Origin of the sequence: Pseudoalteromonas sp. CNAT2-18.1 (assembly GCF_022347865.1) — a bacterium.
Classification (GTDB): Bacteria; Pseudomonadota; Gammaproteobacteria; order Enterobacterales; family Alteromonadaceae; genus Pseudoalteromonas; species Pseudoalteromonas ruthenica.
The window spans coordinates 57,672-115,342 of sequence record NZ_JAKRFR010000005.1 but is presented as its reverse complement, the minus strand read 5'-3'; the positions used below and the strand labels follow the sequence as shown (position 1 = coordinate 115,342).

General features: G+C 47.5%; 54 protein-coding genes and 1 riboswitch (2 of these 55 cut by a window edge). Of the genes, 33 read left to right on the top strand and 21 right to left on the bottom strand.

Annotation, left to right across the window (positions count from 1 at the left end):
• The 6 genes from argB to MHM94_RS11995 form a co-directional block, all read left to right on the top strand.
• On the top strand, positions 1-593 hold the 3' portion of the coding sequence (argB, locus tag MHM94_RS12020; RefSeq protein ID WP_022943396.1) for an acetylglutamate kinase. It extends 181 nt beyond the left edge of the window; only the last 593 of its 774 coding nucleotides appear in the window; its start codon lies beyond the left edge, outside the window; the stop codon is at positions 591-593.
• Positions 594-602: 9 nt separating this feature from the next.
• On the top strand, positions 603-1,523 hold the full coding sequence (locus tag MHM94_RS12015; RefSeq protein ID WP_235419573.1) for an ornithine carbamoyltransferase: 921 nt from the start codon (positions 603-605) through the stop codon (positions 1,521-1,523).
• Positions 1,524-1,532: 9 nt separating this feature from the next.
• The gene (locus MHM94_RS12010) at positions 1,533-2,732 is read left to right on the top strand and encodes an argininosuccinate synthase (protein ID WP_022943398.1); all 1,200 of its coding nucleotides are present in this window, start codon (positions 1,533-1,535) and stop codon (positions 2,730-2,732) included.
• A gap of 14 nt (positions 2,733-2,746) precedes the next feature.
• Positions 2,747-4,615 carry an argininosuccinate lyase gene (gene argH / locus MHM94_RS12005; RefSeq protein WP_138508701.1) on the top strand — a complete coding sequence of 623 codons (1,869 nt, stop codon included), beginning with the start codon at positions 2,747-2,749 and terminating at the stop codon, positions 4,613-4,615.
• Positions 4,616-4,776: 161 nt separating this feature from the next.
• Positions 4,777-4,986 carry a hypothetical protein gene (locus MHM94_RS12000; protein ID WP_045979286.1) on the top strand — a complete coding sequence of 70 codons (210 nt, stop codon included), beginning with the start codon at positions 4,777-4,779 and terminating at the stop codon, positions 4,984-4,986.
• A 21-nt stretch (positions 4,987-5,007) separates the two neighbouring features.
• Positions 5,008-5,559, top strand: a complete 552-nt coding sequence (locus MHM94_RS11995) for a hypothetical protein (RefSeq protein WP_022943401.1) — start codon at positions 5,008-5,010, stop codon at positions 5,557-5,559.
• A gap of 514 nt (positions 5,560-6,073) precedes the next feature.
• On the opposite strand, the gene coaD is transcribed toward MHM94_RS11995, so the two are convergent.
• A complete protein-coding gene (gene coaD, locus MHM94_RS11990) occupies positions 6,074-6,553 on the bottom strand; it encodes a pantetheine-phosphate adenylyltransferase (RefSeq protein WP_152441498.1) in 480 nt (159 codons plus the stop codon).
• A 153-nt stretch (positions 6,554-6,706) separates the two neighbouring features.
• On the opposite strand from coaD, the gene MHM94_RS11985 reads away from it, so the two are divergent.
• Both MHM94_RS11985 and thiI read left to right on the top strand, forming a co-directional pair.
• On the top strand, positions 6,707-7,372 hold the full coding sequence (locus MHM94_RS11985; protein WP_026110898.1) for a TetR/AcrR family transcriptional regulator: 666 nt from the start codon (positions 6,707-6,709) through the stop codon (positions 7,370-7,372).
• A gap of 111 nt (positions 7,373-7,483) precedes the next feature.
• On the top strand, positions 7,484-8,941 hold the full coding sequence (gene thiI / locus MHM94_RS11980) for a tRNA uracil 4-sulfurtransferase ThiI (protein ID WP_045979288.1): 1,458 nt from the start codon (positions 7,484-7,486) through the stop codon (positions 8,939-8,941).
• Here thiI and MHM94_RS11975 read toward each other — a convergent pair.
• Positions 8,913-9,830 (bottom strand): 2-dehydropantoate 2-reductase, encoded by a 918-nt coding sequence (locus tag MHM94_RS11975; protein ID WP_235419574.1) that lies wholly within the window; start codon positions 9,828-9,830, stop codon positions 8,913-8,915. The genes thiI and MHM94_RS11975 overlap by 29 nt on opposite strands.
• Positions 9,803-10,150, bottom strand: a complete 348-nt coding sequence (locus MHM94_RS11970; RefSeq protein WP_151173384.1) for a VanZ family protein — start codon at positions 10,148-10,150, stop codon at positions 9,803-9,805. The genes MHM94_RS11975 and MHM94_RS11970 overlap by 28 nt, the downstream gene beginning before the upstream one ends.
• 136 nt (positions 10,151-10,286) lie before the next feature.
• Here MHM94_RS11970 and MHM94_RS11965 point away from each other — a divergent pair, with 136 nt between their 5' ends.
• Positions 10,287-10,769: a YajQ family cyclic di-GMP-binding protein gene (locus MHM94_RS11965; protein WP_022943408.1), complete on the top strand. Its 483-nt coding sequence runs from the start codon at positions 10,287-10,289 to the stop codon at positions 10,767-10,769.
• Between the two features lie 117 nt (positions 10,770-10,886).
• A riboswitch (cobalamin riboswitch) is annotated at positions 10,887-11,040 on the top strand.
• Between the two features lie 38 nt (positions 11,041-11,078).
• Positions 11,079-12,929 carry a TonB-dependent receptor gene (locus MHM94_RS11960; protein ID WP_235419575.1) on the top strand — a complete coding sequence of 617 codons (1,851 nt, stop codon included), beginning with the start codon at positions 11,079-11,081 and terminating at the stop codon, positions 12,927-12,929.
• A gap of 49 nt (positions 12,930-12,978) precedes the next feature.
• Here MHM94_RS11960 and msrA read toward each other — a convergent pair whose 3' ends face one another.
• The 3 genes from msrA to MHM94_RS11945 all read right to left on the bottom strand — a co-directional run bounded on the left by msrA (position 12,979) and on the right by MHM94_RS11945 (position 17,775).
• Entirely contained in the window at positions 12,979-13,512 is a 534-nt protein-coding gene (msrA, locus tag MHM94_RS11955) for a peptide-methionine (S)-S-oxide reductase MsrA (RefSeq protein WP_045979291.1), read from the bottom strand.
• A gap of 103 nt (positions 13,513-13,615) precedes the next feature.
• Entirely contained in the window at positions 13,616-16,714 is a 3,099-nt protein-coding gene (locus tag MHM94_RS11950) for an efflux RND transporter permease subunit (protein ID WP_045979292.1), read from the bottom strand.
• On the bottom strand, positions 16,711-17,775 hold the full coding sequence (locus MHM94_RS11945; protein ID WP_138587701.1) for an efflux RND transporter periplasmic adaptor subunit: 1,065 nt from the start codon (positions 17,773-17,775) through the stop codon (positions 16,711-16,713). Before MHM94_RS11945 ends, MHM94_RS11950 begins: the two co-directional genes overlap by 4 nt.
• 237 nt (positions 17,776-18,012) lie before the next feature.
• Here MHM94_RS11945 and MHM94_RS11940 point away from each other — a divergent pair, with 237 nt between their 5' ends.
• The 8 genes from MHM94_RS11940 (at position 18,013) to MHM94_RS11905 (ending at position 26,289) form a co-directional block, all read left to right on the top strand.
• Positions 18,013-18,783, top strand: coding sequence for a DUF2982 domain-containing protein (locus MHM94_RS11940; protein ID WP_235419576.1), 771 nt, complete (start codon positions 18,013-18,015; stop codon positions 18,781-18,783).
• A gap of 14 nt (positions 18,784-18,797) precedes the next feature.
• A complete protein-coding gene (locus tag MHM94_RS11935; RefSeq protein ID WP_022943414.1) occupies positions 18,798-19,130 on the top strand; it encodes a hypothetical protein in 333 nt (110 codons plus the stop codon).
• 79 nt (positions 19,131-19,209) lie between these two features.
• Positions 19,210-20,871, top strand: coding sequence for a DUF1566 domain-containing protein (locus tag MHM94_RS11930; RefSeq protein WP_235419577.1), 1,662 nt, complete (start codon positions 19,210-19,212; stop codon positions 20,869-20,871).
• An 8-nt stretch (positions 20,872-20,879) separates the two neighbouring features.
• Complete coding sequence (locus MHM94_RS11925) at positions 20,880-21,389, top strand: DUF1566 domain-containing protein (RefSeq protein ID WP_235419578.1); 510 nt, start codon at positions 20,880-20,882, stop codon at positions 21,387-21,389.
• 76 nt (positions 21,390-21,465) lie between these two features.
• Positions 21,466-21,642: a hypothetical protein gene (locus MHM94_RS11920; RefSeq protein WP_156148001.1), complete on the top strand. Its 177-nt coding sequence runs from the start codon at positions 21,466-21,468 to the stop codon at positions 21,640-21,642.
• A 109-nt stretch (positions 21,643-21,751) separates the two neighbouring features.
• Positions 21,752-22,804, top strand: coding sequence for a DNA polymerase IV (dinB, locus tag MHM94_RS11915; RefSeq protein ID WP_235419579.1), 1,053 nt, complete (start codon positions 21,752-21,754; stop codon positions 22,802-22,804).
• 143 nt (positions 22,805-22,947) lie between these two features.
• The gene (locus tag MHM94_RS11910) at positions 22,948-24,633 is read left to right on the top strand and encodes a carbon starvation protein A (protein WP_235419580.1); all 1,686 of its coding nucleotides are present in this window, start codon (positions 22,948-22,950) and stop codon (positions 24,631-24,633) included.
• A 114-nt stretch (positions 24,634-24,747) separates the two neighbouring features.
• Positions 24,748-26,289 (top strand): leucyl aminopeptidase family protein, encoded by a 1,542-nt coding sequence (locus MHM94_RS11905; RefSeq protein ID WP_235419581.1) that lies wholly within the window; start codon positions 24,748-24,750, stop codon positions 26,287-26,289.
• A gap of 79 nt (positions 26,290-26,368) precedes the next feature.
• On the opposite strand, the gene MHM94_RS11900 is transcribed toward MHM94_RS11905, so the two are convergent.
• Together MHM94_RS11900 and MHM94_RS11895 are read right to left on the bottom strand one after the other, a co-directional pair.
• Entirely contained in the window at positions 26,369-28,003 is a 1,635-nt protein-coding gene (locus tag MHM94_RS11900; RefSeq protein WP_235419582.1) for a methyl-accepting chemotaxis protein, read from the bottom strand.
• Positions 28,004-28,139: 136 nt separating this feature from the next.
• Positions 28,140-30,338 (bottom strand): S9 family peptidase, encoded by a 2,199-nt coding sequence (locus MHM94_RS11895; RefSeq protein WP_235419630.1) that lies wholly within the window; start codon positions 30,336-30,338, stop codon positions 28,140-28,142.
• 130 nt (positions 30,339-30,468) lie between these two features.
• On the opposite strand from MHM94_RS11895, the gene MHM94_RS11890 reads away from it, so the two are divergent.
• Positions 30,469-30,861, top strand: a complete 393-nt coding sequence (locus MHM94_RS11890) for an HIT family protein (protein ID WP_235419583.1) — start codon at positions 30,469-30,471, stop codon at positions 30,859-30,861.
• 49 nt (positions 30,862-30,910) lie between these two features.
• On the opposite strand, the gene MHM94_RS11885 is transcribed toward MHM94_RS11890, so the two are convergent.
• Positions 30,911-32,602 (bottom strand): Zn-dependent hydrolase, encoded by a 1,692-nt coding sequence (locus MHM94_RS11885; RefSeq protein ID WP_235419584.1) that lies wholly within the window; start codon positions 32,600-32,602, stop codon positions 30,911-30,913.
• A 280-nt stretch (positions 32,603-32,882) separates the two neighbouring features.
• Between MHM94_RS11885 and MHM94_RS11880 the strand changes: the two genes are divergently transcribed.
• On the top strand, positions 32,883-33,722 hold the full coding sequence (locus MHM94_RS11880) for an HDOD domain-containing protein (RefSeq protein ID WP_045979301.1): 840 nt from the start codon (positions 32,883-32,885) through the stop codon (positions 33,720-33,722).
• A 41-nt stretch (positions 33,723-33,763) separates the two neighbouring features.
• Here the strand turns inward: MHM94_RS11880 and rdgC are convergent, their stop codons facing one another.
• Both rdgC and MHM94_RS11870 read right to left on the bottom strand, forming a co-directional pair.
• The gene (rdgC, locus tag MHM94_RS11875; protein WP_022943426.1) at positions 33,764-34,672 is read right to left on the bottom strand and encodes a recombination-associated protein RdgC; all 909 of its coding nucleotides are present in this window, start codon (positions 34,670-34,672) and stop codon (positions 33,764-33,766) included.
• Positions 34,673-34,738: 66 nt separating this feature from the next.
• On the bottom strand, positions 34,739-36,499 hold the full coding sequence (locus MHM94_RS11870) for a HAMP domain-containing sensor histidine kinase (protein ID WP_235419585.1): 1,761 nt from the start codon (positions 36,497-36,499) through the stop codon (positions 34,739-34,741).
• 236 nt (positions 36,500-36,735) lie between these two features.
• On the opposite strand from MHM94_RS11870, the gene MHM94_RS11865 reads away from it, so the two are divergent.
• The 5 genes from MHM94_RS11865 to ung all read left to right on the top strand — a co-directional run bounded on the left by MHM94_RS11865 (position 36,736) and on the right by ung (position 42,743).
• Positions 36,736-37,101 (top strand): response regulator, encoded by a 366-nt coding sequence (locus tag MHM94_RS11865; RefSeq protein ID WP_022943428.1) that lies wholly within the window; start codon positions 36,736-36,738, stop codon positions 37,099-37,101.
• A 251-nt stretch (positions 37,102-37,352) separates the two neighbouring features.
• A complete protein-coding gene (gene thrA / locus MHM94_RS11860) occupies positions 37,353-39,770 on the top strand; it encodes a bifunctional aspartate kinase/homoserine dehydrogenase I (RefSeq protein ID WP_235419586.1) in 2,418 nt (805 codons plus the stop codon).
• A 9-nt stretch (positions 39,771-39,779) separates the two neighbouring features.
• Positions 39,780-40,721, top strand: coding sequence for a homoserine kinase (thrB, locus tag MHM94_RS11855; protein WP_235419587.1), 942 nt, complete (start codon positions 39,780-39,782; stop codon positions 40,719-40,721).
• The gene (gene thrC / locus MHM94_RS11850) at positions 40,721-42,004 is read left to right on the top strand and encodes a threonine synthase (protein ID WP_235419588.1); all 1,284 of its coding nucleotides are present in this window, start codon (positions 40,721-40,723) and stop codon (positions 42,002-42,004) included. Before thrB ends, thrC begins: the two co-directional genes overlap by 1 nt.
• Before the next feature lie 67 nt (positions 42,005-42,071).
• Positions 42,072-42,743 (top strand): uracil-DNA glycosylase, encoded by a 672-nt coding sequence (gene ung, locus MHM94_RS11845; protein WP_053909731.1) that lies wholly within the window; start codon positions 42,072-42,074, stop codon positions 42,741-42,743.
• Positions 42,744-42,788: 45 nt separating this feature from the next.
• On the opposite strand, the gene MHM94_RS11840 is transcribed toward ung, so the two are convergent.
• Together MHM94_RS11840 and tal are read right to left on the bottom strand one after the other, a co-directional pair.
• Complete coding sequence (locus MHM94_RS11840; RefSeq protein WP_022943433.1) at positions 42,789-42,974, bottom strand: DUF3545 family protein; 186 nt, start codon at positions 42,972-42,974, stop codon at positions 42,789-42,791.
• Positions 42,975-43,126: 152 nt separating this feature from the next.
• Entirely contained in the window at positions 43,127-44,077 is a 951-nt protein-coding gene (tal, locus tag MHM94_RS11835) for a transaldolase (RefSeq protein WP_235419589.1), read from the bottom strand.
• Positions 44,078-44,359: 282 nt separating this feature from the next.
• Here tal and yaaA point away from each other — a divergent pair, with 282 nt between their 5' ends.
• Both yaaA and MHM94_RS11825 read left to right on the top strand, forming a co-directional pair.
• Positions 44,360-45,139: a peroxide stress protein YaaA gene (gene yaaA / locus MHM94_RS11830; protein ID WP_235419590.1), complete on the top strand. Its 780-nt coding sequence runs from the start codon at positions 44,360-44,362 to the stop codon at positions 45,137-45,139.
• Between the two features lie 141 nt (positions 45,140-45,280).
• Entirely contained in the window at positions 45,281-46,243 is a 963-nt protein-coding gene (locus MHM94_RS11825; RefSeq protein WP_235419591.1) for a mechanosensitive ion channel, read from the top strand.
• A gap of 129 nt (positions 46,244-46,372) precedes the next feature.
• Here MHM94_RS11825 and MHM94_RS11820 read toward each other — a convergent pair whose 3' ends face one another.
• The 5 genes from MHM94_RS11820 to MHM94_RS11800 form a co-directional block, all read right to left on the bottom strand.
• Complete coding sequence (locus tag MHM94_RS11820) at positions 46,373-47,017, bottom strand: response regulator transcription factor (protein ID WP_235419592.1); 645 nt, start codon at positions 47,015-47,017, stop codon at positions 46,373-46,375.
• The gene (locus tag MHM94_RS11815; RefSeq protein ID WP_235419593.1) at positions 47,010-48,161 is read right to left on the bottom strand and encodes a sensor histidine kinase; all 1,152 of its coding nucleotides are present in this window, start codon (positions 48,159-48,161) and stop codon (positions 47,010-47,012) included. The genes MHM94_RS11820 and MHM94_RS11815 overlap by 8 nt, the downstream gene beginning before the upstream one ends.
• An 18-nt stretch (positions 48,162-48,179) precedes the next feature.
• Positions 48,180-48,848, bottom strand: a complete 669-nt coding sequence (locus MHM94_RS11810) for a hypothetical protein (RefSeq protein WP_235419594.1) — start codon at positions 48,846-48,848, stop codon at positions 48,180-48,182.
• A 109-nt stretch (positions 48,849-48,957) separates the two neighbouring features.
• Complete coding sequence (locus MHM94_RS11805) at positions 48,958-49,191, bottom strand: EF-hand domain-containing protein (protein ID WP_022943440.1); 234 nt, start codon at positions 49,189-49,191, stop codon at positions 48,958-48,960.
• 105 nt (positions 49,192-49,296) lie between these two features.
• Positions 49,297-49,533, bottom strand: a complete 237-nt coding sequence (locus MHM94_RS11800) for a calcium sensor EFh (RefSeq protein ID WP_022943441.1) — start codon at positions 49,531-49,533, stop codon at positions 49,297-49,299.
• 252 nt (positions 49,534-49,785) lie between these two features.
• Here MHM94_RS11800 and MHM94_RS11795 point away from each other — a divergent pair, with 252 nt between their 5' ends.
• The 4 genes from MHM94_RS11795 to MHM94_RS11780 all read left to right on the top strand — a co-directional run bounded on the left by MHM94_RS11795 (position 49,786) and on the right by MHM94_RS11780 (position 53,703).
• Positions 49,786-51,201 carry a HAMP domain-containing sensor histidine kinase gene (locus MHM94_RS11795; protein ID WP_138587685.1) on the top strand — a complete coding sequence of 472 codons (1,416 nt, stop codon included), beginning with the start codon at positions 49,786-49,788 and terminating at the stop codon, positions 51,199-51,201.
• A gap of 11 nt (positions 51,202-51,212) precedes the next feature.
• The gene (locus MHM94_RS11790; protein WP_022943443.1) at positions 51,213-51,785 is read left to right on the top strand and encodes a hypothetical protein; all 573 of its coding nucleotides are present in this window, start codon (positions 51,213-51,215) and stop codon (positions 51,783-51,785) included.
• Positions 51,775-53,127, top strand: a complete 1,353-nt coding sequence (locus MHM94_RS11785) for a sigma 54-interacting transcriptional regulator (RefSeq protein ID WP_022943444.1) — start codon at positions 51,775-51,777, stop codon at positions 53,125-53,127. Before MHM94_RS11790 ends, MHM94_RS11785 begins: the two co-directional genes overlap by 11 nt.
• A gap of 75 nt (positions 53,128-53,202) precedes the next feature.
• A complete protein-coding gene (locus MHM94_RS11780) occupies positions 53,203-53,703 on the top strand; it encodes a DUF1543 domain-containing protein (RefSeq protein WP_022943445.1) in 501 nt (166 codons plus the stop codon).
• An 8-nt stretch (positions 53,704-53,711) separates the two neighbouring features.
• On the opposite strand, the gene MHM94_RS11775 is transcribed toward MHM94_RS11780, so the two are convergent.
• The 3 genes from MHM94_RS11775 to pdsR form a co-directional block, all read right to left on the bottom strand.
• Entirely contained in the window at positions 53,712-53,933 is a 222-nt protein-coding gene (locus tag MHM94_RS11775; protein WP_235419595.1) for a hypothetical protein, read from the bottom strand.
• A 228-nt stretch (positions 53,934-54,161) separates the two neighbouring features.
• Entirely contained in the window at positions 54,162-56,300 is a 2,139-nt protein-coding gene (gene pdsS, locus MHM94_RS11770; protein ID WP_235419596.1) for a proteobacterial dedicated sortase system histidine kinase, read from the bottom strand.
• Complete coding sequence (gene pdsR, locus MHM94_RS11765) at positions 56,301-56,990, bottom strand: proteobacterial dedicated sortase system response regulator (protein ID WP_022943449.1); 690 nt, start codon at positions 56,988-56,990, stop codon at positions 56,301-56,303. It lies immediately after the preceding gene.
• Positions 56,991-57,206: 216 nt separating this feature from the next.
• Between pdsR and MHM94_RS11760 the strand changes: the two genes are divergently transcribed.
• Positions 57,207-57,464 (top strand): hypothetical protein, encoded by a 258-nt coding sequence (locus MHM94_RS11760; RefSeq protein WP_045979317.1) that lies wholly within the window; start codon positions 57,207-57,209, stop codon positions 57,462-57,464.
• 11 nt (positions 57,465-57,475) lie between these two features.
• On the top strand, positions 57,476-57,671 hold the beginning of the coding sequence (gene pnuC / locus MHM94_RS11755) for a nicotinamide riboside transporter PnuC (RefSeq protein WP_235419597.1). Its footprint extends 428 nt past the window's final position; 196 of the gene's 624 nt are visible here — the first part of the coding sequence; its start codon is at positions 57,476-57,478; its stop codon lies beyond the right edge, outside the window.

The window sequence follows — 57,671 nt, the reverse complement described above, 5'->3', positions numbered from 1 at the left end:
AGCACCAAGGTCTCCGCATTAGTCCTGCCGAGCAAATGCCCTATATCGTTGGTGCCCTAGCTGGGTGTGCCAACAAACAATTGATGGGAGCAGCCATAGCCAATGGCCTCGAGCCCGCAGGGCTGAGTTTGTACGAGGCCGGGGTCAATGCGCAGCAAAAACTCAAGGCACTGGGTCGGGTGGGTGAGTGTAGTCAAGGTGCTCGCTCGGCTATTCCAGCCTTGCTAGAGGTAGGAAAGCTGCCTGTTGTGAGCTCAGTTGGTTTTGATGAGCAAGGACAATGGTTCAACGTTAACGCTGATGAGGCCGCAGCGGCAATTGCCAAACAACTCGATGGTGAATTGATTTTTATGACCGACGTTGAGGCCGTACTGGATAAATCCGCTCAGCCGTTACACCAATTAAGTGCTGAGCAAATAGATGAATTGATAGCCCAAGGAGTTATCTCGGGTGGGATGGAGGTCAAAGTAAAGACCAGCCTTCTTGCTGCCCAGCATTTACGACGGGGTGTTTACATTTCGAGCTGGCAAAAGCCAGAGAACTTAGTTGCATTGCTCAATGGTGAGCATGTTGGCACGCAAATTACAATGTAAGCATAAACCATGAAACATGATTTTATTACCGGCCTCGAGCTGGACGACAAAGCCCTACTCGCGCTACTCGCCCTAGCGCAGAAAATGAAAGCGCAACCCAATGATTATGCCCAAGCCTTAGCGGGCAAATCGGTGGTTACCTTATTTGAAAAGCAAAGCCTCAGAACTCGCCTAAGCTTCGATATAGGCATCAATAAACTCGGTGGCCATGCGGTCTACTTAGATCAGCAAAATGGCGCCATGGGCAACCGCGAGTCGGTAAAGGACTTTGCTTTGAATATCAGCACCTGGGCCGATGCCATCGTGGCGCGGGTTAATCACCATAACACAGTGCAAGAGCTAGCACAGTTCTCATCTAAACCGGTGGTGAATTCTTTGTGTGACCTATACCACCCCTGCCAAGCACTGGCGGACTTTTTAACCTTGCAAGAGGTGCACGGTGAGGTTAGCGAGCTCAAGCTGGCTTATCTCGGCGAGGGCAATAACGTCACCCATTCATTGATGTTGTTGGCCGCCACCCTAGGGACTGACTTCGTGGCTGTATGCCCTAAAGGCAGCGGTCCAGATGCACAAATTGTTAAGCAAGCAGAGCAAATTGCCGCGAGCAAAGGCGCGTCAGTATTAGTGAGTGATAGAGTCGAGGCCGCTGTGGGGGCAAATGCGCTTTATGCCGATACCTGGGTGTCGATGGGGGATGACACCCCGCTCCAGCAGGTTAAAGATAAATATCTGCCTTATCAGCTCAATAAACAGCTGGTGGATATGACCGGCGCGCAAACTATTTTGCACTGCCAGCCAGCGCATCGTGAGTTTGAAATCACCTCTGAAGTGATGGACTCGCCGCAGGCCAAAATTATTCAGCAGGCACAAAATCGTATGTATGCGCAAAATGCCTTGCTATTAACCCTTTTGAACCCAAATTTTTGCTAAGGATCCGAAATGAGCGCAATTAAAAAAGTCGTACTGGCCTATTCCGGCGGACTAGATACATCAGCCATCGTGCCATGGCTAAAAGAAAACTATGACTGTGAAGTGGTTGCCTTTGTCGCCGATGTGGGCCAAGGCGCCGAAGAGCTCGAAGGGGTTGAGGAAAAAGCCATCGCCTCAGGGGCATCCGAATGTTACGTGGTGGATTTAAAAGAGCAGATGGTGGCTGAATATATTTATCCGACGCTCAAAACCGGCTGTGTGTATGAAGGCACCTACCTGCTAGGGACGTCAATGGCACGTCCTATTATTGCCAAAGCACAGGTTGAAATAGCTCGCAAAGTGGGTGCCGATGCCCTTTCTCATGGTTGTACTGGCAAAGGTAATGACCAAGTACGCTTCGAGTCCTGTTTTGCGGCGTTGGCACCGGATTTAAAAGTGATTGCGCCGTGGCGAGAGTGGCATCTATCAAGCCGGGAGTCGTTACTGGATTACCTAGCGCAGCGAGATATTCCCTGCGCTGCATCGGCAACGAAAATTTATAGTCGTGATGCCAATGCATGGCACATTTCCCATGAGGGTGGGGAGCTTGAAGATCCTTGGTGTCAGCCCAGCGAGCAAGTATGGACCATGACGCAATCACCTGAGCAAGCGCCAAATGAAGCCGAGTTAGTGACGCTAACCATTCAACGCGGTGAGGTGGTTGCCGTAAATGGAGAAGCGCTGAGCCCTTATCAATGCTTAGTGAAGCTCAATGACATTGCTGCTGTGCACGGGGTTGGCCGTGTCGATATTGTTGAGAACCGCTTGGTGGGTATGAAATCTCGCGGCTGTTATGAAACACCTGGCGGCACGGTGATGATGGCTGCTTTGCAGGCTATTGACGAACTTGTGCTGGATAAAGCGAGCCGTAAATGGAAAGACACGTTTGCCCTAGAGTTTGCGCACTTGGTCTATGACGGCCGTTGGTTTACGCCTTTAAAAGATTCGATTCTGGGCGCGGCCAATGCGTTTGCCGAGCATGCCAATGGTGAAGTGGTGGTGAAACTATACAAAGGTCAGGCAATCGCCGTGCAAAAGCAGTCAGAAAACAGTTTATACAGCGAAGACTTCGCCACTTTTGGCGAGGACGATGTGTATGACCAGTCTCATGCCGAGGGCTTTATACGGCTATTTTCACTTTCAAGCAGAATTGCAGCACTGAAGAAGTAACGAGGAGAGCAACAATGGCATTATGGGGCGGGCGCTTTTCATCTGGACCGGATGAAGCATTTAAACAGTTTAATGATTCATTACCATTTGACTATGTCATGGCGGAGCAAGACATTATTGGTTCAGTGGCGTGGGCCGGCGCGCTAAATCGTGTGGCGGTACTCAACGATGATGAACACCGACGTTTAGTTGCGGCGCTGTATGAGTTGTTGGAGCAAGTGCAAGCGCAGCCCGAAAGTGTGGCTATCAGCGGTGAAGAGGATATTCACTCTTTTGTTGAGGCCGCGCTGATTGACAAAGTGGGTGACCTCGCGAAGAAGCTACACACTGGCCGCAGCCGTAATGACCAAGTCGCTACCGACTTTCGTTTGTGGTGCAAAAAAACGGCGGCGACAGTCAGTGAAGCCATCAGTGAGACCAAGAATGCACTGATTGCCTTAGCCGAGCGAGAGCTAGGCACGGTACTACCTGGCTACACTCATTTGCAGCGCGCTCAGCCGGTACTTTTTAGCCACTGGTGCATGGCCTATGTGGAAATGCTAGAGCGCGATAGTAGTCGCCTTAATGATGCGGTTCAGCGTATGGACCAATGTCCACTTGGAAGTGGTGCGCTGGCGGGCACTGCATATGCCATTGACCGCGAGCATTTGGCGCAAGATCTTGGTTTTGCAGCGCCGACTCGTAATAGCTTGGATGCGGTTTCTGATAGAGACTTTGTGGTCGAGCTGCTGAGCGCGGCATCCATTTCAATGTTGCACTTGTCACGTTTTGCTGAAGATTTAATTTTCTACAATTCTGGCGAAGCCGGTTTTATTGAGTTGGCCGATAACGTTACCTCCGGCTCATCGTTGATGCCGCAGAAGAAAAACCCCGATGCTTTAGAGTTGATTCGCGGCAAAACAGGGCGTGTTTTTGGTGCTATGAGTGCGATGATGATGACGTTAAAGTCACTGCCTTTAGCCTACAACAAAGACATGCAAGAAGATAAAGAAGGACTTTTCGATGCGCTACCGACTTGGCTGGCATGTCTACATATGGCGCAATCATGCGTAAACGGCATTAAGGTCAATAGTGATAAGACCAAAGCCGCCGCCCAAGGTGGGCATGCGAATGCCACCGAGCTTGCTGATTATTTGGTGGCAAAAGGGATCCCATTTCGTGAAGGGCATCATATTGTTGGGCAACTGGTGCAGCTGGCAATTTCAGAAGGAAAAAGCCTTGAGCAGTTGAGTTTGTCCGAATTTCAATCGGTGTGCGATGTTATTGCTGAAGATGTTTATCCTATGTTGGCACTCGATGCCTGTTTGGCGGCACGTAAGGCTCTAGGTGGAACATCGCCAAAGCAAGTGGAATTCGCCATTAAGCAAGCTAAACAGCAAAGTACAATTAAAGTACGTGATGCCAATCTGCATGATGTTGAAGCTATCAGTGAGCTGGTGCAATATTGGGCCAAGGTAGGAGAGAACTTACCCCGTGCTAAAAGCGATATGGTGCATTCCATTAATGAGTTTGCCGTAACCGAAGTGAATGGCCAGGTAACAGGCTGTGCGTCGTTGTATATTTATGATACCGGCCTAGCGGAGATTCGCTCATTAGGGGTTAACCCCGATACCGGAGTAAAAGGGCAGGGGCGTTTATTGGTTCATCACCTGTTAGTGAAAGCCAAAAAGTTGGCGCTTAAAAGAGTGATTGTACTTACGCGTGTACCGGATTTCTTTGCTAAACTTGGGTTTGCAGACAGCAGCAAAGAAAGCCTTCCTGAAAAGGTGATGAAAGACTGTGAGCTTTGTCTGCGTAAAGATAACTGTGACGAAGTTGCTATGGATTTCTACCTACACCAGCAACACTCTGTGGGTGATATACCATGTAAAAACGTTGCTTAGTTGGGGCTTCTGAGCGTGTCAAAAAATATTGGCACGCGTGGTGCATAAGCTTAAAGTGAGTTGCTAAGAAATTGCCTTTGAAGTGTGACGTGTGTACCCAAAGCATGTTAAGTTAGGTTTGCTTAGCAAATAATTAACAAAATTTTAAAGGAGTTAACATCATGCAAGTTAATGCTAATGCTCAACTACAAACACAGGCTTACACTAAGTTACAACAACAAACACAACAGCCTACCGCACAAACTACTAGCACCCAGACGTTACAATCTGATACAGTAAGTTTATCAAGTGATGCTGTCGCTGCTAGCCAAGCTGAAATCCAGCGCGGCGGTGGTGATGTTCTTCTTCCAACTAAGAAGAAAGAAAACTAGCCGTGAAAATCGAGAGGGTGGATGTATCTTGAAAAAAGCCTAGCAATTTTTATGGGGGCCTTCGTAGTCTGGGGCTTCCTAATGGCTCTCTTTTTCAATTTGATGCTTGTAGGTTTTAAAGCAAAGAATGATCTAAAGTTATTGTGGGTCAGCTTTGTCATGGCCGTCTCATACTTTATCAGTGATCATTTCCACAACTTCTTTACGAGCGCTGATACCTATATGACTTGGGTTATGTACGACCTAGTCACCCTCGCATTGATTTCAGTTATTTTTGCATTTAAGTCGCCTAAAGCGTCGCCCGGTGTAGTGTATGTTGTTATTGGGCTATCTTTTAACACCTCTTTGTTTTTGGCCATGCATTATGACATCGTTATTCAGGGAAATGTTACGCCGTGGTGGCTATGGAGTTTATACTCAATTGGTATGAATTTGTCTGATCTGACAATGATTGTCGTGCTGATTGTTGATAGGGATATTTTAGGGATTATCAATGTCTCAAGGAGTTTAAAGAGGTTATTCAAATCAAAAGTTAGGGGTATAAGCCGCTTTTGTTTCTCTCCGAGCTATTAGGGCCCTACGTTGGCGCCTTCGTACTTTGGGGGCTGCTCATGGCATTGTTATTCAATATCGTGTCGTTCTCGAGCCATGAGAATAGAGTTAACTCGCCTCTTTTTCTGTCCCTAATAATATTTCTGTCCTACTTAGCTACCTCTCACACCCACAACAGCTCAGAGATGTACATCTATTACTTCTACGCAGATATACTTACCATAGCGTTGATTTCTATATATATTTACTATACTGCTGATAGGTATCCTGCCCAACTTTACTGTATTCTAGCTTTAGTATTTAATGCCTGCCTTTTTCTGTATATGCATATAGACTTACACGTGAACGGAAATGTAGAGCCATGGTGGTTCTGGACTTTTTACTCTTTTGGTATCAATGTGGCGGACACTATCATAATAGTATCTTTAATTATCAATAAAGACTTCTTAGGTCTATGTCGAATAGGGCGGTTTTTAAAGGCCTCTCTGGCACCAAAGAAAGTAGGTGATAACGGGTAGCGTTACCACCGGTATATTTAGCCGAGCTTTTCTTTCAGAGCGGCGGCGACTTGCGGCACAACAAACTCAGAAACATCACCACCATGTAAGGCAACCTCTTTTACTAAGGTCGATGAGATAAACGAGTTCTCTTCTGCGGGAGTTAAAAATACGCTCTCTAAGTCGGGGTTCAAGCGGCGATTCATGTTAGCCAATTGGAATTCATACTCAAAGTCGGAGACCGCGCGAATACCTCGCACTAATACATTCGCTTTATGATTTTTAGCCAAGTCAGCAAGTAGGCCGCTGAAGCCAATGACTGTGACATTGCCAAGGTCGGCGACAATTTGCTTTGCTAACTCCACTCTTTCTTCAAGGCTAAAGCAAGGCTTTTTATTCGGGTTATGAGCCACCGCAACTATGACTTGATCGAACATTTTAGCGGCGCGCTCAATAAGGTCTAAGTGACCATTCGTAAGGGGGTCAAAGGTCCCTGGGTAGATAGCCGTTACCTGCATATGATTCTCTGTTTTTATGTAATGCAATGGCCGCATTTTAGCAGTCTTTATGTGAGTTGCCAGTGCAAACTCAACTCTCAGCCATGTGATAAATTGTTAACTGTGACTAAGATGTTTATACTGCTCACCTGCAATCAGGGTGGGGAAGTAATAATGAGTACCAAGGACCGCATAATTCAAGCCAGCATTGAGCTTTTCAATAGCCACGGTGAGCGCGCTATCACAACAAATCATATCGCAGCCCATTTGCAAATCAGCCCTGGAAATTTGTATTACCACTTTAAAAATAAAGAAGACATCATTCGCCATATCTTTAAGTTGTATCGCCAGCACTTAGATACTCAGTTTAAGCCGATTAATCACGATGAGCCGGTAATGGCGCAGCTTAGCCATTATTTCGATGCCTTGTTTGAGCTCATGTGGAAATTTCACTTTTTCTACGACAATATGACCGACATTTTGTCTCGCGATGCTGAGCTTAAAGCTGATTATATCGCGTTCCAACAACGCTTGTTTGACCAGGTAACCGACATTGTCTTGGCGTTGGGTGACAACGGTATTCTCAACGTCGATGAAGAGCAAGCGGCAGAGCTAACTCATATGTTAAAGCTGACAGTCAGCTTCTGGACTCCTTACATCAAAGCGCGTCGCCAAAGCGGCGAGCTGAATCGCGGCGATATCTATCAAGGCTTGTTGAAAATAATCACCTTGTTTATGGCTTTTACTACCGCAGCTGGGCGTGAGCCTTTGGGATTGTTAAAGCAACACTATCAGCAGCGCCAAGCGCAACTACAAACGTCACCCTCCACGCATAGTTAAGCTATTATTTCCGAAGGCGAGCGGTTTTTGCTATAATCGCGCGCTTCGGTGAATCCTCCGCCACTTTCTCATTCAGAAGTGTGGCTTTATCTGTGTGCTGTGAGTTAAGTCATGATCAAGTTTATTGTTAAATTGCATCCCGAAATTGCGATAAAAAGTAAGTCCGTTCGTAAACGCTTTACCAAGGTGTTAGAGAACAACATTAAGATTATGATGCGACGCATTGATGAGCAGGTAAAGGTGCGCAACAACTGGGATAACCTTACGGTTGAATCGGCATTAACCGATGACTCAGTGCGCCGCGCAATGGCTGACAGCCTCGGGCGTATTCCTGGTATCGTGCAATTTAATGAAGTAAAAGAAATTGAATTCACCACCATTGATGAAATTTACCAGCAGGCACAGCAACTCCTTGGCGATGAAATTGCCGGTAAAACCTTTTGTGTGCGCTGTAAGCGTCAAGGTAAGCATGACTTTTCCTCGAGCGATGTCGAACGCTATGTTGGCGGCGGACTAAACCAGCATGTACCCGGTGCTCGGGTTAAGCTTACGCGGCCTGAGGTAACAGTAAAGATCGAAATTAAAGACCAGCGCGCGTACATTGTCACCCAAGCGCACCGAGGCATGGGTGGATTTCCATTGCCAACTCAAGAAGATGTGTTATCGCTGATGTCTGGTGGCTTTGATTCCGGGGTGGCCAGCTACCAAATGATCCGCAAAGGGGCGCGTACGCACTTCTTGTTTTTCAATCTTGGCGGCGCGGCCCATGAAATTGGCGTGAAGCAAGCAAGCCATTATCTTTGGTCACAATATAGCTCGACTCACAAGGTTAAGTTTATCACCGTCGACTTTGAGCCGGTGGTTGCTGAGATTCTAGAAAATGTCGAAGACTCGCAAATGGGTGTAGTGCTCAAGCGCATGATGATGCGTGCTGGTAGCATTATCGCTGAAAAACTGGGGATTCCAGCACTGGTCACTGGTGAAAGTATTGGCCAAGTATCAAGCCAAACTCTGGCAAACTTAAGTGTCATTGACCGAGTGACCGATACGCTGATCATTCGCCCACTTATCCAACATGATAAGCAAGATATTATTGATATTGCTCGCGCCATTGGCACCTCCGAGATGGCCGAAGCCATGCCCGAGTACTGTGGCGTGATTTCGCGCAAACCAACGGTGAAAGCCAAGTTAGAGGTAATTGAGCAGCAAGAGCAGCAGTTTGATTTCGAGGTTCTCGAAACCGTGGTTGATAATGCTCGAGTGATGGATATTCGCGATATTGATACTCAAGCTAAAGAAGAGGTCAAGGAAGCGGAATCGGTATCACAATTGCCAACGGATGCGGTGGTGCTGGATATTCGCTCACCCGAAGAGGAAGATGCTCAGCCGTTAGAGATTGACGGGGTAAAGGTCAAACACTTGCCGTTTTACCGTTTAGCGACTCAGTTTGGCGACTTAGATCAGAGCAAAGAGTACTACCTGTATTGTGCTAAAGGGGTGATGAGCCAACTACAGGCATTGATCCTGCACGAAAACGGCTTTAACAATGTGAAGGTGTATCGCCCGTAATTCGCCGATAATACAGCTCATTGATAGGCGCGCTGAGGCTAAGCAGGCGCGCCGAGCTGGCAATAAAGCCACACATGGCTGCTATTTCTGTCTCCCTTCCCAATAACTTATCCTGCAACATTGAGCAGCGGTTGCCCGCTGTTAGGCGCATTACTTGATAGGCGCTGTCGAGGCTTTGCGGCAGTGATAATTCAACTCCCTGCGCTTTAGCTACGGTAATCGCCTCCTGCAGTAGTGCAAAGACATCACTGGCATAACAGGGGGCGGCCACCTCACCATTGCGCAGCTGATGCCAGGTTGCTATGGGGTTTATTGCCAAATTCACCAGTAATTTTTGCCATCGCGCATGGGTTATATCATCACTCCCAGTCAGAGCGGGGATTAATCTCTGCCACTGCTTTAACTGCGCCTTAAAGTTTTGCTGCGCGCAAGCATTGACGGCTCCTATCACAGAGTCGCCCTGACTGACATGGACGACATGCTTATCGTCGGTTTTGTAAGCTGCCTGCTGGGTGAGCATAAAGAATAATCCCTGCTGAGGAGTCAGTTGCTGTTTAAGTGGTGCTAGGTCGCTCATGCCATTATGGCTAATAATAATATCTGCATCGAGGGCCAAATAAGGGCGACACTGCGCCAGCGCCGCTTGCAGCTGATGCGCTTTAACGAATAGCCACAATTCTGTAATTGGCTCGCACGGTTTCAAACAAGCCGTGGCTGCCACGGGGCTTTTCTGCTGCCCATGGCAATAATAAAAAGTGCTGGGATGAGAAGGTTTCACCAACAGCTTTAGCGGTCGGTGTTGCCCCATTAAGTGGGCAAATGTGAGGCCGAGTGCCCCCGGCCCGATAAGGTAAGTAGGCGCTAAGCCTTGGCCCGTTTTTTCTGCCATAGGTAGTGAATCACAAAGTAGCTGGCCGCGCCTGCCGCGTCGGCGAGAAAGTCATAAAAAGATGCCTGCCTGTAGGGCAGCATATCCTGCATCCACTCAATTGCTCCGCCGTATAATAACAACAATACCACCTGGACAAAAAAGGGGATCCTAAAGGCTTTATCCATAATAAAGGCAAGCACGAAGAAAATACCAAAGTGAGCGACCTTATCGACGTGAGGGAAAAGCTGCGTAACAGAGCCTTTTACTTCTTGAACAAATAGCAGGGTGCAGACCACCAATGTGATTAGAAACAACCCCTGATAAACTCTGCGCGTCACTTTACTTTACCTTTATAACTGGTGAAATCGCAGGCAGTATAACAAACTGTAAACTGAATTCACTGTGTATCAGTGCACAAAAATACCGATCTCGGGGTATAATCCCCGAAACGACAAGCCAGTTACGGAGAATTTCATGCCTTCATTTGATATCGTTTCTGAAATCGAAATGAGCGAAGCAAAAAATGCGGTTGAAAACGCTAAACGCGAACTCGAAACCCGCTACGATTTTCGCGGCGTAGATGCCAAGATAGAACTAAAAGATGAACTGATCGAACTTACCGCAGAAGCTGAACAGCAGGTGATGCAGTTATTTGATATGTTTGCCAGTAAGGCGTCAAAACGCGGCTTAGATGTAAACAGTTTTGAGATTCAAAAAGCTGATTTGCACGGTAAATACGTCACCCGCCAAGTTACAATGAAACAAGGCATTGCTAAAGATATCGCGAAAAAGTTGGTTAAGCTGATTAAAGACAGCAAAATCAAAGTTCAGGCCGCCATCCAAGGTGAAGAAGTGCGAGTCACCGGGAAAAAGCGCGACGATTTACAACAAGTAATGCAATTAGTACGCGAAGCCGAGTTAGGTCAGCCCTTTCAATTTAAGAACTTCCGCGACTAGATACCTCTCAAGCCAAGTCATTCGCACTTGGCTTTTTTATTGGTGAAGTTAATGCCATAGTCCATCTTTTTATAGATGTTTAGACGTCCATTGACTTTATTGTCATCAGTCCGCAAAATAGCGCCACCTTGTTATGGTGCCCGCAAGCGCAGAACGCAGTTAAGCCACTGGGATAATCGGGAAACAGGTGAAAAGCCTGCACTGCCCCCGCAACGGTGATATGAGTCTTGCTCATTCAGTCCGGAGACCGGCCATAACATCCATTTCATTACATTTTCCTGTGCGGTGGGCGCAGGTATAGGGACTAACATGTATAACAAAACCAAAGTCGCTGTAGGCATAGCGGCACTTTTCTCCGGCGCGGTATGTGCGCAGCAGCAACAGTCTATCGAGCGATTGACTGTCACCGCTAATAAGTTCGAACAACCTATCGAAAATGTGCTCGCCAGTATCGATGTGATCACTCGTGCAGACATCGAGCGCCTTGGCGTACGTGATTTGCCGGCGTTATTATCTCATTATGCCGGGGTCGATATTGTTCGCAGTGGCGGCCAAGGTCAAAGTACCAGCCTCTTTATTCGTGGGGCGGCTAGCAGCCACTCTTTGGTTATTGTTGATGGCGTTCGTGTTGGTTCAGCCACTACAGGGTATAAGGCGCTCTCTAGTGTGCCACTAAATAGTATTGAACGAGTCGAAGTGATCCGTGGTGCTCGCGCCGCATGGTATGGCTCAGACGCCTTAGCCGGGGTCATCAATATTGTCACCCGAGACGGCGATAGCCAAAGTGTGAGTGTACAAAGTGGCAGTGACAACTACGTGAATGCGCAAGGTGCTTTTGCTTTTCGCCAAGGAGCGTTCAATGCGGCATTCAACCTTGGCTATGAGCACACCGACGGCTTTGACGTCACCACTGGGCAAGACCCAGATGAAGATGGCTATGAAAACCAAAACCTCGGTGCGCGTTTCGGCTATGATCTCGGCGATTATGGCGTGCTGGAGTTGTTAGGGCAGTACAGTGAAGGCTATGTCGAATACGACACTAGCTTTGGTGATGATTACACCGACTTTGAAAAATACCATGTGCAACTGGGTTGGCGTAAAAACCATGGTGCCTTTGCTCACAAGCTACAAACCAGTCTTGCTCAAGATGATGAGATTAATACTCAGCAACATGGCGCGCCAGGTTATCGTGGCAATGAGTACAGCACTGCACGAGATGAGCTAAGCTATCAGCTTAATTATGTCTTTAGTCCAGCTATCACTGTCAGTGGTGGCGCCGATTACTACTATGAAGACATTAGCGATTCCTACAGCAGCTCGGCGACACCAGAGCAGCCTGCGTCCGGTTTTACCGTGCAGACGCGTAATAATAAAGGTGTGTATGTGGGAGGCTATTATGATGGCCAGGCATTTAATACCAATGCCGTTGTGCGTCATGATGATCATTCACAATTTGGCGGCCACTTCACCTACAACCTAGCGGCGGGTGTGCCGCTAAGTGACATTGCGACGTTTCGCGCCAGCTACGGCACGGCGTTTAAGGCACCCTCGTTTAATGACGCCAGTTCCATTTGGGGCAGCAACGATGCTTTGCAACCTGAAGAGTCAAACAATGCCGAGCTCGGTCTGCGCCTTGATTTGCAATCTGGGCAATACGATATCGCCTTGTATCAAAACCAATTCGATAACCTCATCGCATGGGGCAACAACGGCCCGGAAAATATTGCCAAAGCGAGTTTTGAAGGAGTTGAGTTGAGTGCACAAGTGCAAGATATGTTTGGTATCGATCACCAGCTTAACTTTAGTTATGTTGATGCTGAAGACGACAATACCGGGCAAGCATTGGTGCTTAGAGCTGAAAAAACCTTCAACTGGTCCGTGGGTAAGCAGTTCGACAAATGGTATGTCGGTGCACAACTGCAGTACCGCTCCGATAGGTTAAGTTACTATCGTACTGACTTGCCAAGCTATACTTTGGTGAACCTCAATGCTCGCTATCAATTGTTACGCGACCTCACGTTCACCTTCGGTGTTGATAATCTCACTGACAAAGAATATATCACCAACGTGGCGGCCACGGATTGGAGCACGGGTGAGGTCACCTCTGCGTATCGCGGCGCTGAGCGCAAGGTATACGCTGGATTGCAATTCGATTTATAGCTGTGCAAAAAAGCCTCCTAAGTGGAGGCTTTTCATTGTTTTACAGCAGTCATGATATGAGCAAGTCACTAAAAGTGTGCTCGAACTTCTCTATTTTTGGGGCAATTAAGATACTGCAATAACCTTGGTTCGGATTTTCGCTGTAATAGTCTTGATGATAATCCTCAGCGGGATAGAACCTTGATGCGGGACTGACTTCGGTTACAATTTTTGCGGCGCTATGAGTTTGTAGCTGCGCTATCACCACCTCGGTCTGCTGCTTTTGGGCGCTATCGTGGTAATACACCACACTGCGATATTGACTACCAATATCATTTCCTTGGCGGTTAAGCTGCGTAGGGTCGTGAAGCGTGAAAAACATCGCCAACAGGGTGGTGTAATCTATCACAGCGGGGTCAAAGTGCACTTGCACAACTTCTGCGTGACCGCTTTCGCCGCTGCATACCTCACGGTATGTTGGTGAATTGCTGTGTCCACCGGTATAACCCGATTCAACCTTATGCACGCCACGAACGCGGCGAAAGGCCGCATCGATGCACCAAAAACAACCGCCGCCAAAGGTGGCTGTGTGTAAACTTGTCATACTAACACCTCGATGTATTTACCCTTTTAACAGTAGAACGGCCGTCTGATGTTTATCGCTCACCTGCGAGGGAATACCCTCGCAGGTGAGCATTTCTCGTGCACTATTGCTGTTTGAGCGGGTTATCTTGTTGCTGTTTTGCCAAGCGTTGCTGTAAATACTCTGGTGACTGAGTATGACGAGCAAGGGCATAGTAAGCACTGGGTACTACGAACAAGGTGAGTATGGTCGCGATGCTTACCCCGGTAAAGATCACCACACCAATAACCATACGGCTTTCAGCTCCAGGGCCGCTTGCTAGCACTAGAGGCACCGAACTCATCACTGTGGTTAGCGACGTCATAATAATAGGGCGCAAACGTTGTGTGGCAGCTTGGATTAGCGCTGTTTGAAATTCCAGACCCTTATCACGCAACTGGTTGGCAAATTCAACAATAAGAATACCGTTTTTGGCGCTTAAGCCAATAAGCATAACGATACCAATTTGGCTGTAAATATTGAGGGTCAAACCGGTTATATGCAAACCAAATAACGACCCAGCAATCCCCAGTGGTACGGTAAGCATGATCACCAAGGGGTGAACGAAGCTCTCAAACTGTGCTGCCAACACCAAGAAGGTCACCGTTAATGCCAGAATAAAGACATACACCATGGCGGAGGCGCCTTCATAGAACAACTGTGACTCCCCTTTATAGTCAATGGCGCCATCAATATCATTTTCCTCTGCAGCCACTTGGTTTAAGAAACTTAAGGCTTCCTCTAAAGTGTAGCCGCTAGCGAGGTTGGCACTTAAGGTAATAGCGCGCATACGGTTGTAACGATTCAACCTAGACGCTGTGGCTTCTTCAGAGATACTGATTAAGCTATCAAGGGGCACCAGTTGCCCGGAGCGTGAGTTTACATAGATATTAGAGACATCTTGTGGGCTGGCAAAGTCTTGTTTCTCGCCCTTTAAAATCACATCATATTCTTCACCACGGTCAATAAAGGTGGTGACACGGCGTTGCCCGAGCATCGTCTCCAAAGTGCGGCCTATATCAGAGACAGAGACCCCTAAGTCGGCGGCTTTGTTCTTATCGATACTGACCAAAAATTGTGGGAAGGTCTCTTTATAATCATGGTCGATACGCACTAACCCGGGGTTTTTCTCTGCCCGAGCAATAATGCGGTCACGCCAATCGGCAAGCTCGTCATAATCATTGCCTTGCAAAACAAACTCAACGGGGCGCGAAGAACCGCCGCCGCCAATGCCACTGCGCATGATGGCAAAGGCGCGAATATCCGTTACTTCACGCATCTTGCCACTGATCTCATTCATTACCGTCCAGGTATCGCGTTTGCGCTCGCCCCAATCAGCCATGCCGATAATCGCAACGCCACCTTGACCACCCCAACCCGGCACTCGAACCAGAACTCGATTGAGTTCACCCGAGTCAACATACGGCAACAAGCGTTGCTCAATTTTATCCATATTGGCGGCGTTATTTTCATAGCTTGCGCCCTCTGGGCCGTTCATCATCACAAAGAAGGTGCCTCGGTCTTCCTTAGGTGTCAGTTCAGATGGAATCTGCTGAAACAGCAGATAACTGGCAAGACCCGCTAGCATCAGCACTACGGCCAACATTTTTGAGCGTCGAACATTGCCCTCAAGAGTGCGAGCATAGGCGCCTTCAAGTTTTGCAAATTGACGGTCCATCCACTGACTAAACCGGCCCTCGCTTTCACTTTGCTTCAGCACTTTTGAACACAGAGCTGGGGAAAGTGTGAGTGCGGTGATACTGGAGAAGAACACAGCCGCGCTCACCGCCATGGCAAACTCAGTGAATAAAGCGCCGATACGGCCATCCATAAAGACTAAGGGCACAAACACGGAGATCAGTACCAACGTGGTTGCAACAATGGCAAAACCCACTTCGCGGGCGCCGCGATACGCGGCGAGTAAACGAGGCTCACCGAGCTCAATACGCCGGTGAATATTCTCCAACATCACAATGGCGTCATCGACCACCAAACCGATAGCAAGCACCAGTGCCAACAGGGTTAGCAAGTTGATAGAGTAGCCCATGGCAAGTAAAAACATAAAGCTGCCAACTAAGGCTACAGGGACGGTGATTGCTGGAATTAACGTGGCGCGCACGTTGCCTAAGAACAGGTAGATAACCAAAACCACTAAGGCCATTGATATGGCCAGCGTACGATACACCTCATCAATAGACTCTTTAATGAAAATCGAGGAGTCATAGCTGTCTTCTATTGTGGTACCTGGAGGCAAGTTGCGTTTGATGTTTTCTAATTCTTTGCGAGCGTTCTCCACCACGGTGAGGGTGTTAGCCTTTGCTTGTTTAACCACACCTAGGCCAATCATATTGCGGCCATTACCACGGAATAAACTTTCTTCGTCGGCGGCTTCAAGCTGTACATCAGCGACTTCGTTTAAACGCACGAGATAGCCATCATCACCACGAGCAATAACCAAGTTTTGAAAGTCAGTAGGACTTATATAGCTACGCGCGGTACGGACCGAAAAATCACGATCAACAGACTCGATTTCCCCTGCTGGCAGCTCTACGTTTTCAGCTCGCAAAACTTGCTCAATATCGCTGGCTGTAACGCCCCGTGCCGCCATGGCCTCGCGGTCTAGCCAAATCTTCATTGCATACTGGCGTTCACCACCCACTCGAACATTGGATACGCCGTCAACAACCGCAAGGCGATCAACAATGTAGCGCTGAGCATAATCGGATAGCTGCAAGGTATTCATGGTTGAGCTATTGAGTACAAACCAAGCTATAGGACTTTCATCGGAATTGGATTTGGATACTTCCGGAGGTCTAACTTGGTCGGGGAGGTTGTCCAGTGCGCGCGACACACGCTCTCGCACATCATTTGCCGCCGCATCGATATCTCGGTCAATATTAAACTCGATGGTGATATTAGAGCGGCCATTGCGCGACGAGGACGTGATACTTTTTATGCCTTCAATCCCGGAGATGCGGTTTTCAATTACTTGAGTAATTTTAGTTTCGATAATTTCCGCAGAAGCACCAGTGTAGTCAGTACTGACGCTGACAATGGGACTATCGATATCTGGATACTCTCGAAGGGGCAGCATTGAGAATGCCACCAAACCGAAGGTCAGTAATAAAAGGTTGATTACAATCGCAAAAACCGGACGCTTAACAGCCGTGTCGGTGATTCTCACAGCGCAGCCTCCTCAACAGTCACGGCTGAGCCTGAGCGCAGTTTAATAATGCCTTCTGTGACCACTTGATCGCCACTGCTTAGACCCTCACTGATGCCTACCCAACCGTTATAGCGCTTATCGATTTTCACCTCGACCTCTTTGGCTACACCTTCCACAATTTGAAAAACGAAGTGTTTGTTTTGACGTGGAATAATGGCCTTTTCTGGTACCAATAAGGCCTCATAGGTTTGCAATTCCAGTTGCGTACCGAGTAACATCCCTGGGCGCAAGATATTGTCTTCATTGGCGAAGCTGGCGCTAATTGGCACGCTACGGGTGTTGGTGTCGATACGAGAGCTGACATGAGACACTTTGCCGGTAAACAGCTTATTTGGGTAAGCGTCACTGCGTGCAGTTACTGTCATTCCCACACCCAGCTGCGCAAGGTACTTCTCTGGCACATTAAAGTCGACTTTAATTACGCTGATGTCGTCTAACGTGGTAATTTCAGTGTTGGTGCTCACGAATGCCCCTTTAGACACCATGCGTTTACCTAGCACTCCCGAAAAGGGCGCGGTAACACGCATCTCCGCGAGTTTGGTTTTAGCAGCTTCAAGCTGAGCCTGGGTGGCTTCAAACTTTGCTAATTGCTCTTCTAACAGTGACTTTGCCGTGGCTTGTGAACGGGCCAGCTCGGTCAAACGATTCAACTGCCGTTCTACTTCAGAGAGATTGGCTTGCAGCTCCTTGACTCGCAACTGTTCCTCAGTATCTCGTAATTGCACCAGTCGTTGTCCTGCTTGCACTTTGTCGCCATCATCAAAATGGATACTGTCGATATAGTCACTTTGGGCGCTTTTAATGTATACGGCTTGGTTTGCTCGCGCGCTGCCGATACCATCAACGGTGATAGCTCGGCTGTCTTTGGTCACGGTATGAGCTTGCACGCGAGTTGATTGAGCGCCCATGTTGGGTTGCTGTGATTGCCCTTTGGGCAGATATAAGTAAATACACAGCCCTAAGAAAATGATAATAATGACAGGGAAAAGTGCCTTGCCCGAATGCCTACTGTGGTTCATCGACGGTACCTATGGTTTCTCGGCTGAAAAAGGTGAGAGCTTAGTTTACAAACTTGCGCTCTAACACATAGACCGCCAATCCTGTATTTTTGTGTGTTAACCGAAAATTCAGCAAAATGATGCACTGTGTTCCCAATTTGCCGCATTTTTGTAACCTTTGCCTACCCTTGCTGCGTATAAAACTCGCAAATTATACGTACAATAGGAGTATACGTAGTGGCACCAAAAAGAGAGCGTATGAGTAATAAAAAAACACCCCCTAATACGCAGCCCTCAGAACAGGGGAGCGCCAGCCGATACGCGAAAATTCGAGCCCACAGTGCGCGCCACGGCAGCGAAATACTCATTACCAGCGCGATTGTCTTGGTATTCTTGGTGTTGTTTATACAGTTTAAAAGCGCTGACATATTGATAGCGGAGATTTTCTTACTGAGCGCCGCTTTAGTTGGCATGCTAGTGGGATACTTAAAGCTGAGAGAGCCGTTTTACAGCATTTTTCTCGACAAACAGAAACTTAGCTATAATCATAAATACGGCTGGTGGCAGCTGGATGTCGATAACGTACAACAGGTCGGTGTGGTGAGTATCGACCAAGCAATGCAGACGCTCGAGTTAAATGTTGTGGGCCTAAGCTTGAAGCGAGAAGATGAGTTCTTAAATAAGCTTTCACCCCGGTTGGCGGGCCGTTTGCTAGTGGAACAACGGCATTATTTGCTGCAGGCGATCAAAGCGTATTGCCGCGATGGCAATGAATGCCCACCACAGTGGTTGATTGAGGATACCGAGTACGTCAGCCAGTCGGGGCAAAAATATACTGGATTATTAGCTATGTTTGCTAATAGAATGAAGAACTTAAAATTTTTGACTGGGTATGAAATATTAATACCCGCCGCTATGTTAGACCGTGATATTTGGGCGTTCAGCTATTTATTACATAGATGGCAACGCGACCCGGCTAACACTGTGGTGCAGTTGCAACAGCAACTCAATAGCCACAGTAGCAAGTAGACAGGATAAGACATATGTCTGACGATAGAGCATTTATAAAAAGTGGTCGTAATACCATCATTCATAAAATTAAGAAGCTGGATTTAGTCATCGTTAATGGCGAAGAGCAGCCAAAAATTAAAGTGACTCAGCACGGCCTAGAGCCCTTTAAAGAAGAGCTTCCCAAAAATCGTCGAGAGGCTAAAGAGCGCTATCTTGAGATGGTGTACATTGCCAGCCCGGATGTTTTTGCAGAAGAAAAACGCTTGCTATTTATTCAAGCTTTGGATGGGCGAGAATACAAAGTCGATTACTCCAAAGTTGGTACTAAACTATTTGTTCGTATTCACCAGGACAGTTATTTATAACACCTGATAAATACGGTTTGTTGATGATGTTGGCAAGCAACTTGCGTTGGTAGGGCTATGCAATAATTGGGAGCACATCATGGGTCGACTTATTCATAGCGCGCTCAGCATCATTTTGGCCACGGGATTGGTTGCCTGTGGTGGCAGTGGCGGCGACGAAGTCACTGAAAATGCGAGTATTAATGTTGGTGCTGATCGCGATGCGGTAGAAAAATCAGAATTAATCATCAACGCGCAAGTGTCGCCTCCCGGAGGCACTTTCAGGTGGCAACAACTTTCCGGTCCGGCTATCGAAGGGCTACCCAGTGAAGAGCAAGAGTTGGCGCTGATGCTCCCGGACGTTAAGGGTGACCGCGCGGCGCAAATTAAGGTCGATTATCGAGCCCCAGACAATACCTTAGTATCTGATACGCTTACCATTAATATCGCTTCAGCAAACCAGTTACCACAGATAGCCATAGCGCAAATTGCCCCCGAACAACTGCCCTCACAATATAATGATGTTGTCACCTTGAGTGCGGCTGGCTCTAGCGATCCTGATGAAAACGGCTTTATTGCAAGTTATTTATGGCAACAAACTGAGGGCCCGCAACTGCAGTTTAGCGCTGTTGATGAAGCTACTTTAAGTTTTCGCCACCCGCTACTAGATAGTGATACCACGCTTGCGTGGACTGTGTTTGTCAGTGATGACGAGGGCGGTCAAGTGAGCACCGAATATAGCCTGCTGCTAAATAAAACCGCGCAAGTGGTCATTGCCAATGCAGGGGAGGACCAGCAGGCCACTGAGTTTGATACCGTGACTCTCAATGCCGGTAATAGTGAAACGGTGAGTGGTCAGTTTAGCTGTTACTGGCAGCAGCAAAGCGGCAGTGCCGTCACCCTAGCCAGTGAGCGCCAGTGCGAAACGCAGTTTGTTGCTCCCGACATCGATGTAGCACAACAACTGAGCTTTAGCGTTAGGGTGAGCGATGAACTTAACCGCAGTGCGAGTGATGAGGTCACTGTGAGCGTGCAGCGTCGCGCGTTGGGGCTGATTAACGACACCGGTATGAGCGCGTGCTTTAATAACAGCCAAGCAATCAGCTGTGATAGCACAGACTTCCAAGGGCAAGATGCGCAGCAAGGCCGAGACAGTGTAGCGCAGCGCTTAGACAAAGTGGGCAAAGGAGATATGGCCTTTGACTTTACTAAACTGAATGAGTTTGCCGACGAATTGCCCGACTCTGCCACCGAGTTTGCTTGTGTACGCGATAATGTCACTGGCCTTATATGGGAAGTGAAACAAGCCAACCCCCACACTTTACCAAATACCGACTTGCGCGAAGGTCAGAATCATTACAGTTGGGCTCTTAACGGTGAGGGAGGCGTGCTTATCGGGAGTGAGCGCGCGCCAGCCAATAGCTCATGTCCTAGTGACGTCGATTGCTCGGTGCAACAATATATCGATGAGGTCAATGCCATCGACTTTTGCGGTGGGGCCAATTGGCGTCTACCTACCTATGTTGAGTTGCTGAGCTTGGTGGATTATCAACGCCATGGTCAGGCACTCATGATTAGCCCGGACTACTTTACTCACACCCCGTCGGTGAGTTTACTGGGGCATTTAAACTACTGGACATCACGCACCAGCGTTGACGGCCAATCTTTATCTCAAGCCTTTATTATTGATATGAGCTCAGGTAACGATTTGGCTTACCCCAAAGGTAATACCGCTTACGTACGTTTGGTGCGCAACCCATAGGAGTGATCATGAATTATACGTTTCTAATCGTGGTGGCTGTGGTGAGTACATCGCTTTGGGCTGAACAGCGTTGTTATAATCTGCAAGCTAGTACCCCGGCAGAGCGCTTTGTGATTCATGCTGATGGTACGATTACTGATAACGCCACAGGGCTGATGTGGCAACGTTGTAGCTATGGGCAACAGTTCGATGCTGAACTGCAAAGTTGCTCTGGGGCGGCGCAACAGCTTAACTGGCAGCAGGCACTGCAAAGCGCCACTAATGATGAGTTTGCCGGTTTTGATGACTGGCACTTGCCTAACAGTAAAGAACTCGCATCCATTGTTGAGCATCGATGTGTTGAGCCCAGCCTAAATTTAGACCTGTTTTTAGATGCCAGTAATGATAATTACTGGTCCAGCACATCTGCAGTAACACCGGCAGATCATGCTTGGGTGTATGAATTTTACAGTGGTAAAAATAGTCTTCATGCTAAAAGTAGTGATGTATTTGTGCGTTTAGTACGCTATCAGCAATAACTGCTTACATTTTGTTCGTATACAGCGTAGCGAGCACTGAGTAAGGTAGAGTTAAGTACATTTACGAGAAACATCAATGACGCTGAGAAAGTACCTGTGGCTATGGGCCTTACCTTTGGCGCTGTTGTGCTATGCCATCGGTAGTAGCCAAGGTGTGATTGCCTTGGTGCTGGTGGCGGTCGTGGGCGAGCTTATTTTTTGGCTTGGACTGTTTAAACGTAGCAAGCGCAGAGATAACGCACCAAAACCTTAGTTTGATTGTTTATACAGTGCTTTATACAGTTGTTTGTGGCTTTTCCTTACACTTTTTGTCACTATAGTTTCACCTAAAACTGTTGGGCTGCCCTGGCCCCACAAGCGCGATGAAGAAATTTATCCATATTGATATGGATTGCTTTTATGCCGCCGTAGAGATGCGCGACAATCCTGAACTTGCAAACCTGCCTTTGGCCATTGGCGGGCGTAGTCGTCGTGGAGTGCTATCAACGGCAAACTATATTGCTCGACAGTACGGCGTACGTTCGGCGATGTCTAACTACCATGCTAAACAATTGTGCCCAGATTTAGTCATTGTCCCGGGGCGGATGCAACTTTATAAGCAAATCTCACAGCAAATTCGCGCCATTTTTAGCCGTTATACGGACCTTATCGAGCCACTTTCTTTGGATGAAGCGTACTTGGATGTGACTCAAGCACAGGTATGCCGTGGCAGTGCCACACTTATTGCTGAGCAAATTCGCCAAGATATCTTCCAACAAACTGGACTGACAGCCTCAGCAGGAGTCGCACCTATTAAGTTTGTTGCCAAAATAGCCAGCGACGAGAATAAGCCGAATGGGCAATGCGTAATTCTTCCTGAGCAACTGCCAGACTTTCTTGCTCAGTTGGACTTAAAGAAAATCCCCGGCGTTGGCAAAGTGACGCTAGAGCGGTTGCATCAGAAAGGATTATACAAAGGCCAGGATGTGCTGGATAAGGGAGTAAACTGGATGCAGCAGCATATAGGGAATTTTGGTGTGTCCTTATACCAAAAGTGTGCAGGCGAAGTAATAGGGCGAGTTAAAACCGAGCGCATTCGCAAGTCACTCAGCGTTGAACACACTTACGAATATAACAAAACCTCATTGCTACAATGTCACCAGGCCTTACCCGCTTTACTCGAGGAGTTGCAACAACGCCTTGAGCGCAACCAACTTAGCAACGCCATTAACAAGTTGTCAGTCAAAGTAAAGTTTGCCGATTTTCAGGTGACTACTGCTGATCAAAGTGGATTCGCCTTGAATCTAGACACTTTCGCAGCGCTAACGACGAAAGCCTATCAACGCGGCAACACTCCAGAGGTGAGATTACTGGGCTTGGGCGTTGGAATTTCACAGCAACAGCAACAAGCTACCCAGTTAAGCATTTTAGACTAAAGCGTTAATGAATTTTTAAACTAAGCTGATAAGGTAAATTGCTACTTTAGGCACTTAGCCTCGTCGGCCTGTGCTCGTGCGACTAATACACTTTGCTAAAGCGAAGAGTATTGTAATGACAACAAAAATAAAGAGAGAAGACTATGCAATCAGTAGTTATTGTCTTGCTTGGTATTGTCGGCATGCTATTTGGCTGGTTCGTCTATTCCAAGTTTATCGCCGAAAAAATCTTCAAAATGGACGATAAGTTTGTAACTCCAGCTCATGAGCTCCAAGACGGCGTTGATTATGTGCCAACCAATAAAGTGGTATTGTGGGGACACCATTTTACCTCGGTAGCGGGTGCCGCGCCCATTGTAGGTCCCGCGATTGCGGTTTATTGGGGATGGGTGCCTGCGGTATTGTGGGTCGTATTTGGTACTATTTTCTTTGCTGGTGTTCACGACATGGGCGCCCTATGGGCCAGTGCTCGGCACAAGGGCAAATCCATGGGGGCGTTATCAGAATCAGTCATAGGCTCGCGCACGCGTTCTCTATTCATGATTGTGGTGTTTTTGGTGCTGTTGATGGTGAATGCGGTATTTGGCGTGGTGATTGCGAACTCGTTTGTCTCGCAACCTAATGCGGTATTCCCAGCTTGGTCGGCGATTGTGGTGGCCTTAGTGATAGGTCAGCTGCTGCGTCGAAATATGCCGCTTATTCCTTTGTGTGCCATTGGTGTTGGCGTACTCTACGCTACGATTTACATGGGCAGCTCAATGCCCCTGGCACTGCCTAGTGAAATGTTTGGGTTAGCGGATAAAGCCAACTGGATCATTATTCTCTTTGTCTATGCTGCAGTTGCTTCGTTATTACCTGTTTGGATGCTACTGCAACCGCGCGACTTCATTAACGGCATGCAGCTGTTGGTGGGGCTGGTTCTGCTTTATGGCGCTGTCTTTGTTTCTATGCCTGATATCACAGCTCCCGCGTTTAACATGCAAACCGCTGCTGACACGCCCAGTATTATCCCCTTGTTGTTTGTCACCATAGCCTGTGGTGCGGTGTCAGGCTTCCATGGCATCGTGTCCTCAGGAACGAGCTCAAAACAACTGAATAAAGAAACCGATGGTCGCTTTGTGGGGTACCTCGGTGCCGTAGGGGAAGGATGTTTAGCGCTTATCACGCTGGTGGCCGTTAGTGGCGTGGCCTTGGCTGTTTCCCCAGAGGAGTGGCATGAAATATACAGTCATTTAGGCGCTGGCAGTGTGAGTGCTTTTATTACCGGTGGCGCTAATTTAATTGAAAGTGGCTGGGGTATTTCCACCGAAGTTGCTTCAACCCTATTGGCGGTAATGGTGGTGTTATTTGCAGGCACAACGATGGACTCAGGTGTGCGTCTCCAGCGTTATATTATTCAAGAGTGGGGCGACATTTATAAAATATCGGCACTTAAAAATGGCGTCGTTGCTACGTTAGTTGCGGTGGGGTGTTGTTTGTTACTTGCCTTTGGCGCCGGTGGCGCATCTGGCAGTGGTGGCATGATCATTTGGCCGCTATTTGGTTCTACCAACCAAATCCTTGCCAGCTTAACCTTACTGGTGATCTCGGTGATGCTTATAAAAGCAGGTCGTCCGGCTAAATTCACGCTGATCCCTATGGTCTTTGTATTGATTATGGCGTTCTTTGCGGGGGTCATTAAACTTGCTGAGTACTACCAACAGGGGAACTGGTTGCTTGTTGTGCTCGATGCCATCGTCCTTATTGTTAGTGTGTTGGTCATGCTTGAGGCGTGGTCTGTGATCGCTAAACATAAGCGGGAAAAACAGCAAGGTTCAGAGCAAGCGTAAGCACAACTTGTCAACGCCACTTTACAATCCCTAAGGTGGCGCAGGGCTTCGCTAGTCAAGACCCCGTAAATCACCGATAATGTAGGTCCTTTGTTTTAGATTAGGACCTTTTTTATGTCTTATGCACGCGCTACGTCTTGCGCTAGCCTTGATGCACTTAGTGCAACCAGCGAAAACGATGCTCTTATTATTATCTGTGACTCCCTTGATGCGCTGCCCCAAGCCTATGCTGAACAAATCAATACTCACGCGGCGATAGATAGCCGTGTAGGTAAGCAACCGGCATTATTGATCAGCGAACAAGCGCCAGGTAAGCGCTTGATTGTGACTCCCACAGGCCCTTTAGGGCGGGATTATGATGATGTGCGCCGTGTCTTTGAAGCGGCTAAAAAAGGCATTGCCGTAGCGAAGGAAGCAGGCGCTATCAAGCCGGCTTTGTATGTGCATAATATTCAACAGCGTCCAGGTTATGAGTTCGCATTGGAAGTGGCCTTTTTAGGTGCTAACCAAGCGTTATGGCAGCCCTTAGAAGCACGTGAATATCATGGCGATGCTATCTCTGCACTGAATACTATTAGCTTGGTCGGCGCTACAGATGAACAACTAAAACAGGTCAACGCGATTGCCGCCGGCCAATATGCGGCACGTGATTTATGTGGCACTGAGCCAGAGCGTATGGCGCCGCCTCGCTTCGCTGATTATTGTGTCGAGGCTTTTGCTGGTACTGCGGTGAAGGTCGATGTGATCAGTGATATCGCGACGATTGATAAAGAGTATCCTTTGCTTAGTACCGTTGCTCGCGCATCCTATGCGGTAGAGCGTCATCACCCACGCGTGGTAAAAATGGCCTATGTGCCTGAAGGCAATGTTGAACGCACGTTGATCTTTGTCGGTAAGGGCCTTGTTTACGATACCGGTGGTGCGGACTTAAAAGTTGGTGGCTTCATGGCCGGCATGAGTCGCGATAAAGGCGGTGCCGCATCTGTCGCTGGGTTTATGAAAGCCGTCGCTGAAGCACAGCCTAAAGGAGTCAAAGTGATTGCCTATTTGGCCGTGGTTCGTAATTCCATTGGTTCGGATTGCTTTGTTCCTGATGAGATTATTACCAGCCGTGAAGGCATCCGCGTGCGCATTGGTAATACCGATGCTGAGGGCCGCTTGGCAATGGGTGATTTACTCAGTGAGGCTAAAGAAGTGGCCAAAGGCGAGGTGAATCCTGAGCTCTTTACCGTAGCTACTCTCACCGGGCATGCCGCCCGAGCTGTGGGGCCTTATAGTGCCTATGTTGAAAATGGTCCAGCGCGTAAAGCGCAGCTCTCACAGCAATTGGTGGAGCAGGGTGACTTATGGGCCGATTGCGCCGAGGTATCGCGTTCGCGTCGCGAAGACTATGATTTTGTGCAACCACGCACCTTAGCTGACGATGTGCTTTCCAGTAATAATGCCGCATCGGCAGTCACTGCTCGGGGCCATCAGTTCCCGATGGCCTTTTTGGCGATTGTGGGTGGGTTAGATAAGCATGGCTTAGATAGCGAGCAGCCGCTTCCTTATGTACATATGGATATTGCCGGCAGTGGTGTGGAAGGCGGCGATTGGCAGCACGGAAAACCAACTGCGGCTACGGTAGCAAGCTTATTTGCTAAATACTGTCGCTAACGCTGGCAGCAATAGCCGGTATTGTTAAGCTAAAAAGGCCGCCGTTGGGCGGCCTTTTTATGACCGGAGAGCGATGACTTCATATTTTGAAGCGCTTAACTATACTGGCGAGTGTTTGACTGGCCTGTTCTAGTTCGTTACTCGCCTGGTTCATAACCTGTGTGCTGGAGAGCGACTCATTGGTTGCATGGGCTAAATCATTGAGCCGCTGCGACACTTCGCTAGAGGCGTCATTTTGTTGCTCAGTGGCGCGGGCGATATGAGCGTTCATTTCCCGGATAGAGTCAACCAAGCGGTTGATTTCATCCAATGCTTCGGTGGTATTCGCGGTGGACTCAACAGTATTATCCGAGATCTGTTGGCTGTTTTGTACGGCCTGCACGGCTTTTTCCGCACCTTGTTGCAACTGCTCAATCATAGCTTGAATTTCATCGGTGCTTTGGCCTGTGCGGCTGGCTAAGGTGCGCACCTCATCAGCAACAACTGCGAACCCACGGCCTTGCTCGCCAGCTCTCGCCGCTTCTATGGCGGCATTGAGCGCTAAAAGGTTGGTTTGCTCGGAAATGCCGCGAATCACATCCAGCACACTGCCAATATTATTACTTTGGCTGGCTAACTGCTGCACTACCTCAGCGACTTGTTCAATTTGTGTGCTTAAACGGGTGATCGCATTCACTGTGTTATGAACCACTGATTTTACTTGATCTGCATAACTGTTCGCTTCGTTGCTAGCTTGCTCGGCGTTATTGGCATAATCACTGATGTCTTTCACTTGGTGACTTACCTGTTCCATTGCGGTGGCCACTTGTGCTGAGCTGTCGCTCTGCAGCTCAATATGATGTTGATTTTGCTGGGCCGTCGATTGTAGTTGCGCCACATGCTCACTCACTTTATTGGCTTGCTCATTGACCGCTTCTATGGATTGGCGCATCTTTTCGGTGTAATCATTAAAGTGCCTGGCAAGGCGAGAGACCTCGTCATTGCCGCTGCTGTCTAAACGCTGGGTTAGGTCTCCCTCACCTTGCGCTATATCTTTCATCATGTCTGCTGCGTGACGAATAGGCCCCATCACACTTTGTGCTATTAAATAGCCCATCACTAACAGCACCGCGAGAATCACAACGCCCTCGAGGATAAGAATTGTTTTGCTACGTGCAAACGTGTCCTCAATGTGATCAATATAAACGCCGGAGCCAATCACCCAGCCCCAGGGTTCAAACCCCTTAACGAACGCTATTTTATCGACAGGCTGGTCTTTTCCTGGCTTTGGCCACTTGTAGGGCACAAAGCCTTCACCTTGACGTTCGACCAGCTCAGCCATTTGCACGAATAGTTTCACGCCATCGGGGTCGGCGGTGTTAGCTAACGACTTGCCTTCGAGCTGCGGCTTAAACGGGTGCATGACCATGGTCGGGCTGGTGTCATTGATCCAAAAATAATTGGAATCACCGTAGCGCAAAGCGCGAATGGCATCTTTAGCGGCAACTTTCGCTTGCTTATCCGTGAGGGCGCTCGTTTGTGCTTGTTGGTGGTAATACGCCGCGATGCTGTGTGCATTTTCTACTAGGTTGCGCGTTTTCTCATGTTGCCCATCCAGCAAAGAGCTGTATTGGTTAGTCAGTGAGGTCGCGACTAAGATGATGATACCGAGTAGGGCAAGAACGAGTAGGGCAATCAGGCGTTGATAAATACTAAGGCGACGAAGTTGCTGCATAACAAATCCTTGGAACGAGGTAATGCTATGAGTTTAGTCGATTCTAAGTGAGTGAGCCTAAAAATAAGTATGGATTTTCAGTAGATTGTAAAAGAAATCAGGCCAGCAGAAGCCGGCCTGATAGAAGCGTAGAAACTTACTCTTGAGCCATATCAAAATGGCGGTTAAAGAAGTCGGTAATGGTGTGATGCAGGTGCGTTTGTACCTTTTTACCTCGCAAGCTATGTTTCGAGCCTGGGTAGGTCATCATTTCAAACGGCAACGCCTTGTCTTGTAGCTGTTTAAACAGCTTAGTGGCGTGGGTAAAGAGCACGTTGTCATCAGCCATGCCATGATAAATCATGAGCGGACCCTTGAGGCCATCGCTGTATGGAAAGACCGCGCTTTGTTCATAGCCTTTGGCATTAGTTTTTGGATGGCCAAGATAGCGCTCTGTGTAATGAGTATCATACAACGACCAGTCGGTAACAGGAGCACCTGATACACCGGCTTTGAAATAATCGCCAGCTTTAAACATCCCCATTAACGCCATGTAACCGCCGTAGCTATGGCCATAAATACCTATGCGCTGCGGGTCTACGTAATCTAAGGTGCGTAAAAATTCGACGCCTTTAATTTGATCCTGCACCTCACTTTCACCAAGGTGTTTGTAGATCACGTCTTCAAAGCGCTTTCCGCGATTGTAGGAGCCGCGATTATCAAGCTGAAATACCACATAGCCTTGTTGCACCATGTATTGAAAGTATAGGTTTTTACTGCGCCAGCTGTTGGTAACTCGCTGCGCATGTGGGCCGCCATATACATTGACAATGACCGGGTGCTTTTGCTTTTTATTCAGTTTGCGTGGCTTGAACAGGCGGTAGTGCATTACCTGACCGTCTTGTGCCTTTATGGTGCCGTATTCAGGCTCTACTAAGTCGCTGGTGTAAGGGCTGAGTGGGTGCTGTTCATCAATGGCATTTTGCTCTAACCAAGTGACAAAGTCGCCATTGGTTTTGCGCAGTGCAACATAGGGAGGGCGGTTTACCGACGAGGCACGGTCAATAAAGGTCTTGCTATCCTCTGCAAGAACGACGTTATGATATTCACCCGCTGCGGTGATGCGCGTAATCTCACCGGCTTCAAATAGGGGAGTGCTATACAAATGGCTTTCCAACGGCGTGTCTTTGCGACCGGCAAAATACACGACGCCATTTTGCTCATCAACGCCTTTTAATGACTCAACAATCCAATCCCCTTGGGTGATTTGGCGTACCAGTGTGCCATCGACCTTGTACAGGTAAAGGTGTTTGTAACCATCGCGCTCTGACGCCCAGATAAAGTGCTCTTTATCTTGCAAAAACTTCAGATCGAAGTGCAGGTTAATCCATGTATCACTGCTCTCTTTTACGGCCACGCGTTGGTTTTTTTCGGCGCTATCATAAAAGCGCAGCTCAAGCTCTTGCTGCGATCGGTTTTGCCATTGATAAGACAGAGTGTGGTTGTCTTTGAGCCATTTTGCACGGGCAATGTAAATATCCTTGTCGGTGCCTAAGTCAATCCAATCAACCTGTTTGTCATCAATATGGACAACGCCTAGCTCTATGGCCACATTGTCAGTGCCAGTATAGGGGTAGCGCTGGTTAAATAGTTTCACTTCGTCGGCATAAATCTCGTTACGAATCGCCTCTTCTACGGGGCTCTCATCGATACGGGTAAAGGCTATTTTCTGTTCATCACCGGACCACCAGTAGCCGGTCATGCGGCTCATTTCTTCCTGCGCCACAAACTCAGCCATGCCATTTTTAATAACGCCGCCGCCATCTTGAGTGAGCTGGATTTCTTTGCCACTAGCCAGTTCTAAGGCATACAAGTTCTGGTCGCGGATAAAAGAGACAAAATTGCCTTTCGGGGAGAATCGCGCGTCGGTTTCAAACGCTTCGGTATCGGTGAGCTTACGGCTTTCGCCACTGGCCAGTTGATAGTAATACAAGTCCCCATTGAGTGGGAAAAGCAACGCTTGTCCATCTTTGGACCAGGTATACTCCAAAATTCCACGGCCAAAAATACGTTGGCGCTCACGGCGCGCTTTTTCTTCATCAGAGAGATTTTCCGGCCCTGAGAACAATGCTTGCGAATCGACTAACATGCGGTTGCTGTTGTCTTTGAGATTGTATTCCCATAGGTCGTAGCGATTGTAGTCTTCTTTCTTTCCTTGCAAGTAGGTAACGCGGCTACCATCTGGAGAAAACTTAAGCTTTACAGGCGCTTTACCAGCTAAACTAGGGTCGTCAAAAATGCGCTCGAGCGTCAGCTCTTTGGCAGTCGCTGCGCCGCAGGCTAAGCTTGCAGCCAAGGCAACAGATAAGTATTTGGTTGTATTAGACACGGGTAAACCTTATTGTTGTAGTGATGCGTTGATGGTACTGATGCACTGTCATAAGCGCAACTTTATGCCACTAAACTTGCAGCAACAGGAGGATGCTATGTTTGCATTAGCACCAGAGTTGGAACGAGATTGTATTGAATTGGCGGATTGGCCGTTGTGTAAAGTGTTGTTGATGAATGACAGCCAGTACCCTTGGTTTATTCTGGTACCGCGCAAAAGCGGATTGAAAGAGATCATTGATTTAAGTGATCGTGACCAAATCGTGTTAGGACGTGAATCGGCGAAGCTTAGCTGTATGTTAAAAACAGTGTTCAAACCAGCAAAGTTAAATGTTGCTGCTTTAGGTAATATGGTTGAGCAGTTGCACATTCATCATATTGCTCGCTTTGAGCAAGACCCCGCTTGGCCCAAACCGGTGTGGGGGGTACACCGACCTAAACCGTACACTGAAGCGCAAATTCAACAGATTAAAGAGAATTTGCAGCTATAAAAAAACAGCGCCGAAAGGCGCTGTTTTTATGTCGTCTATAAATACAGTCTTAGTTTAAGCCTAATACCTTTTTGCCCTGGATGAAGTCGACATCCACAGGGATATTCGCTTTGCTGAGCTTTTCTAAATCAGCGGCCAGTTCAGGTTTAATTTCACCCATGGTAGCAACGAGTTGGTCGACCTTCTGATAGTCACCGTCACCTTGCAGGGTAAGAATTAAATTCGATAGCTTGCTCATGGCTGCAGCCATCTTATCCATATTTACCTGATATAGGCCGTTTTCATCTTTGGAGAACGCGCCTTCTTGTTTGAAAAAGTTAAAGCGGATCATATTAGCTTTACCGTGCGCGCTGGATGCGCCGAAACGCACAGAGCGGAAGATTCCAGCCATAAAGGTGACATAGTAATCTTCTAACGTACCCTCGGTAATCTCGCCTTTATTCAATAGCTGCTCAACCATATACAAGCCCAGGATATCCGCCTTACCTTCTTCCAATGCACTCGCGTGCTCTTGAAGCGACTGGCGTACGGTGCCTTTACCGGTAATGGTGTTTTTAATACCTAGGCCATGCGCCACTTCGTGGAACATGGTATTGGCAAAAAAGGCGTCGAAAGTAATGTGTTTGCGCTGCTCGGGCACAATAAGCTCAGCGGCAATGGGCATGAGGATTTTGTCGAACTTAGCGCGCATGGCATTTTTAAGTTGCAGGCGGCGAGTGCCTTTTTCCAGTTGCACTTGCTCATCATTAGGCAGGTTGATAGCTATGGTTTTGCTGCCAGCATTGGAGTGGCCAGCATAGTAGATGACATCATACGCATTAAGGTCGGCGTCTGAACCAGGAACCTCTTGCTTATATTGCTCCGCCACAGGCAGACCTTTTTGTAGCTCCGGAAGGAATTGCGCAAATTTTGCTAAACGCTCACTCCAGGCCATGTCTTTGACCAAAACATAGGATTCAAAAGCCGCACGATAACCGAAAAGTTGATCTTCATAGGTTTCGATTGGGCCAATAACCACATCAATGGGGTTATTTTTCATATCCATCCAAGCAAAATCAGAGGCTTGATAGTCATCACTTAGCAAGGCATCGGCACGCATACTCAAGTAGTTAGCGAATTCTTTATTATCGGCCAGTTCGCTCGCTTGGCGCAGCAAATCTGCGGCAGCTTCCAATGCTTGGGCGTATTCTACTGAATAAGGCACACTGTAAAGCTCACCATTGTCATCGCGTTTGATGATGGAATAAAGGCCTGTTTTATCTTTTACACTGCTTTGCTCTAATTCTTCTTTCGTCATGTCAGCTGGGTAAAATTGAGCCCCTGCTGGTTTGTGCTCAAAGCCGCTTAAAAAAGGCTGATCGCCGTTTAAGCGATCCCAAGGACCATAGTTAATCTTGGCAAAGTGACGCACTTGTTCATCATCTAGGCTCGCTAAGAAATCTTGTTGCTCGCCACCGAAAGCCTGACGCCAAAACAGTTGGTCCATAATTTTTGAGGCATCAATCAGTTTAGCGAGCATTTTTTGCTGATTCCCGCTTAGGTGTGACAAGTTGGTATTGAGCTCAAAATCGGTGTAAATGTTAAGCCGCTCGCGTTCAATATTTATCAATTCAGGGCCACTGCTTGGTTGTGCGCTCGCCGCTGTTTGTTCAGTAGTTGACTGTGGTTGCTTGGAGCAGGCGCCAAGTGCGAATACAGAGCTAATAAGCAGTGCTTGAGAAATTTTCGACAATTTACTCATGGGATCCTCTTTCGGTGTAACTCGTTATTGGACTGTAAAGTAAGACAAAAAACACAGTCCATTGAGAGAGTTTATTATTCGGTTATAGCGGGGGAGAGCCCCGTGTTGTTGGGCATTAAAGCAACTCAAGGGCTGGCTGGCAATAATGATTATGGGAACATAGGTAATTATTTTTTGTAAATAAATGGGCAATTGCGCTATCACTTTCTAAACTTTATCGGTAACTTATAGCTAATTTATAAGAAAAAACGGCTTTGCTGACATAAAGGATACTGGCGACATGTCCACAGAAAACGCTTTGCTGACCATCTTGGTTGACCGCATAAATAACGATACTTTGGTGCTGCCAACCTTGCCGGAAGTGGCACTTCGAGTGCGTAACGCTGCAGATGACCCGGATATAACCTTACATGATATGGCGGACGTGATCGCCAATGATCCCGCATTAGCAGCACGGATGATCAAAGTTGCGAATAGCGCCTTGATGAGTCGCTCGGTGAAGGTGACAACTATAAACCAAGCCGTTACGCGCATCGGCCTAAGGCAGATAAAAAATATCGCCACAGCGATGGCGATGGAGCAGCTCTTCGTCTCTCAGCATGAGCTGATCAAAGGCTATATGGATAAGGCATGGCAAAAGACAATTCGTGTTGCCTGCCATTCGATAGCGCTCGTGCAGAATTTTCGCAAGCAACAGCGTCATGATACGATTAATACCGAAACTATCACCTTGGCAGCACTGACCTACAATATTGGTATTTTGCCTATTCTCACCGAGGCTGAGAAGCACCCAGAGGTGTTTGCTAATCCGAGTTTTTTAGCTCATGCCATTCAAAAACTAGCAGGGCGCATTGGTGCTGCTATTTTAACCGCTTGGGACTTCTCTGATGAATTCGTAGAAGTAGCAAAGTGCTGGGCCGATCCTAATTATCGTCCTAAAGAGGTGGAGTTTGTCGATTTCATTCGTATGGGCGCGATCATGGAGGGCATTTTACAAGTGTCAGATAAGTCGTCCGCACTAAATGTTTATGTCGATAAAGGGATTATCCCATCTGTGGAAATATTTGCTGACGATGAGTATCAGGAAGTCGTGGGTGATATAAGAGAAATATTCAGTTAAAAAAAGGAGCCTCAGGCTCCTTTTTCAGTTATGCATTGCACTTACAAATCCTCGGCATCGCCTAATTGATTGGTCAAGGCATCAAGGAGTTGTTTGATTTCTTCGGAGGCAAGAATAAAGTCTGCGTCAAGCTTTACTGCCATGTCTTCTTTAGGAATATCGGCATTTTCTTCTTTTAACGTATCGGCATAACTGACGCGTTTAATAGAGCCATCATTTTGCAATAAGAACTTCACTCGTTCTTGATACTCCAGCGCCAGCTTAGTGACCTCTTTGCCATTATCTAAGTGGTTTTTAACCTCATCACTGGATAGATCATGGCCTTTAAACTTCACTTGTGCCCCATTGTCATCTTGCTCTTGCAACTCGGCGTCTAAGCCAATCGCGAAGCCTTCTGGAGCGTTGAATTCCTTCAACCAAGACGTTAAAAATAAGCCAAGATCATAATTTGCAAACGCTGGCACAACAGGCAATGTACCTAGTGACTTACGCAATAACGCAAGTAACTCTTCTGCTTTATTAAAGCTGGCACTATTGACCACAACCCAGCCATTTTCCATATCAATAAAAGCAAATTGGAGGCTAGACTTCTTAAATGCTTGCGGCAGCAAAGAATGCAAAATGTTTTCTTTTAGCTCATCTTTTTCTTTTTTGCTAACGCGGCGGTTTTCTTCAGCTTCTAAATGATCGACCTTTTCCTGCACCATCTCGTTGACGACCGCAGGGGGCAGTACTTTTTCTTCCCGCTTAGCGCACACTAAAACAGTACTTTGCGAGAAGTGACTGAGCATCTGACCATGTTTGCCAAACGGCTTGGTCCAGCCAAAGGTATGCATGTCTTGGCTGCCACAGGGGCGGAATACGTCTTGCTCTAGGGCTTTTTCAAAATCGTCTTGTTGGTAACTGATGTCTTGCTTAAAGCGATAACAGATAAGGTTGCTAAACCACATAGTTTTACTTCCGTTGAGCTGTGGGCTCGAATTAAATGTGGCGCCATCATAGCAGGAGTCACCTTACTAATTAAACATTTGCATTGGCTTTGGTAGGTCTTTTGGGATAGTAATCCGGTATTGCAAACCTTGGCCTGGCTCGCTGCTCACTTCAATCTCACCCCCCAAGGTTTGTTTAACCAAATTGAAGGTGATATGAGTGCCCAGACCACTGCCGCCCTGGTCACGTTTGGTGGTAAAGAAGGGGTCAAACAGTTTATCTAATTGTTCGGCATCAACACCACGACCATTATCACGATAGTTGATATCCACTAAGCCATCATTTTCGCTCACATCAATAGTGATAGTGCCCTTTTCGACACCTTCAAAGCCATGAATGAGTGAGTTCATAATTAGGTTAGTGAAGATTTGGCTAATAGCACCTGCAGGTAAATTGAGCACCAAGTTATCGGGGCAATTTACATCCACCTGGTGTTGAGTTTTCTTAATTTTTGGGTGCAGTGAGCGAATCACCTCGCCCAAGTACTCTTTAAAGTTTATGGTGCGTACCGCTTCACTGGCCTGATCGACCGCTATTTGTTTAAAGCTGGCAACTAATTCTGAGGCGCGGGCAAGATTTGAAGTGAGCAGTTCAGTACTTTGCTTCGCATCTTTAATAAACTCTTCTAGCGCTTTTGGGGAAAGTGTTTTTTCTTTATAGGCATACTCAATGGCATCGAGACGCTCTTGTAAGAAGGAGGTTGCGGTAACACCAATTCCCACAGGTGTGTTGATATCATGAGTGATACCCGCGACTAAACCACCCAGCGCTGCCATTTTCTCCGAGCCAAGCAAGCGCTCTTGGGCCAAATTGAGCTCATCGACATAACGCTGCATCTCGCTTTGCTTGGTTAGCAACTCTTGTTCGGTATGACGGCGCAGTTCAATTTCCTCCGTTAAGTTGAGCTTTTGTTTTTCCAGCTCATACTTCTGCTGCTGCAAGTCCATCATCGCTTGGCTTAGGTTTGAGGTCTTTCTTGCTACCTCTTGCTCCAGCTGTAAGTTTTGCTGGTCTAGTTTTTCATTGCTTTTCAATAACTCTTTTTGGGTGTGTTCTAATTTATTGCGATACTCGACTACTTTGTTGATCATGTTGTTGAATGACTGCGCCATGACATTCAACTCGTTTTTTTCATTACTATCGAGGTTTATTCTTGTCCCTTCTAAGTCATCTAGCTCGAGGCTTTCAATCTGCTCGGTAAGTTGATTGAGCGGATGGGTGAGGTGTTTACGAAAAGCCAATAAAAACAATAAGATCAAAAACGCGGTTTTGATCATGGCGTTGCCGACCAGAAGATAGATTGACACGATAATACGGCTGACAACCACATCTCGGCTGGAAAAAAGTGTGACATCACCCACTTGGGTGGCGCGCCCAGAAAACTCAAAAATTAACGGAAAGGTGTAACCAAATAATCCGGAGGGAGTATCTTCTATGATAGAAGCATCTTGCACTAATTGTTGCGAGTAGAGCTCGCGAATGTCTAAAGAGCGCCCGAGTTGAGAGATCACTTCGCCGCTGTCATCACGGACAATAATTCCTTCAACCATAGGAATAGCAATTAACCCTTCGGCGATGGTAATACTTTGATCGGTATTTAATTCCCAAATTGCGCGGGTAAGGCTGCCACTAAAGGTCTTTTGCAGTGTTTGTAGTTCATCGCGTATGTAGTTTTTGGTATTCAAGTACTCAGCAAAGACTTGGCCGCAAGTGACAACAAATGTGAGTAAAAAATACACCGACAAAACACTGGTTAGGAGCTTCTTCGACAAACTATTATGCAACATACGAGTACAGAGCCCTTGTATAAACCATGAAAAAGCGATGATAAAACGTCAATTATCAGCCCTAAATTCGCCATTGGCTTCAAAAACCTAAAGCTAGCCAAGATTCTTGAAAAAATAAATAAAATAATAGCTTAAAGACTGCAGATTAACAAAAATCTGTGGCCTTCGGTGTTAAGATTTGTTTATAGCTATGGTATAACCTACTGATATAAGTTTTACCCTCAAATGGCGTAGTAATGGCTTTTCAGGTGTTAGTCTGTGACGATTCCGTAATGGCTCGAAAACAAGCGAGCAAAGCGGTTATGTCTATTTTGCCTTGCGCGGTGACGCACGCTACAGATGGTGAACATGCACTGACGCTAATGAGCGAACAACACTTTGATCTTCTCTGTTTAGACCTCACCATGCCGAAAATTGACGGTATCGGGGTATTACAACAAATGCGCATACGCAAAATAGAAACCTACGTAGTGGTTATTTCTGCCGACGTACAGTCGCAAATGAAGCAGCGCACAGCGCAACTCGGCGCCCTTGGATTCATTAATAAACCGGTAAAAACAGATGCTTTAGCGGATGTTTTGCATAAATTTGGCGTTTACTAATCTTAGTTATATCTAAAAAGCATATTTTTTCTTTTCTTTAGCTGTTGACAGAAATAGTCATTTTCGTGCAGTCTAGAACCATGAACACAAATTACGCAACACTGACCACCATTATTACCACCACCATCCTTAGCGGATAGTGGCATGGGTCGGTGCGCAGAGAAAAAAGGCCTATGCTCACTGAGCATAGGCCTTTTTTTTGGCCTATCGTCACGATCTGGTAAAAAGGTGTTATTGGGAATGAGGAAAACATGCAAGTACTAAAGTTTGGAGGCTCGTCACTGGCCGATGCCAGTTGTTTAAAGCGAGTAAGTGAGATTGTCCGCCAGGAGCTCAAAGAGCAAATGCTGCTGGTATTGTCAGCCCCCGGCGGTATGACGGATACATTGGTGGGATTAGCTGAGAGTGCGGCGACAGGTGTAGATATCCAGTCACAGTGGCAACTGTTTTATGAGCGTGCACATACCTTGAAAGACGAAGTGTGTGAGCAAAATCAGCAGCCTACAAACTGGCCCGATTTTAAGCAGTTAAAACAAAAGCTAGAAGGCGTGGCTTTATTAGGACAGTGCCCGGATTCGGTGTTCGCTTATGTAATTAGCTTTGGTGAGCGCATTAGTGTGGCCTTGATGCAGGTGCTACTCGATGATTTTCGCCCTCATTATATGAGTGCGGAACAAGTTATCCGCTCCAGCGGTGGCTACTTAAACGCTGAAGTTGATCTAGATATATCAAAACTACAGTTTCGTGAATATTTGCACGCTAACCCCGCAAAAATATATATTATGCCTGGCTTCACCGGGGCCAATGACGATGCACAATTGACTACGCTAGGGCGTAATGGCTCCGACTATTCTGCTGCTGTGGCAGCCGCTTGTTTAGAGGCCGATATCTGTCAAATCTGGACCGATGTTGACGGTGTATACAGCGCTGACCCTCGCTATATCAAAGGGGCCACTAAGGTCGATTTTCTGTCTTACAAAGAAGCGATGGAACTCTCTTACTTTGGCGCTAAAGTCTTGCATCCCAAAACCATTGTGCCATGCGCAAAAGCGGGCGTGCCATGTGAGATAAAAAATACCCACAACAGTAAAGAACCCGGCTCATTGATCAGTGATGAAGTCACTGAAAGTGAGCCGGTAAAAGCGATCTCAAGTTTACAAGATTTGGCTATGCTCACGGTGTCAGGGCCGGGCATGAAAGGCAAAGTCGGCATGGCGGCCAAAGTGTTTACTGCGTTAGCAGCCGATAATGTCTCTATTGTTCTCATCACCCAGTCCAGCTGTGAGTTCAGCATTAGCTTTTGCGTGCATCAGCAAGATTTAGCCTTGGCGCTGCATGCTCTCGAACAAGCCTTTGAACTTGAGTCAAAAGCGGGGCTTATTGAGCCTGTACAAGTGCAGCGGAATTTGGCAATTGTTACGCTAGTTGGCGATAACATGCGAGCACACAAAGGCTTAGCAGCGAAGTTCTTTGCCTCGCTGGCGCAGGCTCAAGTGAATATCGTTGCCATAGCCCAGGATTCAACAGAGAGTTCAATTTCTGCGGTTGTTGATGGTGAGTTATGTAATGATGCAGTGAAGGTTTGTCATGAAAACTTCTTTACCCATGTGCCTTCTATTGATGTTTTCCTGCTCGGCTGTGGACTTGTTGGCAGCGAGCTGCTAAGCCAAGTGCGTAGGCAACAACAATGGTTGCAACAACGTAATATCAAACTCAAAGTCCGAGGCGTGGCCAACTCGCGACAGATGCTGTTAAACAGTGACGGGATTGATCTAGAAAATTGGCAGCAGCCATTGGCGCAGACCTCACAGCAATTTGATCTAACCTTGCTGGAACAGTTCGTTAAGCAAAACCATCTGATTAACCCGGTGTTAGTGGATTGCAGCTCCTCTGGTGCGCTCGCTGCTCAGTATGCCGATTTCCTTAATGCTGGTTTTCATGTGGTAGCGGCTAATAAAAAGGCCAATACCAGCTCGCAGGCTTACTATCAGCAGCTCAAACTCGCTGCGCAGCGCAACAATCGCCGTTTTTTGTATGAAACCAATGTTGGCGCCGGCTTACCCGTGCTCGATAACTTGCAGTTGTTATTCGGTGCCGGTGATGAGCTTCTGCATTTTAGCGGCATTTTATCGGGATCGTTATCTTATATGTTCGGTGTTATCGGTGATGGCTTAAGCCTGTCACAAGCAACCATCAAAGCTAAAGAAAATGGCTTTACTGAGCCGGACCCTCGTGATGACCTATCAGGGACTGATGTCGCCCGTAAACTACTTATTATCGCTAGGGAGTCTGGTTTGGCACTTGAGCTGGATGATATTGAAGTGGAGTCGGTATTGCCGCCGGGCTTCGCCGAGGGACTGAGCGTTGATGAGTTTATGGCTAAATTACCACAACTTGATTCAGACTTCGCCGATAAGGTTGCCAGCGCCCAAGCCGAAGGAAAGGTCTTGCGTTATGTTGGCGCAATTGAAGATGGTCATTGTCGTGTTGGTATTGAAGCCGTTGATAGTCGACATGCGTTGTATGACATTCGTGACGGCGAAAATGCCTTAGCTATTTTGAGTCAGTATTATCAGCCCAAGCCTTACGTTATTCGCGGTTATGGCGCAGGAGCCGAAGTGACCGCAGCGGGAGTTTTCGCTGATATTTTGAAAACCTTACCACGTTAGGAGAGGGCCATGATTGAAGTTTATGCGCCGGCCTCGATTGGTAATTTTGCGGTTGGATTTGATGCGCTGGGAGCGGCTATTGCACCCATTGATGGCACTTTGTTGGGCGATGTGGTGCGAATTAGCGCCAGCGCTGAGACAGAATTTGTGTGCTCAGGGCCTTACGCCGATAAATTGCCACAACAGGCAGAGCAAAATTTAGCCTTTATGTGTATGGCGCACTTTCGTGCCACGGTCGCACCAGATATGCCGACAGCGCGTATGGAGTTAGTTAAGAATCTGCCCATTGGTTCAGGTCTGGGATCCAGCGCCTGCTCAGTGGTTGCGGCACTTGCAGCGCTGAATAAATTTGCCGGCACTGAGCTCAGCGAGGATGCGCTCATTGAGCTAATGGCTGATTTTGAAGCTAAGGTCAGCGGCGCTCGTCATTATGACAATATCACGCCGTGTTTGCTTGGTGGTTTGCAGCTCACAGGGGCGCTGATACCCGGTCGTTCACTGACGATCCCCACTCCCAGTAACTGGTATCCAGTGGTCGCGTTTCCCGGTTTCACCCTTAATACCGCTCAGGCTCGAGCAGTGCTGCCGCAGCAAATGAGCTTACACCATGGTATTGAATTTGCTCAGCGGCTCAGTGCATTTTGTACGCTAATGCATCAGCAACAGCATGAGTTAGCGATGGAGCTGATGATTGATACGGTTGCTGAGCCCTATCGCAGTGAATTGATCAGCGGTTTCAGTGCCGCTAAAAAGGCGGTGCTAGAGTTAGGCGCGAAGGCGGTGAGTATTTCTGGTGCTGGGCCGACGCTTTTTACACTATGTGACAATATCAATGATGCTAAAAACTGCCAGCAGTGGTTACAGCAGAACTATGTAAATGAACAAGGCTTTAGTCATATTTGTCAGATAGATACGGCAGGTACGCGGGTTTTGAATGAGGGAAAAGAATAATGCGGTTGTATAATTTAAAAGATGATAGCCAGGTGGTGTCTTTTGTTGAGGCGGTAAAAACGGGGTTAGGGCGCAATCAAGGGGTGTTTTTTCCGCAACAGCTAACGCCACTGGATAATATGGATGCCTTATTGGAAATGGATTTTGTCTCGCGCAGCACACAAGTACTGACGCACTTGATTGGCGATGAACTGAGCCCTAATGTGGTCGCTGAAATGGTGCAGGGAGCGTTTACTTTTCCAGCACCTTTGGTTCACGTTGCCGATAACCTTCACTGTTTAGAGCTTTTTCATGGCCCTACCTTGGCATTTAAAGATTTCGGTGGACGCTTTATGGCGCAGTGTCTTGCCCAGTTCAGTAACTCAGAAAAGGTCACGATTCTCACAGCCACCAGTGGTGACACTGGCGCTGCAGTAGCCCATGCTTTTTATGGCAAAGAGAATATCGATGTGGTGATCCTGTACCCTGAAGGCAAGATATCAGAGGCGCAGCAAAAGCTGTTTACAACCTTAGGTAATAATATTCACTGTTACAGTGTTAAGGGCTCGTTCGACGATTGTCAGGCCATGGTTAAGCAAGGGTTTTTAGATGACGAGCTCAAAACACGTTTGCGCCTTAATTCTGCGAATTCTATTAATATTAGTCGCTTACTCGCGCAGGTATGTTATTACTTTGAGGCGGTGGCGCAGTTGCCCAAAGCGCAGCGAGACAAAGCGCACATCTCGGTGCCGAGCGGTAACTTCGGTAATGTGTGCGCAGCGATGATAGCTTCGCTGATTGGCTTACCCATTCAAAAACTCTCGGCAACAACAAATCAAAATGACACGGTGCCGCGCTTCATCGCTTCCAAACAATGGCAGCCGCATGAGACTCAAGAATCTCTGTCTAATGCTATGGATGTCAGTCGGCCCAATAACTGGCCTCGTGTACAAACGATGTTAGACAGTGGTCGTTTCAGCTATGACGATTTCTTTTCTCATGCTGTGGATGAGGAGCAAACCGCTGTGGCGATGCGTGAATTACAGAGCATGGGCTATCAAGCTGAGCCACACACCGCGATTGCTTATGAAGGGTTAAAAGCGGATTTAGCACCTGAGCATCAGGGGATTTTCCTAGCTACGGCCCACCCGGCTAAGTTTCAAGCCAGCGTGGAGAAGATTTTAAATGTTGAATTAGCGATGCCAAAGGCGCTTAGCAATGCCTTAGCTAAACCTTGCCTTGCTGAGCCGATGAGTGCAGATTATCAACAATTACGGCAAGCGCTGCTGGCGAAATTAGGTTAATTTGGTAAGCTAGCAATATAGATAACAAACGGCCTTTAGGGCCGTTTTTTTAATGGAACCGAGCAGCATGACATCTTGGTCTGATTTATTAGCAGAGCAAAAACAGCAGCCTTACTTTCAACAAACCTTGGATTATGTGCGCCAACGCCGAGAGCAGGGCGTAGCTGTGTATCCGCCTCAAGAACAGGTATTTGAGGCATTTCGCGCCACCGCGTTTGAAGATGTGAAAGTGGTGATACTGGGTCAAGACCCATACCATGGTCCAAACCAAGCGCATGGCTTATGCTTTTCGGTGTTGCCAGGGGTAAAACCGCCGCCGTCATTGGCGAATATGTATAAGGAATTGGCGCAAGATATCGCTGGATTCAGCATCCCTCAACATGGATATTTACAGTCTTGGGCACACCAAGGGGTGTTGCTACTCAATACCGTATTGACCGTTGAACAAGGGCAAGCACACTCGCATAAGCACCTCGGCTGGGAGCGTTTTACTGACGTGGTCATCGAACAGCTTAACCAACATGGCAAGGGCATTGTGTTTTTGCTTTGGGGCGCACACGCTCAGAAAAAGGGCAAGCACATCGACACGCAAAAGCACCATGTGCTCAAGGCTCCTCATCCGTCGCCGCTGTCAGCACATCGCGGTTTTTTTGGCTGTGGTCACTTTTCCAAAGCCAATGAAATCCTTACCAACCAAGGTCAAGCTGCCATTGATTGGACTCTAGCCGAGCAAATATAACGCAATAAAAAAGAGGGCATCTAGGCCCTCTTTTTTATGTTGGTATCAAAAATCTAACTCTTCTAAACCAATGTCATCGCTGAACAAGTCTAGTTCTTGCAGTTCTTTGCGCAGACGTTGCTTATCTTTTAGTGCTTCGATTTCGCGCCATTTACGTTTTTTATTTCGACCGGATGTCTTTTTGGTCTCTGGACCTTCTATTATTTTTATTAGTTCATTCAGACTATCCATGACACTCTCCTGTATAACTAACGCAATCAATCTATACCACAGTTGGTATAAAAATAAAACGAAAATGTTTAACCAAGGTTACAGAAAAGTGATGATTCTATTACGAGCGGAAAGGGCAGAGAAATGGCGGCCTTGTGGGCCGCCGAATGGTGTTAGAGTTGTTTAAAACGAGCCTCTAAATCTTGCTGAGCTTTAGCAAAAGCACGAATTCCCTCGGCGAGCTTTTCAGTCGCCATTGCGTCTTCGTTATGTAACCAGCGGAATTCACTCTCTGTGAGTGCTTCAGGCTTAGGCTGTACATCGTTTGCACCGCTTAACAAGTAATCTGTATTAGCCGGCAACTCGGCTAATTCCTCGAGCAATGCAGGGCTTATGGTGAGGCGATCACAGCCCGTTAAGGCAAGAATTTCACCGGTGTTACGGAAGCTGGCGCCCATGACGATAGTGTCGTAGCCGTGGCTTTTGTAAAAGTCATAAATACTGCGCACCGATTGCACGCCTGGATCTTGCAATGGATCGTTAGGCTTCTCCATCCCGTTAGCAACATGCCAATCGAGAATACGGCCCACAAAAGGTGAAATAAGATAAACATTGGCATCGGCGCATGCACGGGCTTGGGCGTCACTGAATAACAGCGTAAGGTTGCAGCGAATGCCTTCTTTCTCAAGTTGCTCGGCAGCTTTGATCCCTTCCCATGTCGATGCAATTTTAATTAAAATCTTGTCACGGCTCACGCCTTCTAAATCATACAGCGCGAGTAACTGTTTGGCTTTGGTGATGGTTGCTTGGGTGTCAAATGATAAACGCGCGTCCACTTCGGTGGAGATGTAACCAGGCACAATATCAGCGATTTCTTTACCGATTAATACGGCAAAATAGTCACAGGCTAATTCGAGTTGCTGCTGCGCATCAGTGCCTTGCTCTTTGGCATACTGCCATGCTTTATCTAGATAGGGCTTGTATGCGTCTATCTCACTCGCTTTAAGCAGCAAAGAGGGGTTAGTCGTTGCATCTTGAGGTTGATGTTTACGAATCGCTTCAATATCACCGGTGTCGGCTACAATGGTTGAATGTGCTTTCAACTGTTGCAGTGCTGTAGTCATGTGCTTTCCTCATTCCAAGCATAAAATCTGCTGAGCTTGCCTGTTGCTTGAAAACGCCAGACAAACATACATAGGTTATTTCGTTTATGTTGCACCTAAGTGACAACCAAAGGGAGGTCAATTGTCCGTGCATTGATGTCGCTATTGGCTAGCGCGCATGGAACCGACGCGCACCGTACAAGTGAACTTGCAGGTAGAAAGGTCGATTTTTGAATAAAGCGTGATTTTTGCTTTATTTAATGTTGAAATTGACACTAATTACTAGGCAAGTCAACTGCAATTATGATTACTGTTATATCTCCAGCAAAGAATCTTGATTACGATACGCCTGCGCCAACGCAGGACTGCACGCAGCCAGAGCTGCTGAGCCACAGTGAAGAGCTGATCGAGGTGTGTCGCGAGCTTTCGCCGCAGCAGCTTGGCAGCCTCATGAAGATTAGCGATAAGCTAGCGGGGCTCAATGCCGCACGCTTTAGTGAGTGGTCGCAGCCATTTACCCCTGAAAATGCAAAACAAGCGGTGTTTGCATTTAATGGCGATGTTTACACAGGCCTTGATGCATCAAGCTTAGAGGATAAAGCCTTAGCCTATGCGCAGCAGCATCTACGCATTCTCTCCGGCCTTTACGGGGTGTTAAAACCACTGGATCTGATGCAGGCTTACCGCTTAGAAATGGGCACCAAGTTAAATAACCCCCGAGGCACAAATTTATATCAATTTTGGGCAGAGGTTATCGCCAAAAAATTAAATGAAGCCATGGCGCAGGCGGGCACATCCACGCTGGTTAACTTGGCTTCGAATGAATATTTCAAAGCGGTGGACAAAAAAGCACTCGACGGGGCGATTGTTACGCCTGTATTCAAAGACTGTAAGAACGGCCAATACAAGGTCATCAGTTTTTATGCTAAAAAAGCGCGAGGGATGATGGCGCGTTATATTATCGAAAACCAAGTGGACTCGTTATCGGCTTTACAACGTTTCGATAGCGCGGGGTACTATTTCAGCGCTGAAGCGACGAAAAAAGACAACGAACCGGTGTTTTTGCGCGACGAACAAAGTTAATTCCACATAGGGCTCTGCTGTTCTCTTTGAAGGTGAGGATGAGAGCCCGCAAACCCTTCCCCAGTCATCTTTCCCACTAATATGGCAGCTATCTTGCATCATTTACGCTTTATCTAATTATGCGCATGAATGGAGCATTGCATGTTCGCTAATTTCAATGTCGAAAAAGCACAAAAACTCATTGAAGAAAAACTCGGTGGTTGGCTAGAGACCGCAATCAGTCATATTCCTAACTTAGTGGTGGCGATTGTCATTACTATCGTCTTTGCGCTGTTGGCGCGGGTGCTAGGCTCAATCATTAGCAAAGTATTAAAGCGCTCTTTGGACTCCGAGCAGATTGCAGGTTTAATGACCTCGATCGTGAAGATTTTGATTCTCACTCTCGGGGTGTTTATCGCCCTAGACTTCTTAGGGTTAAAAGGCACTGTCACTTCATTGCTCGCGGGTGCGGGGATTGTCGGTTTGGCTATCGGTTTTGCCTTTCAAGATATGACCGAGAACTTGATTGCCGGTGTCGCCATGGGTATTCGTAAACCCTTTAGACCCGGCGATGTAATCGAAAGTGGCGATGTGTTTGGCACCGTAAAATCAATTAATCTGCGCAATACGTTAGTAGAGAACTTTTACGGTCAGTTGATCATTATTCCCAACAAGATTCTGTTTCGCAATATTCTCACTAACTACAACTACCTCGGTACCCGCCGTATCGAAGTGCCGGTCGGTATTTCTTATGGCGATGATATCGAAGCAGCAGAAAAAGCCATTGTCGAGCACATCAATAACCTCGACTTTGTTATTCGTAAAGAGGATACCGCCGTTTACGCCGATGGTTTTGGTGATAGCGCTATCAATCTGCTGGTTTGGTTTTGGATAGCCTACCCAAATGATGACCCAGGTTACATGGAAATCCGCAATCAAGCTTACATTACCGTTAAAAAGGCGCTCGACAGTGTGGATGTGACTATTCCATTTCCTATTCGCACCTTGGATTTTGGTATCAAAGGCGGTGAAAAGCTGGTGCAGATGTTGCCGTCACAGTCACCAGAAGAAGGGACGCATAAGCAACGAGGCCGGGATGAAAAACCGGGTGAGGACAGTGAATAGCGACACATGTGCGCGGCTGCTGACTCGGTAAAAGCTGCAAGCGGGTTATAAAATTTTCCCGCTTCTTCTGGTTATTCGCTGTAATTGGGTAGTGCAAGTTTTAATTAGCCTACGCCTTGGTGCCATCGTTTAAATCAGACCCAGCTCGATGCCTCGCAATACAGCGCGGGTACGATCGCGTACCATCAGCTTGGCTAAAATAGCAGAGACCTGATTGCGCACTGTGCCTGCGGATTTATGCAGCGCCTCGGCAATCTCGGCGTTAGAGAATCCAGCAGCCACCAAGCGGAGGATTTCCAGCTCACTGAGACTGAGAGTTTCGTATTGGGTAAATTCATACAGCGGGGGATTATTCGAGCGTGAGGTGTGACAGGCGATAGTTTGTGTTACCGCCGGTTGTAACCAGCGTTGTCCTTGGCTGAGCGCGATGATGGCATCGGTGAGCACCGCAAAGGAAATATCTTTACGTAGATAGCCATCAGCACCAAGGCGAATGCTTTTGAGTACTAAATCATGCTCGTCAAAGGTTGAAAGTAGCATGACAGCAACAGGGAGCTTGGCATTGCGGATCTCACGCAATGCGTCAATACCACTGACTGTTGGCATACGCACATCTAACACCAAGACATCGACCGGGTTGGCCGTGAGCCAAGTAACGATATGCTCTGCGTGGTTGCGTTGTGCGCTTACCTGCAAATCAGGATGCAGTGCTAATAAGCTACATAATCCCTCGAGCACCAAATTTTGATCATCTACCACTGCCACTTTAATCACTATCAGCCTCCGCACCTAACGGAAGCGCGATATCCAGGCGCGTGCCGGTCGCTAGCGAAGTCACAGTCAGCTCGCCGTCAAGTTGCATCACACGCTCTTGCATCCCCTTGAGCCCGTTCCCCCATTGATGGTGGCTAATACCCATACCGTCGTCCTCAACGCGCCAAAGTAACCACTGTTGCTGACGCCACAAGGAAATATCACAGCGCGTAGCGTACGCATGTTTGCGCACGTTAGTAAGCGCTTCTTGGGTGGCACGAAACAGCAACTCGGCGATTCGCGCGTCACGCACTTTGACACGCTCACTGTAATGCAGCTGGGTAACAGGATGAGCAGTATCTGCAATCAAAGTTGTTAGCGCTTGCTTGAGATCAATATTATCGAAGGCCCTTAGAGTACTCACCGTATCGCGCGTATGCGCCAGTAAATCAGTGATTATATGTTTGCACTGCGCCAAAGGGGGCTGCGCTGAGTGACTGAGTTGTTGGGCCAGTTCCAGTTGTAAATTTAACGCCGTTAGGCCATGTCCTAACGAGTCGTGGATGTCTCTAGCGATGCGCAGGCGTTCATCGCGCTTGGCGGTATCTTGCAGTAAAACTTGGGTGGCACTGAGCTCTTGGAGTAGGGCCTTATTGCGCTCGTTGGCTCGGCGCTCATCAAGTAAGGCGTAGGATAAGCGCAGAGCAAACAAGTGATAAGCGATGAATAAGAGAGTATTCACGAGGTCGTAGGAGGTGGGCGTGGTGGCAAAATAGGCTAAAGGCATAACCAGTGCCAAAGCTAAGCACACTATTAGCGGCGCCAGATAGACAAGGCTTGCTACATACACCACAGAGAGGATTAAAATGAGACCACTTTTTATCCAAAGCAGTAGTATCAGCAACAGACTAAATTGGGCTGTGGCCAATATTTTCTGGGATCGAATAGTTCTCTGTGGGCCTGCGGTACGCAACAAGTGCAGCATGACAAAACCAGTGAACACAGCAGCGACGAACACATCTGGGTAAGGCAAGTTGAAGCGCAGTACATCCTGTTGATGATGCAGCGAGTAAAATACAAAACCAGCGACGATGGCGCAGGTGAATAGTACTAGAACAGAGCCAGTCCAATTCGCTATAAAGTGGTTACTTTGCCATGCCTTCATATTGTTGCGTCCATGCGTTTACTGCTCGGTATATAAAGCTTTTAAGCCTTGTTGGTTAGCCACAAGTAAGTATGAGCGATTGAACGAGATAGTACATAGGTCGACATTTTTTTGCGCTATTTTTATGTCGGAATCGCAATCACTGCCATGCACAAAAGCACTTAGCTCTCCTGCATCTAGGCTAAAAGTGTGTCCCTTAATGCTAACCTGAATTGGCTCGGCAGCAAAGATACGTAGAGCATAGGCGTTGTCTTGGTTATCTTGTTGCTGCTCTATAAGGCTTATGTTTATCTGAGCAGCGTTTTGCCAGGCGACAACGTGGTATGCGTGATCATATTCCACTTCCACTTTCTTTTGCGCTACTGGGCCAAATACGTTTCTTGCTGCAACATAAAGGGAGAGCTTTCTGTTGGCATTACTCTCGTGAGTAATGGCATATTGCTGTGCATCTTTTGCTAGGGTAGCGAGGTAATAATCATCATCTGCCACGTCGCGTTCATCACCGTTAAGTTGGGTGTTGGCGATGTGGTAATCCAGCTCGTAGTCAGTGGCGTTAAGCAGGTAGTAATCATTTTTATAATAATCACTGCCAAAATTAATGGTTTCCAGCTCTTCCTCTAAATCATCCGACGAGCAGGCGCTCAGAAACAGTGCGGCGGTCGTTAACAATAACCAGTGTGACTTCATCGTTTTATCCTTAATGGCAATGGGTGTATGCCCAAGTTTATCCATCAAGGAATGACACGCATGTGTCAAAAGTCATAACTGTATAATGAACTTTTAAAGAGAGGGGGCGTTACTGGCGGGCGTAATTACTGAATTCACGTAGTGACAGCTTGCCATCTTTGTCCTGATCATAGCTGCTAAAGCGTGACCATAATGCGGGTTCTTGAGCGGCTTCTGATTTACTAATGGCGCCATCGCGGTTGCGATCGAGTTCTTTAAAGCGCGACTCCACACTCCCAGCGTGGGCAGTGCTCAGAGAACTTAGAGCAATTAATGAGATAAATACAGTGACTATTACTTTCATATGAGTTCCTTGCGCGCGACTACGCACTTATATTGTTAGCCTAACGAATCGATTTTCACACGCCAACCAGAATAAGATTAATGGCTAGATTAGTGCGATTAAGTCCTAACTGGGTGTTAATTGTTGTTGCCTGAACCGAGCAAATTCATCGGCACTGAGTGTGTTATCTCGATTACGGTCGAGATCGGAAAAGACAGGCGCTAAACCATCAAGCTGCTGCGCTTCCAAATACGAAATAGAGTGATTATGATCACTATCCAAATGTTGAAATGAAACCTGGCTTTTTGCAAAAGTGACTGTTATCACCGTGAGAAAAGCAACGAAAACACTTAAACGTCGCACTGCATCCTCCAATTCATAGTGGCTTAATTCAAAAGCAGGTATAACCGATTTACCATGCCTGAGTTATACCCGCGCAGCATTAACAAGAACAATGCCAGTTTTTGTTCTTGTTAAAATTCATAGGGTTAGTAGGTTGGTCATGAAGGTAGTTAGGTAGAGTTGTTGCCAAATAGCAACAAGTGGCGCGTTAATTTTTAAATTTATATATATTTCAAAGTTTTACGGATTCGCAAATTTGCAACAGGAGGCAAGTTGATAAAACAGTTATGGCGTTGGCGGCCCAATCTATTTGCACAGTTTTTTATTGGCGTAGCCATTCTGTTGGTGCCACTGGCTTTAGTCGTGGTGGTGTTCTTGCAGGCCCTTGATAAGCACATGGTGAATACTCAGCAAATGGTTCTGAGTAGTTATCAAAAAAATGAGCAATTCAATGAATTTAAACAACTTTTCCAGTCTCTAGAGCGTGCAACCCTGCAAAATTGGGTACTGCAAAGTGAGCAGTTAAGTGAAGCGGTAGCACAGCAATGGCAAAAAGCAGATACGATGCTGGATAGCCAAATCAGTGCCGCTGATGTATTCAGTGAACAAAGCCGTTGGCAAGAGCTGTATGCCACCTTTAGCGCTACCCGCGATGAATTACGTAATAGCCAAACGCAAAACGCACAATTGTTTGTTCCTTTACGCCAGCAGATTAATACCCATGGTCAGTGGCTGCATGAACACACTAAAAAGCAAGTGACGCATGCGCAGCAAGCTCTGGCTGATTTACAACAAAGCTTTATCCATTGGCTGGTGGCCTTGGTGCCTATTGTGTTGCTTTTTGGTGGCGGGTATCTATGGCGTATTAGCAGCCGACTCAGCTACCTTTCACGGGTGATTGGGCGCTTAGGCAAAGGTGATTGGGATGTTGATATTAAACTCACGGGTGCCAAAGAATTAAGAGAGCTGGGGCAGAAGCTACATTGGATGCAGCAGCAATTACAAGCGTTAGAGCAGCAAAAGGATACGTTCTTACGCCATGTTACCCATGAATTAAAAACCCCCTTAGCATCAATGGTGGAAGGCTGTGATCTGCTTAGCGAGCAAGTCGTTGGGCCCATTAACGAGCAACAGCAGGATGTGCTGGAGCTGATCAGCCAAAGCACCGAACGTCTGAGAGCGATGATTCAAAGTTTGCTCAATTACAATGCTATTCGCTCACGCACCGCCAATCCGCGCCCGTGTGATCTTGCTGACTTAAAACACCAAGTGTTAGAGCATTTTGCTGATCGCCTAGCGTTAGCGCAGCAGAAGGTAAATTGGCAGTGTGATAAAAAACTCGCTATGCTGCGCCTTGATGGCGAATTGGTACAAATGATTTTGGTTCAGCTACTCTCGAACGCCATTAAGTTTTCTCCACCGGGTGCCACCATCACCGTCGCGATTAGTCAAAGTAAGTCTGAGGTTGAATTAAAAGTATGCGACCAAGGACCTGGAATTTCTAAAGCTGAGCAAGAACGTCTGTTTGACGCTTTCTTCCAAGGCAAAGCGGGCAAGTCTAGTCGCTTGCAGGGCAGTGGGTTAGGTTTGTCGATAGTTAAAGAATGTGTTGACCAACTCAACGGTGATATTAATATTCATTCAGTTTCCCCTAAGGGCAGTTGCTTTACGCTGCATTTCAATCAGTAATGGAGTTCATTATGAATAAGTTTGTCGCCTTGGTGAGCCTTGGTATGATCAGCATGCTAAGTGCTGGCTGTCAGTTGCTAGGGAGCGCAGAACCCAGTGCAACTGTGGTTGAACAACCCAAAGCGCCAACAACAGTAGTGGTCGGTACGCCCAACCCGAAACCGCGTCCAAAACAGCCGCCATCTTACCCGAGCGCACAACAGCTAGTGCAATGGCATGCGCAGCAGTGTGGTGGTTTTGCCGCCACGGCGCAGGATAACGATGAAACTTTCATTGCCGAGCCGCAACTGAAACAATTTTTTGCGCGCTTATGCTTACGAGGGCAAACGCAGCCACAAGAAATGTTGGCTGAACTCGAAGTCGTGAGTGCCCAGTATTACTGGCCTGAATCTAGCGCTCGCTACTTCTGGTTGCTGAAACAGCAACTTATCGCCAATGCGCAGATGCGCCAGGAGTTACAAGCGCAAAAGCAAGAGCAAGCGCAAATGAAAGCGCGCATGCAAAAAACCTTGTCTTCGCTTGCCGCAATAGAGCAACAGCTATTGCAGCGCAGTACCCAGCAGGAGAGTGACAATGAGTACTAAGTCCAAAGTTTTATTAGTGGATGATGATGAAAGCCTACTGAAGTTACTCACCATTCGCCTGTTAGCCAATAACTATGAGGTTAGCACCGCGAATTGTGCCAGTGATGCCTTAAGCGAGCTGCAACAACAGCACTTTGATGTGCTTCTGACCGACTTGCGCATGGATGATATTGATGGCATGCAACTCGCCGAACAAGTGCAGCAACTTTACCCGACCATGCCGGTGGTGATGATGACCGCACATGGCTCTATTCCTGATGCGGTGAAGGCTACCAAGCAGGGCGTGTTTGCCTTTTTGACTAAACCCATAGATAAAGACGAGCTGATCGATACCCTAGCTAAAGCGGTGCGCCTGCATGGTCACAGCCAAGGTCAGCAAAGTAACCATCATGGTATCGTTACTCGCAGTGCCACCATGCACCACCTGCTAGAGCAAGTGCGAATGGTTGGCGCCGCTGATGTGAATGTGCTGATCTCTGGGGCCAGTGGTACGGGTAAAGAGTTATTAGCCAAAGCAGTGCATGAAAATAGCAATGTCAGTGATGGACCCTTTGTTGCCATCAACTGTGGTGCGGTGCCCGCAGAGTTGTTGGAATCACAGCTGTTTGGTCATAAAAAAGGGGCTTTTACCGGGGCCACAACGGACCATGTGGGGTTATTCTCACAGGCCGAGGGAGGCACCTTATTTCTCGATGAGATTGGCGATATGCCTTTGAATCTGCAGGTGAAGCTATTGCGGGTGCTGCAAGAGAAAACGATTCGCCCGGTAGGTCATAGCGAAGAAATCCCCGTTAATGTGCGGGTAGTGTCGGCAACCCACAAAGACCTACCCACGGCCATTAGTGAAAATACCTTTCGTGAAGATTTGTATTACCGCTTAAATGTCGTCAATCTGCGCCTGCCGGCGTTAAATGAGCGTCGCGAAGATATCTCGCTGTTGGCACATTACTTTTGTGAGCAAATTGCGGCGCGCCAAGAGCAGGCGGTGAAACGCTTCAGTGACGATGCTATGGACTTGTTACTGCGCCATGATTGGCCCGGTAATATTCGTCAGTTGCAAAATGTGGTGGAGCAAGTTGTGGCGCTCAGCCCCAGCGAGCTTATCAGTGCGAAGCAAGTGGCGCTGGCGCTGCAATGTGAGATGGAGTCGAGTTCACCCATCGCCCTTAATGAAGCGAAAAAGCAATTCGAGCGTGAGTATTTGATTCGCGTTTTGAAAATGGTGGATGGCAATGTTGCCCAAGCCGCTAAACTCGCCAAGCGTAACCGCAGTGACTTTTATAAGTTGATTAAAAAGCACGATATTGACGCTGAGCAGTTCGCGCCATCGGCAAGTAAGTAAGGGCCCCTTTAATGCTCTTACAATCTCAATAACTCATAGATATACTGACTTTTTTAAGACGCATGGAATAATTTAATGCAGTTATTTATGGTGTATTTAGGTGGGCGTGTTCGCGGCTGTCATATTGAAATGCACGACGTACGCTTTGTGGTTGGGGAGTCCATTGACGATACCTACTCAAAACTCAAGGCGCAATGGGTCGGTGACAAGGACAAGGTGCATATGGACTCGTATATGGCTGTTAACGATATTGATGGCTACCACATTGCCATTGCCGACACGCCGCAAAATCGTCCGGAGCGTTTGTATTTTGTGAACTTAGGTGCCTATGAAGCGGATAAAATGGCTGAGCAACATGCCTTCACATTGACCGTTGCACACAGCGCCGAGCAAGCCAAACAGCAAGTCAAACAACGTTATTTAACGCACATGAGCCATCAGCATAAAGATGATCTCCATGAGGTGGATGACTGCTTTGCCTTGGATTTGCTCGATAACCAATACCACATTCACCTAACCCCAAGCGGACGCTCGCAAACAATCAAGCCGGATTGGTTTGGTTATCACGTATTGTAGCGACCTGATTACTCCTCGTCCTGCTCATCTTGTTCTTGTTTGATGGCCATGCGTATCGCAATAATGACTAACGCAAACAATGCAAAGGGCAGGGCCGCGAGGGCGTACTCTACGATATGGCTATTTTGATAGTTGGGTTGCAACACAAAGTGACCACCCACACATAAAGCGATAGCAATAAATAAAATAGGCAGTAGGGCAAGTTCTTTTTTAGCGCGGTGTGGTTTCACAAAAATAAGGCACGAGGAGAAGACGTGCCTTATTGTAATGAACCTTCACTGTTAGGTTCAAGGGGTATTGGCTGAGGAGGCGTTGGCTCAGCGTGTTCGCTATTATTAAAGAGCGCAAAAATATACTCAATCTCCTCAGGTTGAAGAAGCTGACCTGTCATACCCATTGTGCTCCATAATTGCGACGATGACCTAACTCTAACGCTTTAGGAATGAATAGGTCGTGAATCAATCTTGGATTATTTTAATGGTCAGTGAAAAGACCACGCCATTGCCATCAGCGAGGTTTTCAGCCTTTATTTGCGCCTGATGATAATCGGCAATAAGCCGCGCCACGTACAAGCCTAATCCCAAATGGGGCTGCTGCTGCTTATCTTGCTCGCGCACCGACACCATAGAATCAAAAATATGCTCACCAATATCCGCAGGAAGCGCCGGGCCTTGGTTACTCACTTTAAGCACTGCGTGCTGAGCTTGGCGCTCAAGGGATACGCCAATCGCGCTTCCTTCGTAAGCAAACTCTAGGGCATTGTTAATCAGCTTATCTAACAGCTGCGCTAAAAAATCAGCTGAACCTTCCACGGGAATAGCCGCGTCGCTAATGTTGATGTCAAAGTGTGCTTGCGGGTATGCGAACTGATAACCCTGCATACAGCCAAGCACCACTTGCTGCAGATCGTAATGCTCTTTTTTTGCTGTTGAGATACTTTGCTCTAAGCGTGTTGCTTCGCTCATGGTGGTGATCAATTTGTTCAGCCGATTGACACCCTCTTGAGCGCGGGTGAGGTACTTTTGCTGTTGTGGCTCGGTGGCGATCATTTGTAAGTTTTCTAGCGAGCTGCGCACCACCGCCACCGGTGTGCGTAATTCATGAGACAGGCGTGAGGACATATTCTCTAGGTAATGGGTATAGCCGCCTAAGCGATTAACGATGTTAGCGAAGCTGCGGGATAAGTCACCAATTTCGTCACTGTCTTTACTCAGTGTTAAGGTACCGCGAACACGACCTTGCTCATCAATGGCTTGCTCGGCGCTGTCACGCAGGCGACGAATGCGCGAGGAAATACGAGAAGCGAAGAAAAACAGCGTGATGGTGCCGATAAACATCACCGCCAAAATCACGTTAAATAGCTTTTCCAGTGCCTTGTTGCGCAGCGTACGTACGCCATTGGTGGTCTCTTCTGCGATCACCGCGCCGAGCACTTGGTCGTCACCCCAAATAGGGTAGGCGGCACTGAGAATAACGGCTTTGTTATCCGGTGTCAGGCGCCAGTTGGAGGCCGGCTTGCCTTTTAGCGCGTTGGCTATGTGGCTGCCTTCAAGGGCGGCCACATCGTGCAAGGTATCTAAAAAATCACTGGGCGGGCGGGTAAGAATTTTATAGTACAGTGGGTGTAAAAAGCGCTCTTCAAAGCGTTGCCACGCCCCTTGTTGTTCGTTTTCTTGTAACGAGCTGGCCCAGACGCCATCGGCATGTTGAATGGTGCCAGACTGTGCTAATACTCGATGATGTTTATCGACAACCCAAATGCGGCTGCCGCTGTGACCCATGCCTTTAATAATGCGCTTGATCTCAGGTGATGGCAGCAACACGGTGCCAAGGCGGTTGGCATCATGCACGTTGGAGGTAGCCATGAGGTGGCGCTGCTGTTGGCCATCGTCCCAATCACTGATAGCGAAGCCCAGTTTGTTACCAAGCATATTTAAGGGCATACGCAGCTCGATGTTATAACCTTGTGCAGTGCGTCGGAAATAGCCCTGAATTTGTGTGTAGGGTTGCAGTGACGGCAGTTCAAAGGCGTTGACCCAGCCATCTTCGCGGGTCGCGACAATGTAATTCGTAAGCTCCCCCTGTGGCGTTTTTATGGCGATTTTTAAGTGGTCGTTGCGACTCACGCCAAGGGCATTTTTGGGGCGGTAACGCACGGTGTCGTCTCGCACCGCGAACACCGCGTACAGGTAATTACCATACTTGCCGACCATATGGCGAAAAGAGAGATCGGCGTTGTCATGCTCAGGGGTGGGGGTACTCAGGTATTGGCCATGATACTGCCACATTAACTCTTGATAAGGCTGCCAATCTCCCAATTCGCCATCAAGCCGAATGGCATTATCGATACTATAGGCGTACAGGTCGCGGCCTTTCTCGACCTTGTCGGTAAATTGACTGGCGTTTTCAAACAGGGCCGGGCGTTCGTGTAAGGCTGTGGCCAGAGCTCGGGTGGTGCCCACCAAGGTTTTTTCTTGTCCTTTACGTAGGTACTTTTCCATTTCCCAGACGTACTCGTAGCCAAGCCATGGCAGGACGAATAAAAAGCAAGATAACACAATGACCTTACTGCGCAGGCCCAGGCCAAATCGTGCCATTTACTTCATTTCCCAGCGATAACCCATGCCATAGACGGTGTTGATACAATCAAAGCTAGCATCAATGGCTTGGAATTTTCTGCGAATACGTTTTACGTGCGACGTGATAGTGCTGTCATCGACGTATATTTTCGCATCGCTCATTAACTCATCACGACTTTTTACGTGACCAGGGCGCTTAGCAAGCGAATGTACCATCCAAAACTCGGTTACGGTCAGATCCACGGCTTGGTTTTGCCAAGCAGCGCGCATCCGCTTGAGGTCTAACTCCAAATCGCCTTGCTCTATGGTTTCATTCGCTTGCGGGGGCGTCTCTTGTGCTTCCACGCGGCGAAATAACGCACCAATACGCGCTGCTAAATGGGCCATGCTGATATCTTTGGTAAGGTAATCATCAGCCCCCATACGCAGGCCACAGACTGTATCAATTTCGCTGTCACGGGCAGTTAAAAAAATAATTGGCAAGGTATGCGAGCGGGCACGCAAACTTTGGCACAGCATAAAGCCACCATCAATCTCATTGCCTAAGCCAATATCGACGATGGCGAGATCCGGTAGTTGCTCAAACAGCGCTCTTTCAGCACTGGGCCTGTCGGCAAACCCTTGAACTTGGTAGCCTTGTCCTTCGAGCATTTCAACGTAGTTGTCGCGAATAGCAGCTTCGTCTTCGATAATGGCAATGCGTTTCATAATCCATGTGCTGAGTTTTTTGTTGTGAGCGCTACTATATCGCGAATTTAGCGCTTTGTGAGCAGTAACAGGCTAATTGCCATAATTCATCATTTTTGTTTTGTGCTCGCTATGGCCGTCAGTGATTTATGCGAAGGACAAAAATATCCCCCAGGGTGTTTGGCTTATGTTAGCGACAGGCTACAATAGCGGCTTTATATTTCCCAAGGTAGGCCCATGAAACTGACAGTAGAAATAAGCAAGTACCCATTGCATCAAGACTATATCCCCTATATTCAAGATTTCATTGACCGCCTTAATGCGCATGGCGATATTAAAGTGATCACCAATACCTTATCAACTCAGGTGTTTGGTGATTACGACACCGTGATGTCAGTGGTGAGTGCAGAAATTAAACGCTCCTATGAAACCTACGGCAAGGCTATTTTTGTGTGTAAGTTTCTATGCGGTGACCTCTCTCCTGAGGCGAGTTAAGAGGCGTAAAGATGGAAACTCTGAGCGCTATTATTGCCGGATTCAGTGCCATGTCGGTGTGGGAATACGTTGCTGTGGCATTATCCATGGCTTACTTGCTATTAGCTATGAAAGAGAGTTTGTGGTGCTGGCCGGCGGCTTTCATTAGCACCTTAATCTATACTTTGATGTACTGGAACGGCGCTTTGTTAATGGAGTCGGCGCTAC

Excerpts from the sequence above, each read along its gene's own strand:
- MHM94_RS12015 (WP_235419573.1), top strand. The coding sequence starts at position 603 with ATGAAACATGATTTTATTACCGGCCTCGAGCTGGACGACAAAGCCCTA.
- MHM94_RS12010 (WP_022943398.1), top strand. The coding sequence starts at position 1,533 with ATGAGCGCAATTAAAAAAGTCGTACTGGCCTATTCCGGCGGACTAGAT.
- argH (WP_138508701.1), top strand. The coding sequence starts at position 2,747 with ATGGCATTATGGGGCGGGCGCTTTTCATCTGGACCGGATGAAGCATTT.
- MHM94_RS12000 (WP_045979286.1), top strand. The coding sequence starts at position 4,777 with ATGCAAGTTAATGCTAATGCTCAACTACAAACACAGGCTTACACTAAG.
- MHM94_RS11995 (WP_022943401.1), top strand. The coding sequence starts at position 5,008 with ATGTATCTTGAAAAAAGCCTAGCAATTTTTATGGGGGCCTTCGTAGTC.
- coaD (WP_152441498.1), bottom strand. The coding sequence starts at position 6,553 with ATGCAGGTAACGGCTATCTACCCAGGGACCTTTGACCCCCTTACGAAT.
- MHM94_RS11985 (WP_026110898.1), top strand. The coding sequence starts at position 6,707 with ATGAGTACCAAGGACCGCATAATTCAAGCCAGCATTGAGCTTTTCAAT.
- thiI (WP_045979288.1), top strand. The coding sequence starts at position 7,484 with ATGATCAAGTTTATTGTTAAATTGCATCCCGAAATTGCGATAAAAAGT.
- MHM94_RS11975 (WP_235419574.1), bottom strand. The coding sequence starts at position 9,830 with ATGGCAGAAAAAACGGGCCAAGGCTTAGCGCCTACTTACCTTATCGGG.
- MHM94_RS11965 (WP_022943408.1), top strand. The coding sequence starts at position 10,287 with ATGCCTTCATTTGATATCGTTTCTGAAATCGAAATGAGCGAAGCAAAA.
- MHM94_RS11960 (WP_235419575.1), top strand. The coding sequence starts at position 11,079 with ATGTATAACAAAACCAAAGTCGCTGTAGGCATAGCGGCACTTTTCTCC.
- msrA (WP_045979291.1), bottom strand. The coding sequence starts at position 13,512 with ATGACAAGTTTACACACAGCCACCTTTGGCGGCGGTTGTTTTTGGTGC.
- MHM94_RS11945 (WP_138587701.1), bottom strand. The coding sequence starts at position 17,775 with ATGAACCACAGTAGGCATTCGGGCAAGGCACTTTTCCCTGTCATTATT.
- MHM94_RS11940 (WP_235419576.1), top strand. The coding sequence starts at position 18,013 with ATGAGTAATAAAAAAACACCCCCTAATACGCAGCCCTCAGAACAGGGG.
- MHM94_RS11935 (WP_022943414.1), top strand. The coding sequence starts at position 18,798 with ATGTCTGACGATAGAGCATTTATAAAAAGTGGTCGTAATACCATCATT.
- MHM94_RS11930 (WP_235419577.1), top strand. The coding sequence starts at position 19,210 with ATGGGTCGACTTATTCATAGCGCGCTCAGCATCATTTTGGCCACGGGA.
- MHM94_RS11925 (WP_235419578.1), top strand. The coding sequence starts at position 20,880 with ATGAATTATACGTTTCTAATCGTGGTGGCTGTGGTGAGTACATCGCTT.
- MHM94_RS11920 (WP_156148001.1), top strand. The coding sequence starts at position 21,466 with ATGACGCTGAGAAAGTACCTGTGGCTATGGGCCTTACCTTTGGCGCTG.
- dinB (WP_235419579.1), top strand. The coding sequence starts at position 21,752 with ATGAAGAAATTTATCCATATTGATATGGATTGCTTTTATGCCGCCGTA.
- MHM94_RS11910 (WP_235419580.1), top strand. The coding sequence starts at position 22,948 with ATGCAATCAGTAGTTATTGTCTTGCTTGGTATTGTCGGCATGCTATTT.
- MHM94_RS11905 (WP_235419581.1), top strand. The coding sequence starts at position 24,748 with ATGTCTTATGCACGCGCTACGTCTTGCGCTAGCCTTGATGCACTTAGT.
- MHM94_RS11900 (WP_235419582.1), bottom strand. The coding sequence starts at position 28,003 with ATGCAGCAACTTCGTCGCCTTAGTATTTATCAACGCCTGATTGCCCTA.
- MHM94_RS11890 (WP_235419583.1), top strand. The coding sequence starts at position 30,469 with ATGTTTGCATTAGCACCAGAGTTGGAACGAGATTGTATTGAATTGGCG.
- MHM94_RS11885 (WP_235419584.1), bottom strand. The coding sequence starts at position 32,602 with ATGAGTAAATTGTCGAAAATTTCTCAAGCACTGCTTATTAGCTCTGTA.
- MHM94_RS11880 (WP_045979301.1), top strand. The coding sequence starts at position 32,883 with ATGTCCACAGAAAACGCTTTGCTGACCATCTTGGTTGACCGCATAAAT.
- rdgC (WP_022943426.1), bottom strand. The coding sequence starts at position 34,672 with ATGTGGTTTAGCAACCTTATCTGTTATCGCTTTAAGCAAGACATCAGT.
- MHM94_RS11870 (WP_235419585.1), bottom strand. The coding sequence starts at position 36,499 with ATGTTGCATAATAGTTTGTCGAAGAAGCTCCTAACCAGTGTTTTGTCG.
- MHM94_RS11865 (WP_022943428.1), top strand. The coding sequence starts at position 36,736 with ATGGCTTTTCAGGTGTTAGTCTGTGACGATTCCGTAATGGCTCGAAAA.
- thrA (WP_235419586.1), top strand. The coding sequence starts at position 37,353 with ATGCAAGTACTAAAGTTTGGAGGCTCGTCACTGGCCGATGCCAGTTGT.
- thrB (WP_235419587.1), top strand. The coding sequence starts at position 39,780 with ATGATTGAAGTTTATGCGCCGGCCTCGATTGGTAATTTTGCGGTTGGA.
- thrC (WP_235419588.1), top strand. The coding sequence starts at position 40,721 with ATGCGGTTGTATAATTTAAAAGATGATAGCCAGGTGGTGTCTTTTGTT.
- ung (WP_053909731.1), top strand. The coding sequence starts at position 42,072 with ATGACATCTTGGTCTGATTTATTAGCAGAGCAAAAACAGCAGCCTTAC.
- MHM94_RS11840 (WP_022943433.1), bottom strand. The coding sequence starts at position 42,974 with ATGGATAGTCTGAATGAACTAATAAAAATAATAGAAGGTCCAGAGACC.
- tal (WP_235419589.1), bottom strand. The coding sequence starts at position 44,077 with ATGACTACAGCACTGCAACAGTTGAAAGCACATTCAACCATTGTAGCC.
- yaaA (WP_235419590.1), top strand. The coding sequence starts at position 44,360 with ATGATTACTGTTATATCTCCAGCAAAGAATCTTGATTACGATACGCCT.
- MHM94_RS11825 (WP_235419591.1), top strand. The coding sequence starts at position 45,281 with ATGTTCGCTAATTTCAATGTCGAAAAAGCACAAAAACTCATTGAAGAA.
- MHM94_RS11815 (WP_235419593.1), bottom strand. The coding sequence starts at position 48,161 with ATGAAGGCATGGCAAAGTAACCACTTTATAGCGAATTGGACTGGCTCT.
- MHM94_RS11810 (WP_235419594.1), bottom strand. The coding sequence starts at position 48,848 with ATGAAGTCACACTGGTTATTGTTAACGACCGCCGCACTGTTTCTGAGC.
- MHM94_RS11805 (WP_022943440.1), bottom strand. The coding sequence starts at position 49,191 with ATGAAAGTAATAGTCACTGTATTTATCTCATTAATTGCTCTAAGTTCT.
- MHM94_RS11790 (WP_022943443.1), top strand. The coding sequence starts at position 51,213 with ATGAATAAGTTTGTCGCCTTGGTGAGCCTTGGTATGATCAGCATGCTA.
- MHM94_RS11785 (WP_022943444.1), top strand. The coding sequence starts at position 51,775 with ATGAGTACTAAGTCCAAAGTTTTATTAGTGGATGATGATGAAAGCCTA.
- MHM94_RS11780 (WP_022943445.1), top strand. The coding sequence starts at position 53,203 with ATGCAGTTATTTATGGTGTATTTAGGTGGGCGTGTTCGCGGCTGTCAT.
- pdsS (WP_235419596.1), bottom strand. The coding sequence starts at position 56,300 with ATGGCACGATTTGGCCTGGGCCTGCGCAGTAAGGTCATTGTGTTATCT.
- pdsR (WP_022943449.1), bottom strand. The coding sequence starts at position 56,990 with ATGAAACGCATTGCCATTATCGAAGACGAAGCTGCTATTCGCGACAAC.
- MHM94_RS11760 (WP_045979317.1), top strand. The coding sequence starts at position 57,207 with ATGAAACTGACAGTAGAAATAAGCAAGTACCCATTGCATCAAGACTAT.